The sequence below is a fragment of the Staphylococcus auricularis genome (assembly GCF_001500315.1).
Taxonomy (GTDB): domain Bacteria; phylum Bacillota; class Bacilli; order Staphylococcales; family Staphylococcaceae; genus Staphylococcus; species Staphylococcus auricularis.
In genome coordinates this window covers 115,343-173,013 of sequence record NZ_LLER01000020.1, presented here as the reverse complement: position 1 = coordinate 173,013, position 57,671 = coordinate 115,343, and the positions used below count along the sequence as shown (strand labels likewise).

Below are 57,671 nucleotides of genomic sequence, written 5' to 3'. Positions count from 1 at the left end.
ATTTAGAATTCCAGAACCGCCCCTTTTTTGTGTAATGATCTTTTCATGGCCCTCGTTCATTTCACGTCTAACTCATTGGTCACGCGTCATATTTCTAACTCAAAGTTCCTATATTTTAACATATTTTCAATTAAAGCACCGTGTGGTTTGATTAAAAATGATGACGATATACGCATATTTCTCTAGTTGAACAAGGTCTTATCCCTTCTAAAACTTTAGTCTTATTTATTCTATATATGTAGTCACGATTCATTTTAATGTGCTATTATATAAACTTGATGAAAGATGTACTCGAAAATTTAAGATGAAGAAAGTAGGTTCTGTATGATTATCATTGAATTGTTTAAAGCTATCATTCTTGGTATCGTCGAAGGTTTAACAGAATTCGCGCCCGTCTCATCTACAGGACACATGATTCTCGTGGATGATATGTGGCTTAAATCTAAAGAATTCTTAGGCTCTGAAGCTGCATTTACATTTAAAGTCGTCATACAGCTAGGATCTTGTTTTGCTGCAGCATGGGTCTTTCGTGAACGCTATTACGAAATGTTACATATCGGTAAATATAAACAAGAGGAAGCAACTACCCCTGATGGTAAGCCTCCAAAACGTTTAAATTTACTTCACATCATCGTCGGGATGATTCCAGCTGGTATTCTCGGTTTATTATTTGATGATTTAATTGAAGAATACTTATTCAGTGTTCCAACTGTAATGATTGGTTTATTCATCGGCGCTGTTTACATGATAGTTGCTGATCTCTTTAGTAGAAAAGTGAAAAATCCGCAACATGTCGACCAAATTAATTTCTTCCAAGCTTTTGTCATCGGTTTATCACAAGCCATTGCAATGTGGCCTGGATTCAGTCGTTCCGGCTCTACTATTTCAACCGGTGTCTTCATGAAATTAACACATAAATCTGCGTCTGACTTCACATTCATCATGTCTGTACCGATTATGGTCGCAGCAAGTGGTTTGTCATTAGTGAAAAACTTTGAGTACATACACCTCAGTGACATTGGCTTCTATATTGTCGGATTTATCGTCGCATTTATTGTCGGTTTAATTGCGATTAAAACTTTCTTACACCTAATCAACAAAGTTAAATTGATACCATTTGCGATTTATCGTATCGTACTTGTTATCTTTATCGCGATCTTATATTTCGGTTTTGGTATCGGTAAAAATATCACAGGTTAATCCTATTTTAACCTCTAAAGCATGTAGTGTTATACAATCGCTTTGGAGGTTTTTTTAGTATATGATAGGGTAATAATAACAATAGTAAATGGATATGGAGGCAGCGCTATATGGATAAAAAACAAGTTATTAAAACGATCATTACCGTTGCGCCAGTATTTTTAGTGCCACTCATTACTGGACGTAAACGTTTTAAAAATCATCCTGATGTACAAAAGGTGACACGTGCGACAACGCAAACGTCTAAAACAGTCGCGCATAAAACAGTAGATGCTAAAAACTATGTCGTTGATAAAAAACATCAACACGATCAAAAACGTGAACTTAAACGTATCGCTAAAGAACATGATCCAGCATACATTAAGAAAAAAGGAAAAAAACTCGCTAAACAAAACCTTAAAGAAGCGAATAAACTCGATAAAAGATTACAAAAAACAATCGATCAACGACATAAAGCAGAAGAAAAAGCACAACAGAAAAATAAAAAACATCGCCTCTCAGAACTCAAAAAATATGAGAAACATCATGCGAAAAGCGAAAAAGAACAACCAGAAGATTAACTAACTCATGACACGTGTAATTATTGACGGAGATGCTTGTCCGGTAACTCAATTCGTGATTGAATTAACCGAAGGGACAGGCATTTTTACTGTGATAGTTCGGAGTTATAGTCATTATTCTTCTGCTGAGCAACCTGAACATGTAACTACAATCTATGTCGATCAAGGACCCGATGCTGTGGACTATAAAATTGTTCAACTATGCGAGTCATCTGATATCGTAATCACTCAAGATTATGGTCTCGCTAGTCTATTAATTAATCGAGCGGCAGCCGTGTTACACCATTCAGGTAAAATATATAACGCGTCAAATATCGATCAACTGTTAAATCAACGTTATCTGAGGGCTAAGCATCGACGTAGTGGAGGTCTCACGAAAGGACCACGCCCCTTTACAGAACAAGATCGAAAGCTTTTTGAACAGAGATTTTCCGAAATCATTAAACCATATCGCACAGTGTAGGAGGAAATAAAGAGATGAAACGAATTGCAGTATATTGCGGTGCAAGTAAAGGTAAAGATCCAGTTTATATGGAAACCGCTTATCAATTAGGCAAATATATGGCTGAACACGGTTATGAACTCGTCTTTGGTGCAGGTTCCGTTGGTATTATGGGATCCATTCAAGATGGCGTTCTAGACGCAGGTGGCCATACGATTGGTGTCATGCCAAAAATGTTAGATGAACGTGAAATTACAAGCGAAAAAGTCAGCGAACTCATTCTCGTCGACTCCATGCATGAACGTAAAAATAAAATGGCAGAACTTGCTGATGCGTTTATTATGGCGCCAGGCGGTGCAGGTTCACTCGAAGAATTTTTCGAAATGTATAGTTGGTCTCAAATTGGTATTCATCAAAAACCAATGGCTGTCTATAACATCAATGGTTTCTACGAACCGATGCAAAAAATGCTCGACTATATGATTGAAGAAGGCTTCATTGATGAAAAATATCAACATCTAGCACCTCTTTGTGATACTAAAGAAGAAATTATTGAAGCGATAGAACATTATAAACCAGCTGGCATCCGTACTTACGACTGATGTCCCTCTTAAAATGATTAAGAATCAAAATAAAGCGAGTTTACTCACCACTGTGAATAAACTCGCATTTTTTATTGCGCCTTCATTTAGACGCCTCATCTCAATTCATATTATATAGCTTTGTAATATCTGACTTGCCGCTTTAATGGATGATACTTACTCAATTCAGGCAGTTCAAATTGCTCATCTAGCGTCATTCCAATATGCGTCATGACCTTTCTAGAAGCTAAGTTTTTCTCTGCTGTCATCGCATAAACTTCCGGAATACCCTGATTCGCTGCGTAATCTAAAACAGCCGTCGCACCTTCTGTAGCAAGACCACGGTTCCATACATGGGGCATGAGACGCCATCCAATTTCATAAAACGGTAAATCATCAAATGGATAACTGCTTTCAACAGGGGTGTAATTTAAACCGATAAACCCTATCCATTCTTCACTATCCTTTAACATGGTCGCAAACAAACCAATGCCTTCACGCTCAATATTTTCCTGCATGCGCTGCATATCTAATTCACTTTTGCGATAACTGAGTAACGAAAGAAAATAACGGCGTACTTCTCGATTCGCATTCATCTGCTGAAATGGCAATAAATCTGTCCCTTGCCAATCTCTCAAGATTAAACGTGACGTTTCAATATAATTTGTCATATATCCTCCATATGTCGCTATCTCACATATTTCTAACCTACTTGATGCGTTATCTACCCACAATGATGGGTGTACATTAAGCTTTAGAAATATAACTCATCAATTCAATATGTACAGGGACTTGTTTCAATTGTTCACGCTCTGTTTTAAGCGCTGTAAAGGTCGCATCAATATAATCTTGTTGATGATCTAAACGATAAGTGACTACAAATGTGTCGGTATCAGATTCAAAATTAGGTAGGTGTGCAATGACACGTTTAATTTCACCTGTTGTATCTGCTACACGTCGACCTGTAATATTTTCAATTTCTTTACCTAACTCGGGTAAAGTCATATCGCGTCCCTCTAATAATCTAAACTCTTGTTCATGCATCTATATCACCTCAGTATAAGTTACTTATTTCATACATTATACATTGTTTTTTAAAATTGGCCATCCAAAAGCCCCTATTAAATCGCGTATGTGGTTCCATACCCATATCTATTTCAGTTAAAACGACTAGGCCTAATCAGAAGATTCAGCTTCTGAGTTTTCATCTTCGCTATTTTCTTCATCTTCCTCTGTTGCACCCGTATCTTTATCTTCATCATCCGCGTCATCTTTCGCAGAACCGTGATTGATGTCTGATTCTAAATCTTCAGCTTCTTTCTTAAGCTTTTCTTCTTTTTTCTCAAGTTCTTTTTTCTCTTCTTTGAGTTGTTTATTTTGTTCTTCGAGTTGTTTAACGTCTTTTTCGAGCGATGCTTTTTTATCACTTTTACCGCAAGCGGTTAATACTAACGTGGAAGCTAGTAAAAGTGTCATCCATTTTTTCATAGTGTGCTCCTTTGTCACTGAATCTTTATAGGCCTTATTTTATCATTCTTTATCGTTCGGTTCACTATCTGTGGTTAAAGATTTCCGCATCACATACTGATCGATATCATAACCTAAATGTTGATTTAACCGAACCATCTCAGTGTTATGCACTTTTACAGTACTCGTAATAGCCGAGGCACCTTGTTCCTTAGCCCATTGTTCTAGGTTTTGTTTTAACTGTGTTCCGATATGTTGATGTCTATACTCAGGTTCGACGTAGAGGAATTCAATGAGCACAGTTTGATTTTGATCATCATAATGTCCCCACACTACTCCCGCTAATTGATCATGATCAAACACCGCTTCAATCAAGTCATCTTCATAATAAAGTCTTCTATATATCATCTCCGCTCGTAGTCCGGTAGAAAATGACGTCACTTCGGAGACGAAGCCTTGTTCATAGAGCTGTGTTTCATGTAACTGTGCAATGGTCATAATCCATTCATTGTCTTCAGCTTTGATACGTCTCATTACGATTCCTCCCTTAACGTTGATTTATCAATCATTCTTAGTCATAATGACAATACACGATATCTTATAAAAGGGCTGAACAAATCAATGAAATCTACGCAAAAACTCACACGTGAAAATAATGTTAAAGCACTGAGGCTAAACAACACAGATAGAGAGATATTTGAAAACTACATGAATTATGTCCGTGCAGATGTACGGGTTAACCCTCATGATTCTGAAAAAATGTTAAACCGAGTACTCAAACAATTATTATCCGCTGAAGATGAAGGTTTAATGGCACTAGATTTCTTTGACCACGATCCTAAAGCCCATGCTATAAAAGAATTAAAGGCGTTACCGAATGAAACGATACGCAACATTTTCAAATATATCATGAATCATATTTTATTAATACTTGGTATCTTTGCCTTTTTAAAAGGATTTATCGGGTTCTTTGTCGGTTTTAACCGTATCTATTTATATACGTTCCCGATCTCCCTCATCCTAGGCATTATACTCATCTTTTTATTTATTTGGCTTATTTTTAAAACGATTCAGCTACAATGCTTTAGTCGACCGAGATGGGTTTGGTTATTCACGTACGCTTCAGTCATCATTTTGCTCATCTTATTTTTCTATACACTATTTATCCCGCAGTCCTTTTTAGCTGTGGGACCAGCCATTTATATAGACAACTGGGTCTTCATCATTCTTTCATTCATACTAATTCCACTTGCATTAATACTTGATCATTACAATAATAATAAAGAAAATTCAACTTCGCTATTATAGATTAAGCATAAAAATAGGTGGAGGTTCTTATTCTAAGGACCTCCACCTTTTTAATTTGGTAAAAATAATTATTGTACGACGTGATCATGTTTTTCGACACGCATCGTAATGAGTAAGAAGATCAATCCGATAAATGTTAACACCGGTGCGACAAGACTAAGTGAGCTAACTGGAAGTAGATCGATGACTACACCACCCACATAAGCACCTAAAGCATTACCTAAGTTAAAGGCAGATTGATTCAAGGTACTCGCTAACGTAGGTGCATCTTGTGAAACCAAGGTACTTTTGAATTGAAGTGATGGGCTCATACTGAAACCGATGAGACCAAATAAGAACACACCTGCGACCATGACTACACTGTTCATTTGGATAAAGTATAGTGCTACGAAGTACAGAATAAATAGTACAAATATAATACGTAAAGCTCGGTTAACGTCCCAGTCTGCAAGTTTACCACCAACAACATTACCTAGAGTCACCCCGATACCAAAGATGATGAGAATATAAGAAATGAGATTTTCTGGTACACCAGAGACATCTGTTAACACTTCAGAAATATAAGAGAAGTAAGCGAACACACTACTAAATCCGAAAAGCGTAATGGCTAATGTGAGCCATAATCGTTTGTCTTTTAATACTTTTAGTTCGTTGATGACAGAACTTTGGATTTGTTCTTTTTGTGAAGGTACCAATACGATAATACCAATCAAAGTTATAGTACCAATCACCGCAATCACTGCGAACGTCATTTTCCAACCTAAACCTTGGCCGATTAATGTACCAAAAGGAACGCCTAAGATATTACTCATGCTTAACCCCATGAACATTAATGCCATCGCACTCGCACGTTTTGATGGACTGACCATGCTCGCGGCTAAGATGGAACCTATGCCGAAGAATGAACCGTGTGCTAATGAAGTGATAATACGACTTGTCATTAAATAACCATAACTTGGACTAAATGTCGCTGCCAAGTTACCTACTATAAATATCGCCATAAGCAGAATTAACAAGTGTTTACGATTCCATTTAATCGTTAACATGACCAAAATAGGTCCACCAATTGCTACACCAAGTGCATAACCGGTAATTAATTGCCCTGCCTGACTAACCGTTACATCTAAATCTCGCGCTACGTTAGGTAATAATCCCATAATTACAAACTCTGTCATACCAATTGCGAATGCACCAATGGCAAGCATCCAAATTGCTACTGGGTATTTCATCTTAAGCCCTCCTTACTTTTTAAAAAATAACACGAGGGAGATTATACAAAAATATTCCCCAGATAAACAACATCTTGCTTATAATTTTTTATATTAAATTTTTGTTTTGTTCAATATTAATTATTGTAAATTTTGTAAAACATCTTTGGGATTGCTCAATATGATGATTTTTTCTGCATAAAAAAAGTGTCTGTATCACGATTGAGCAATACAAACACAAATGGATTTAGTTCACTAATAATGCGTCTACGAAGAACCATACCATCATTACGATGAGAATGCCCGCTTTAGCGATCGAACTCGTTAGAAAAGCAACGACTGAACCAAAACTTGCTTTCAACGCTTTAAGGACATCAGGTTCTTTGATGAGTTCTACGACAAACACCAAGATAAATGGCACGATGATAATACCGAATGGTGGGAAGACAAAGCAACCAATAATGACACCGATGAGTGCCGCATACTCACTTAATTTTGATCCGCCGAATTTACTGACAAAATACTTGTTCGTCACAAAATCTGCAACAAACATGAGCACTGTCAAAATGGCCATTGAAATGTAGAAAACCCATGAAAGATGACCATTATGAAAGCCGAATTGATAGATTAAAAAGCCAATCCAAATCATGAGGACTGACGGAATCACCGGTTTAATCAATCCGACAAAAGCGAGAATAAATGCTGCAATAATGAGTAACCATAAAAGTACTGACATATTTAAAACCTACTCCGTATCTTGTTTCGTGAATTTTTGAGATTTGGTCATGTATATGATACCTATTCCGATAAAGAGTGATAAAGCAGAAATAAAGAATACATTACCTAGCCCAACCATATCACTCATGTAACCGCCAAGTAAATTACCCCCAAGTTGGCCTAACACCATAGCATTCGCAAATAATGTGGAGGCATAACCTGGGAAATCCGGTAAGATATCTTGGAAGTAACTAATACCTAAGCCGAGTAAAATAGCTAAAAAGAATGCGAGAAAGACTTGGCCGACTAACATCATTGCGACACTGTTAAACACACCGATACTAAAATAAAATAATCCGCCTGATATGCCACCTAAGATCAGCAAATAACGGGTACCGATTCTCACTGATAACGCACCAAGGAGAACCATAAAAGGCACTTCTAACCCAGCACATAAACTCGCTAAGTAACCGACATATTTTTCATCTTCTCCTAAATGATTCGTTACAAATAGCGGCATGTTTAACGTATACATCCACTGACCAATATGTAATAAGATAAATGCGATAAAGGGTAAAAGTAATGTTTTATCCTTCAACATATTCGGCGCTTTTGCTTCAACCTGTACTTGATCGGAAGTGACTTCTCCAGAAGATGATTTAGGTTCTTTGAAAAAGAGCACTTGCATGATTAATGTGATTAAAATGATTGTCACCGTACCGCCAAATAGACCAGCATAACCTTGCCACTCTCTCAGTAAATTACCGATTAATGGACCGAATAAAAAACCAAATGAGAACATAGATCGTAGCACTGCATTCGCGAACTGTGCACGATCGCTTGAAGCTGATTGGTTAATCGATTCTCTTGCAGAAGCATACATTTGAGGCATGGCAGGCGCAAACAATCCTTGGAATAGCGCGTACATAATAATAAAGAGCCATACGTTATGCACATAAAAATAAATAGAAAAACTCACTGCTCCCATAAAAAGTGCTGTCACAATGAGTAACTTTCTATTAATCCGCTTCGTATCTGAAAAACGGGCGATAATCGAATTAACCGTAAACTGACTGATCGCAGCTAATGCAAGCAACCATCCAAATTGCGCTGTCGTCATTCCTAGGTCATTCGTCGCAAATAGGACTAAGAACGGGACAGTCGTCGCAATCCCGATTCCCAAGAACATCATGTTGAGGAGGAATAGCTTATAGTTTTTAATCTTGAACAATGAGGTAATCATAACGGTGTTCCCTTCTTCTTTAAAATGTGCGAGAGATTTATTCTACGTCATTTTGGCGCACAAAGTCCATCAATAATTTTATAAATGAGTCGACTTGCGGCAATTGTTGCATACTTGCGTCATAACATAGATACGTTGAACGAATGAGGGGTGTGTCATTGACATTCACCCGTTGGAACGCAAAGCGATCTCGGTCGATATGCTTCATCATAATCTCAGGTAATACGGTCACACCGACCCCATTTAATAACATTTCTTTACATGTTGCTACTTGATCGACAGTAATCATCGCATAGTATTCTTGGTTTAACTGTTGATTGTACCAATTTTTAATTTGATTGATGTATATCGGATCTGCTTGAAACTCGATGAAGGGCTGTTTCGTTATCGCTTCACTGCGATCAGTAGGATAAATAAAATAGTGTTCATCATTAAATAAATGGGTATTCGTTAAATTCATCATTTTGTTGCCTCGAATAATCATCACGTGGTAATCTTGGTGATTCGCTTTGATTTGTTCACTCGAACCCACTTGCACTTGAACTTCTACATTTGGAAATTGTTGTGTATATAAGTGGAGCACTTCAGGCAATAGTGTTTGCCCGATAAGTGACGAACAACCAATTGAGATGGTGCCGTTGACTTCCCCCATATGCGCTTGCATTTTATCTCTAAAAATACGTTCTCGATTCAACATATCTTTCGCATGCTCTATAATCATACTACCTTCAGTTGTCGTGATTAATTGCTTTTTCGTACGAATGAAAATATCGACACCAAATGCACTTTCAATCGCTTTTAGACGTTGGGTCACTGCAGGTTGAGAAATATATAGGATTTCTGCCGCCTTTCTTAATGTCTTTGTTTCATCTAGCGTTGTTAATAAGCGATAATCTTCAATTTTCATAATGTTCCCCCTGTGCATGTTATGAACTGATTCGAAGCCAAACCTAGAACGCCGTATCGCTCCGTAATGACACCCTGCTATATATACCGCTTCGTTAGCGGTGATTCATTTGTTTAAAATCTTTAAATGTTTTATTTTGAGTTACCCGTGTTTTCGTCGTTGTTGTTTGTGCTTTATGATTTTGAGATTTGACCTTTTCAGCAAAAGGCTTATGATTGCCTTTCGTAGGTTTCGTATTTTTTCGATGCTGTTGCATTTTCGTCCGTTTTTGATGTTTCGCTTTGATCTTGTGATAGCAGTACATGATTTTATCTTGCATTTGTTGGAAATCTTCATCGATACGTATCATTAATTGGTGTGCGATGACATATGCCTCGTGATATTGTTTACGTGTAATTTGCCCTTCTTCTAACACGTGTAATAAATCATCTTCATCGACCAATTCATATTCCCCTTTGGGTAAAACTAATACATCTAAGCACAAATCTAAGGTACGCGCGTTCCCTTTTTGCGTGATATTCTTGATATTAATATCAAAATAATATTCCAATGGATTCCCCTGATCATCCAACATCACGGTGATACTGTACCGTTTATTTTCAGGTAAGATTTGTAACCATTGGTAGTGGTCGTCTGCCACGACAATCTTTTGTCCTACGACGGTTACTTCTAAAGGCTCTTTCACTTTGTTCATAGTTACAAGACCTATGATGCCTTTAAATTTATTATTGTTCACTTTCACTTCTGTGTATTCTCTATCATTGATACGACGCCAGTGACGTTTATCAATATATTTTACTTTCACTGCCATCAACTCCTTGTTATTAATTATATAGAACTGCTATCTTAATGTCATCTAATCTTTAATAACTCGTTTTTTATATTTAATCATAACCATATTTTACGATTTAGGTTCAAATATATTTATTTGTGGCATCGCATGTATTTTACAGAAGTTAGAAAATGACTGCGCTCCTTTGACATGGATAATTTAACATCTATATCCCTTTCAACATCATTATTTCCCACAAATGACACCCTAAAAAACAAAAACAGCGATTCTTATTATTTTGTAATAAAAACCGCTGTTTATATAAAGTTAAAGTTCAGCATTATGAACTTTACACCGTGTTAAAATGTTTAGCGACAACCTTCCACATTTTAAGATTGGGATGCCTCTACCTCAGCTTCAGTCAAGGCATATTGAAGCGCTTGATGTGCTAAATCAGGAAAGTCATGCTCCAATGTTTCTCGTGCAATCATTTCAAACGTCTCGAATTGAAATGCTGGCTGACACATACAACCTACGAGCGCATACTGCTCAGGTTGTTCCACGGAGGAAGCGAAAATCGTTCCTTTTCGCACAACATATTGCAAGACATCACCCGCTTCAACATTCGGACCTAACGTCACTGTCTCATAATGGCCTTCTGGATCGATTAAATGTAGTGTCAACGTTTGGCCGGCATGAAAGTACCATATTTCATCCGCATCGATGCGATGATAATGTGAAATATTGTCATGCGTCAGCAAGAAATAAATGCTAGAATAGCTTTCCCGCTTCAACGTTTCATCATAAGCGCCTCGAATCGTCTCTTTAAAATAACCACCTTCAGGATGTGGTGCGAGTTCCAATGTATCGATGAGTTGCTGTATAGAATCTTGTGCCATTATTTCAACTCAACATTATGGAAGACATTTTGCACATCTTCTAAATCTTCAAGTACGTCAACTAATTTTTCAAATGTTTCCTGATCTTCAGGAGAGAGTTCCACTTCCGTTTGTGGTAACATTTCAAATTCTGCTACTTTGAACTCATCTACGCCAGCAGATTTCAACGCATCTTGAACTTGTGCGAATTGATCCGGTTCTGCATAAACCACCACAAGGGCATTTTCTTCAAATACATCGCGAACATCCACTTCTTGTTCCATAAGTGACTCTAAAATGTCATCCACATCATGTCCTTCAAATGCGAAGACACCTGTGTGGTCAAACATATATAATACTGAGCCGGATACACCCATATTGCCGCCATTCTTACCGAATGCCGCTCTCACTTCTGATGCTGTACGATTCACATTATTTGTTAAGGCATCAACGATGATCATAGAACCATTGGGTCCAAAGCCTTCGTAGCGTAATTGGTCATAGTTTTCTTCGTCGCCACCTTTAGCTTTTTCAATGGCACGATCAATAATATGTTTGGGTACTGAATATGTTTTCGCTCTTTCTAATGTTAAGCGTAATGTTTGGTTGGCTTCTGGATCAGGTTCACCTGATTGTGCTGCCACATAGATTTCTTTACCAAAGCGCGCATAAATACGACTCGTATTTTTATCCTTTTGCGCTTTTTTCTCTTTTATATTATTCCATTTACGTCCCATGGTTTCATCTCACTTTCTCAAAATCATGTCATAGATATTATCATTATACAATAAAAGCGTTGATATACCTAGATGTAAGCTAGAGACATTGTCATAATCTCTTCAAAGAGCTAAACAATGTGCACAATATCTCTGTTTCGTTGCATCATAACAAAAGGAGATAGAACAACACAATCCTCGTGTCTATTCTATCTCCTCTATTTTTATGTCTCTATTGAAAACAATAAAAACACTATTTTCATTCTTTATTTTCTAACGCGATCAGCTAATCTAAACACATCTCTTACGATATTGAGTAAGTTGATGAATAGATTGAAACCGAGCTCACGTGCATTAAAGTTACCGCGTTTCATACGATTAAAGTCAAAGATCGTATACATTAAGAATAATAGTAAACCAACGATTGTTGTAATGGTATGATAAACCGGATTGTTAATAAAGATACCAACAATACCAGCGATAATGAGTGATACGAGGATTACAAATAAGTATCTTCCCATACCAGATGCATCGTTGATTAAGAAGTAACCAATTAAGCCGAATACGATAAATGCACTGATTGCGAGAATGACGTTTTTATAGAAAACTTCTGCGCCTAAATTTTGCAAGTAAATAGTAAATGTCGCAAAAGAAAATAGCCCAATCGCAAGTGTATAGATGTGAGACATTACGATACCATATTTACGCCCGTGTTTAATAAATAAGTTAGCTAAGACAAGAACAAGTAACACGAGGGATAATGGTTTTCTCCATTCCATAGGTAAGAATTGTCCGAAATAGCAACCCACACCAAAGATAAGCCAATAATAGATAAAGAATAGCCATACTTTGCCGTATGATTTACTTTCAGATTTCTCTTTTTTCTCTTTCTTTTCCTGTTTCGATGCTGTATCAGCCATGCGATAGGCCCCCTTTTTCTTATTGTAGTACTGTTTACATTTTCACAAAATCTACTACCCTAATCAAGCAATTCAATATGTAACCAATTATTACAGGATTACGTACTTTTTATAAAAGCTATTTTTATGTAATTTTTAATCATTCCCGTCATTGACGTATTTTTAAGACTTTAATTTAAAAAATCAATTATTACTAAATGTTACATCTTCATAACAAACCCCCACAGCTGCTCTAATTTTTGTTACGATATGAATTGTCTTATTATCCGAATAAATTTAAATACAAAAAGAATATAAGTCATTTACAGACTTAGTTGAATTAAAGGAGGAGTATCGTTGAAAAAGTTAGCTTTTACCCTTACTGCAGCATCAGGGGCTGCAGCGTTCTTAGCTAGTCATGACGCTGAAGCTTCGACTCAGCACACAGTTCAATCCGGTGAATCACTTTGGAGTATTGCACAACAACACAATACTTCAGTAGATGCCATCAAAAAGAACAATAATTTAACTGACAACATGGTGTTCCCAGGTCAAGTTCTTACAATCGGTGGTAGCTCAAACAGCTCTAGCTCTAGTTCAAACCAAAGTTCTAAATCTACACAAAGTACAAGCCAATCTTCTGGTAGTACACATACTGTAAAATCAGGAGAATCATTAAACATGATCGCTAACCAATATGGTGTGTCTGTAGATGCGTTAATGCGTGCGAATAATTTAAATGGTTATTTAATTCATCCAGATCAAACATTAACAATTCCTAATGGATCAACATCAACTACATCTGGTGGAGGCAGTGGTAGTAGCGCTACTCAAAATAACTCATCACACTCAACGAACTCTCCAGTGTTCAACCATCAAAACTTATATGACTGGGGTCAATGTACTTGGCACGTATTCAATCGTCGTGCTGAAACTGGTCAAGGTATCAGCACTTACTGGTGGAACGCTGATCACTGGGCAAGCAATGCAGCTGCAGATGGTTATTTAGTAGATAACAGACCTGAAGCTGGTGCAATCTTACAAACATACGCAGGTGCTGTAGGACACGTTGCTTATGTTGAACAAGTCAACCCAGATGGCAGTCTTCTCATTTCTGAAATGAACTACAATACACCACCAGGCGTGGTAGATTACCGTACAATCCCAGCATCAGAAGTATCAAGCTATAATTACATTCATTAATCATTTTTTATTTACCCTTCGAAACTTAGCCATTACGGTTAGACTTCGAAGGGTTTTTTCATGTTAAAAATATTCACTACACAACGAAAAAGGCATGGGTTTAACTGACTTAGTTAAATCCATGCCTTATTTTATATTGTTATGAGAATATGTAGCCACCTACACGTCAAGTGCGATGTAGCAATCATTTTAAAGAAAAATATCAAAGAAGAAAAATACCAAGGCTGCGAGTATAGCAGAGATTGGTAACGTAATCACCCAAGTAATGACCATGCGTTTTGCCGTATTCCATTTCACACCTTTAATACGGTTTGACGCACCTACACCTAAAATAGATGAAGATACGACATGCGTCGTAGATAATGGGAAGTGTAATGACGATGCGACAAAGATAGTTAAGGCAGAAGATAAGTCAGCTGCTGCCCCGTTGGCTGGACGAATCTTCATGATGTTACCGCCAACGGTTTTGATAATCTTCCAGCCCCCTACTGCGGTACCTAGACCCATCGCTGTCGCACAGGCCACTTTAACCCAGAACTGTGGTTCCACGCTACCGCCATTTTGTAATCCAGCGACGATTAACGCTAACGTAATAATCCCCATAGATTTTTGTGCGTCATTCGTTCCGTGAGAAAATGACTGTAGTGACGCAGTAAAGATTTGAAAATATCTAAAGTTGCGGTTGGTTTTTGTTAGATTTGCATTTTTGAATACAATTTTCACAACGCTGTAAATACAAAATCCGACACAGAATGCAATTAAAGGAGACAATAACAGCACGATAATGATTTTTGAAAAACCTTGATAATGTAACACATTAAAGGAATGCTGAGACGCAATCGCTGCTCCTGCTATCGCACCAATTAACGCGTGTGAAGAAGAACTTGGTATCCCGTACACCCACGTGATTAAATTCCATGCAATCGCTGCGATGATGGCCGCAAGCACAACGACTAATCCATTTTGTAGTTTGAATGGATCAACGATATCGCTTGTAATCGTTCCAGCAACCCCTGTGAACGTCAATGCACCGATAAAGTTCATAATTGCAGCTAGGAAAATAGCAACCTTTGGCGTCAATGCTCTCGTCGATACGGCTGTTGCTACCGCATTGGCTGTATCATGGAAGCCATTGATAAAGTCAAAAATCAAACTGAAAATAACAATCGCAATCGTAATGACAAGTATATAATCCATTTTGAAGTCTCCTTAGCTATTTTTCATGATAATAGTTTCAAAATTATTTGCTACAGCTTGACATTTATCGGATATTTCTTCCATACTTTCATAAATTTCTTTAATTTTGATTAATGTAACTGGGTCTGTTTCACTGTTGAAAATATGTTTAATAGACTGTCTTAGAATGCCATCACAGTTTGTTTCGAATTCTTTAATGTTAATAGAATGAATACGCATGTGAGATAATTTTTTCTCAACGAGTAGCCCCACTGCGAGTTTCATTTCAGCAACGGCTTTTTGAATGTTATCTACAAATTCAGCCATGTAATCGTCCGTATATTCGATTGAATACATTTCAAACATTGCTGATGTTTCTTCCATCGCATCTAACACATCATCAATCGCGTTACACAATGATAAGATATCCTCGCGTTCGATTGGTGTAATGAACGTTTGGTTCAGATCAGATATCACCTGATGCATGAGTTCATCACCGTGTGATTCATAAGTTTTAATGTTATCTGAGTAAGCTTTAAGATCTAGGTGAGTATTAAAATCCATTTTGCCAAACTCTATTGCTGCGCGGTCTAGATTATAGACCATCTCTTCTAGTTGAATCATAAACTTATCTTTTTTCTTATTAAACATTTAATAATCCTCCGATTGGGGCCAAAACATAAATACATTTGTACCTCCATTACATTTATGTTTGCTCCGCTTCAATAAATTTATTTAATCCCTTTCGACACAAAGACTGATAAGATACGCGTCCGACACAAAATAGCCCCCATGCTATTTCATCTCGATCGACCATAATGGTGGCATAATCTCATAAATCAAAAATGTCTTAACTTGAAAATAGCACAAAATTTACAATCTCACAATTAAATTTACAAATTCTTAACATTCAAAATGCGGTTCTTCTATTCCACCTCAAAATTTCCACAAAATCCCTTATTGTGTTAATCTATGTAGTGCAACTCAATCGAAAAGATACGCAACGGGCGCCCCACCCATTTAAAAGACATATCAACTTTACGATGAGATACACAAAATGTTTTGTATTTGTTAATATTTTTAAACGTTAAAAAATTTCTTCTAAATTTAAGTCATTGATTTAATTTTATACTATAATAGTATATAGAGATTTACGAATTGAGGTGAAATGATATGTCGCATATGATTCGAGAAATCAGTATTAAAGATGTAGATGAATTTGTCTCTCTAGCAAGTAAAATATATGATGAATCTGATTATTTGGTATACAACCAAGGTGAGTATGCACCCTCTAAAACAGATGCCATCGATCACCTTGAATACTTTATTACCTCACCGGCAAACGCCATCTTCGTAGCAGAACATAATGGAGAACTTGTCGGCTATACGATTGTGACGACTGAAAGTTTAGAACGAACGAAACATGAAGCGAAAGTGACCTTAGGTGTGATACGTCATTATCGTGAGCGTGGATTAGGTCGTGCCCTTATTAACTCTGTCGAAGCCTGGTGTACGAATCATCAAATTCGTCGCATCGAAGTATCGGTCGTCCCTGAAAATACCACAGCCGTTGATATGTTCAAAGATGCCGGTTTTAAAATTGAAGGCGAATTACGTGATAAATTATATATTGATGACCGTTATTATAATAAATACGTCATGGCTAAATTATTAATTTAATACAACCTAACTTCATACAATGAGTCACTTAAAAAACGCCCATCAAAGTGTTACGCGTTAGTGTAAACTTTGACGGACGTATTTTTTTACGCATTTTTAAAATTAATATGGATCTAATGTAACGCCTTCATCAGAGTCTGAAGATTGGTTTAATGTCGATGATGACGTGTTACGACTGAGAAACTTCAATGTTTCTTCAATGTTCCGTTTAGATTCTGGTAATTCTAAATGGAACTGATATTGATGTTTCAAATGGTGTGACCCATCATAAAAGAATGTCGATACTGGGATATTTTTCGCGTTTAACGCTTCATTAAATGACTGATTTTGACTGACGAATGGATCTGCATCTCCGACAGATAGAAACGTCGCTGGATAGTCTTCAGTTATATGGTTAATCGTAGACATTTGAGACAGATTTTTAAATTGTTTATCCCATGCATGCTCTCCGGTATAACTTTCCATAAATAATTGAATCCGTGGGAACTCAGTCGCCTTCACTGTCTTCATGTCATAAAACCCACCATAAAAGATCGCAGCTTTGATTGCATCAGGCTGGAACTGTTGTTCAAAGTGCATATTCTCACGCAATTTTTGATTGGTTTGCATCGCGATATACTGACTCGCCATTTGCGCGCCTGCAGAATCTCCGCCAATGACGACTTGATTAAAGTCAATCGGTAACTTGTGTGTATTCCGCTTCATAAAACGGACAGCCGCATCCATTTGTTGTAATTGAGTTGGATAACGATACTCCGGTGCTAAAGCATAATCTATATTTACGATGATATACCCTTGTTCCGCGATTTCTGCGAGTAAAGGGTTTTTATATTGCTTATCTCCTGCAATATAACCTCCCCCGTGAAGCCAAAAGATGATTGGGAGTTTATTATCTCGATCTAAATTCCGTGGCGTAATAATATCCAGACGACTATTCGGAATGGCTTCACTGTATGTAATGTCGATAAATGAATTCACTTTTTTATTATTGATTTGTACTTTCTGTTTTGTACCTTCATTCTTATGTACTTCATCATAATGATATTTTAAGCGTAACCCTGTCAATAAAGCCACGGCTAAAATGACACATATCGTAATGATCAGCCATTTACGTCTCTGCTGCATAAAAACCTTTCCTTTCGAAAGCATTGTATCACAATTTATTTTACGTTGATATGGTTAACGCAATACATATATCTAGTCTATGTGACTTTAAGCTGACATTCAAAAATTTATATAAGACAATGGTGCCCGCATTACTATCAAACAACAAAAAAGCTCAAAGCGTAATCTCTTACACTTTGAGCTTTCTACTTAAGATACATCTTATCTCAATATTGCTCTAACATTAAGCAATGAAGTTTTTGTTTTTACGTTTACGTAGGTAATATTTGATAAGGACGCCGATAACAACGATTAAGCCTACATAACCCATGATTGGGTATAATTTATCGACAAGTCCATCGAATCCTACGAAGCTTAGAACGTATGCTGCTAATACCATTACGATAATGAAGATATGGTATTTTTTAGAATACGGTTCTGTAAATCTTGAAGCAAATGAGTACATTAGTCCAAGAATTGTATTGTACATCACTGCCAACATGATGACAGATAAGATAATTGCAATCCAAGGATGGATGCTATTCGCTAATGACAATGTAGGAATTGATGCGTCTTTGATTGCTGGATATTCAGATTGTAATGCAAAGTTGATAAGTGCGAGTAATACCATGTATACCACACCACCGAATAATGCACCCGCACCTGAAACAAGTTTACCAGATGCGTCACCGCCGATTGCAACGACAGTACTGAATCCAACTGCGAATGCTAAACCACCATAGTTAATACCATAGAGGATAGCTAACCAAGGACTGTCATTTTCAACTACATCGTTAACTTGGTTTAATCCTATATCGCCGTTGAATAAATAATAAGCTGCGATAATCACAACTAAAATGATTAAGAATGGTGTAACAACACCTAAAGCACGAACGATTTTTTCAAAGTCCATTAATAATGTGATATAAATGATACCTACCATGATTAATGAACCTAACCATGTTGGAATGTTAAAACTTTCTTCAAATGTTGATCCTGCTCCGGCAATCATTGTTACTGAAATACCGAATAGGAAGAAAACTAATAGATAGTCTACAACTTTACCTAAACCATTACCGAATAAATAAGTTAATGTAGACTCATGATTGGTAGCATCGAATGCTGAACCAATTTTAGCAACTTGTCGGCCGATAAATCCGAGAATTAATCCAGATAGGATAACACCGACATATGCCCATAGTCCATATTGTGAGAAGAATTGCATGACTTCTTGTCCGGTAGAGAAACCGGCGCCGACTACAATCCCCACATAAGCAAAACCAATTTTTATTGCTTCTTTATTAAAGCCCATGTATTTTTTTACCTCCTCATAGTCAACACATTAAAATATTATAACGTACTAACAACATAATGCAATGCTAACAAGTGTATTTTTACATAATTGCACTTAGTGAAGTTTACAAAATACATTAAAATTTAATTTTAAATAATCTCTTTCAAGTAATAAAAATAAACTCAAAATATTACGGATTACCTTAATAGAGGTAACGAGGCAATTTACGTTTTTATAACTATACATTATACCGAATATTTACCAGGATGTTTGAGAAAATTCACACATTTATAAAAGTGTAAAATTTCCACCCTAAAAATTTCATTTCCGTCCATCTTTGGACGTATTTGCCTCTCTCTTTTTTTAATTTTGACTGTGATTTTATCTTCAACAATGGTATATTTTAACTCAAAATTTCTTGTGATAGCCATTCACATTAAAATAACGCCCTGATCGTCAACCGATGAGGTTAACGTTGAGGGCGTTCCATCTTCATTCTGATTTAAATCTCTATTCATTTTTCTCATAAGTAGGCGCAACTCATTGTAATTCGCTTTTACAAGAAACAATCAGTCCGTATTTTTGAATTGGGCTAACTCATTAAAGTCAACTACGACTTGATCAAGACGTTTCGCAGTAACTTTCACTACATTACGCGCCACGTTGTTTGATGGGTCTAATTTTAAAATTTGTCGTGCGACTTCTAACGCATGTTTATCAGAAATCACTGGTTCTGGTACTGCGTGAAGTAACAACATTTGAAGTAAACTTTTAACTTCTTTACCGTCAGTTAACTGGATAGAAGACTCTGCATGATAGTAAGCTGAATCTAAAGCACCTTTAAATTCACTCAACGGATACACGAGAAGTAAGAAAGCCAAATCGTGTAATTCAGCAGTTTCTTCTTCTTTCATCATATCTAATACACATGTGTAAAACATTGTACTTTCGACTTCATGCGCACTAGAAATAAATGCTTCTTCAAAATCCATAAAATCTGTTTCGGACATTAAGCGCTTTACAGACTCAAATTCGCCGTTTAAGACATGTTTTTTTATTAAATCTTTCATGGCTCTTTGTCCTCCTACTTTTCATTTCTCTTACAATCAATCTACATTCTATCATATTTTGCTATATTAATCATTTGTTAACTGAATGATTCTTAAATTTTTTGTTTCTAAAATTGTTTTATAACATCATATAACTTATTGACTGCTCTTAGGAAAATTGTTGTCTAATTCATCGAGGACTTCATCAATAGAAGCACCAAGGGAGAGTTTCACTGCAGCTGTAAAACTACCTTCCACAATAGGTGATTCTACTTTTACAATACGTTGCGAACCTTGATAAAGCTCAAGTGACATATCTAAATTCATTCCTGCTGAACCGATGTCGTAAAAGCAAATCGCATCATCATTTAAGCCATCAATCATTTGTTGAATCACTTCATATGAAGTTCCAATCTCTCCTTGATGACCACCTTGACCCACCATTTCTACATTGGAAACCATTTGTTGTAATATTGCTTTCGTACCTTGAGCCACTTGATCACTATGGCTCACCAATACAATACTTGTCATATTACTCATCTCCTATTAATGCGTTTAAAATATAAACACTACTTTGAGCTCCTGGATCGATATGTCCTAAAGATTCCTCTTTAAAATAAGCTGCTCTCCCTTTTGTCGCTTCGATCTCTTTCGTTTCATCAGCGAAGTATTGAAGTTTTTTAAGAGAGACTGTTTGATCTTCTGCGACTGCTTGACGTGCACGTTCAATGACATCAAACATTGTTTTTTCATTTAAAGTTACTTTACCCCGTTGTGCCACAGCGTCAGAAAAAGCTTGTAATAGTTCTTTTAAATTGGCTCTATCGATCTCATCATGGACAACTTGTGCCATTTTCACAAAGCTAAAGCCATATAAAGGTCCAGACGCTCCACCTACTTGTGACATGAGCGTCATACCTACCGATTTAAATAACTCAGCCATTGAACTATCGTTGAGCTTCGAAGGGAGGGCTTGAAATCCTCTCAACATATTCACACCATGATCCCCGTCACCGATTGCTCGATCAAGCTCAGTTAAGAGAGAAGCTTGGTCTTCAAATACGTCTCCTAATTGAATAAAGCGTTCTTTCATTTCATGTACATCCATGCATGACACTCCTTATTTAAAATATTGGCTCTCTGAGCGTGCAGTTAATGCGGTTAATTGATCATCCGTCACAGGTGCAAGTGTAAGTGACACACCTTGCATATCGAGTGACGTCATATAATCTCCGACAAACCAATGTTGCACCTTGATTTCATGTTGGTCTAATAATTCGGCAGTATACTTCGTTACAATGTTGAGTTCAGATAGTGGCGTACCACCCATGCCGTTTACCATTACTACAACCTGCTTCGTGTCCACTTCTTTTAATAATGTATCAAGGAGACGTTGAACAACCTCATCGACAGATTGCATCGGTTCTTTAGAGATTCCTCTTTCACCATGAATGCCGATACCTAATTCCATTTCATCTTCAGCTATATCAAAGCCATATTGTTCTGTTGTCGGTACGTAAGGCGCAGTGAGGGCCATACCAATCGATTTGATGCCTTCATTAAACGCAGTAACTTTGTCTTTAATATATGATAAGCTTTGACCTTGTTCAGCTAAATACCCTGCATATTTGTGCACGAGTACGGTACCAGCGACACCTCTTCGTTGTTCCACATTGCTCACAGCGACATCATCTCGAACCACTACCATTTCAACAGGGATGTCTTCCATTTCTGCCATTTCTTGAGCCATTTCAAAGTTCATGACGTCACCGGCGTAGTTTTTTACAATCAGTAACACCCCGTCGCCAGTATTTACAGATTTGATCGCGCTTAATATTTTATCTGGAGTCGGCGAAGTAAAAATCTCACCACATACAGCCGCGTCTAACATGCCCTCAGCCACATAGCCAGCATGCGCGGGTTCATGACCGCTTCCTCCTCCTGAAATGATAGCGACACCTGTTTGTTTTTGTTGTGCCCTTACAACGACTGTATCTTCAATCACTGTTACCGTATCATCTTGTATATCTAAACCTGCTAACATATCTTTAATCATTTGTTCACGTGCTTTGATTAATTTTTTCATACTCCTAACCTCCTCCAATCTAAGTTGTTTATAGTATACCTCAATTACAGTCCATCATACGAATTTCACTGTGAACGCTTTCTTAAAAACTAAATCCATTTAAGTCAATTCATTTTCCAATTCAACGCAAAAATACAAAAAAGCGATTGAGACACTTTAAAGTAAGGTCTCAACCGCTGAATAGCACTAAACTGATCTTGTTTTATACATTAAATATAAGAAGTAAGGGGCACCAATCACGGCAACCACAATACCCGCGGGCACGCCTGAAGGTTGTAAAATCACTTTACCTACTGTATCGGCAAAGACTAACAGACAGGCACCCACTAAAATACAAATCGGTAGGAATAATTGGTGGCGTGGTCCAACAATTGACTTCGCAATGTGAGGTCCCATTAAACCGATAAAGCCGATTGAACCTGCTACTGAAACAGCAGCTGATGATAAGACTACGGCTGTAATTAACAACACAAAGCGTTCAATACTCACGCGAACACCAACACCTTGCGCAACAAATTCATGCGTGTTTAATAAGTTTAAGACATTGGATTTCGCAAATAAAAATGGAACGATAATCAATACCCATGGTAAAAATGCGAGGACAAAGGCCCACTCATCTCCCCAAATATTACCTGCGAACCAAGTCGCAATAAATTCAGCTTGGTCTTCATCAAACTTAGCCATTAGTGTCAATGAAGCACCGGTTAACCCTGTCGCTAAACCGACACCGATTAACACCATGCTGGAAGGGGTAATCCCTTTACCTTTGTTATAACTCAAGCCAAATATAATGAGAGAGGTGATGATACCACCGATTAAGCTCACTAAAGGTAAGACGTAAACAAAAGTGCTTGGATCGATATGACCAATCGTGATAAATAATGCAATCGCAAAGCCACTACCCGCGTTGATACCGAGTATGCCTGGTTCAGCTAACGGATTACGCGTGATACTTTGAATAATTGCACCACTCATCGCGAGGGCAGCACCTACGAGTAATGTGATGAGCATTCTCGGCATTCTGAAATCAAGTAATATTAAATTTTCAGTATACTCCCCTTGTCCGAGGATCGTATGTAAAATCTGTTGAAACGTTAATTTGTATTCCCCAGAGGTCATACTCCAGATAACTGCGGCAATCAAGAGCACAATTAGGATCAAAATCGCCATGCGTTGTTTGGCTTTAATCTTAGGATCAATCATGCTGCGCGACCTCCTTTCTTAACAAGATATAAGAAGTAAGGTACGCCGATAAATGAGATGATTGCGCCCATAGGTGCTTCACCTAACATACGCGCAAGGGTATCTGTGACTAGGACGAGTAACGCACCTAATAACGCAGTCATAGGTATAACACGACTATAATCCGTGCCTACTAAGTAACGTACAATGTGTGGCACGATCAATCCTACGAATGCGACCTGACCGACCATCGCTACAGCAATCCCTGCTAAGATCATAGATAATACGAGGGATACGCCACGTATGAGTGATACATTTTGTCCTAACCCTTTCGCAAGCGACTCACCTAAGTTTAAAATCGTTAATTGTTTACTCATTACGAGAATACAAATGAGGGCAATCAAAATAAACGGTGTCGACCAAAAGAGTTGATTCCAATTTGTACCGGAAACACCACCTGCTGTCCAGAAGGTAAGGTCTTGGTTAATTCTAAAGGCTAATGCGATCCCTTGACTCAGTGCTGTTAACATCGCACTGACAGCCGCACCAGCTAAAATAATACGCATCGGGTTAAAACCGTCACTTCGGGCGCGACCCATCATGAGTACAATCGTACCCCCAAGCATTGCGCCTAAAAATCCTGCAAACATGAGCACAAGAAATGGCGCTGCGGGGAAAAATCCGAGCGTCAGCGCCAACATGAAAAGCGCACCTGAGTTTAGTCCAATCAATCCTGGGTCTGCTAAGCTATTCTTCGTTACGCCTTGAATGACAGCCCCAGCTGTGGCGAGTGATACGCCAACTAAGAGTGCGCCTATATCTCGAGGGATACGAATTTCACTAATAATATTATGCTGTTGATTTGTCACATCATAGTGGAATATTGCATCCATAATCGTTGAAATATGGATATCTGCTGCGCCATAAGTAATAGAAAAAATTAATGCCACAACCAACAGTATCGCTGTTACAATCAATGTTGTTATAAAATGAAAATTCCCTTTATTGTTCGTCTGCATTTCATCGTGTCCTTATACTTTGGAATATCTCTTGCGGCATAAATCATACGTCATTAACATCGGTTTACTATTACGTGGATCAATGCTAATCTCAACATCTATATCAAAAACTTGTTCTAAGATTTCTTTCGTCAACACTTGTTCAGTGCTGCCTTCTGCCACAATGCTACCGTCTTTCATCGTGATTAAATGATCTGAAAAACGAATGGCTTGATTAATATCATGTAAGACCATCACGATGGTACAGCCTTGTTCTTGATTAAGTTGAGTCACCAGTTCTAATATTTCCAATTGGTGCGCAATATCTAGATATGTGGTTGGTTCGTCTAAGAAGATAATATCCGTACCTTGAGCAATAGCCATTGCAATCCAAACACGTTGGCGTTGACCACCACTCAAATCATTGATGGAACGATAACGGAATTGATCTGTTCCAGTGACAGACATCGCCCAATCTATTTGTTGTTTATCTTCTGCGGTTAAACGACCAAATCCTTTTTGATGTGGAAAACGACCATAAGAGACTAACTCTCCTACTGTTAACCCATCAGCAACTTCTGGTGATTGTGGTAAAATCGCAATTTTTTTCGCCACTTCTTTTGTAGATTGACGATTGATATCTTCACCATCTAAGTACACTTCACCTTTTTTAGGTGCAAGCAAACGAGAAAGTGCTTTTAATAATGTAGATTTCCCACAACCATTTGGCCCAATGATAGAAGTAATTTTACCATCAGGGATTTGTACATCTAAATTATCGACTATGATGTTATCGCCATAACCTATTGTAACCTCTCTACCATTTAAACGAGTCATACTCATCTTTCCTCCCAAAGCAATTGAATTCTAAGCTGTGATAAAGGTAACATTCCTATTCTTCTATACCTTCTTAAGGTTATAGGTTGATCTTTGCTTATATATAAAATTTGAACTGTGTGCCAAATACAATATTTATCTCAATCATCGTTATGCTATTCATAATTTCTAACAGCAACTGATAATCATTATCATAGGGTGTATTATAGCATCTTTTAATCCTATTGGCTAATCTAAAATTCAATTTTTATGGGTCTTACATGGTATAAAGTTTGAAACAATGTTTGCGCTTACATATCGATTGTGGTCTGCTTTTAAAATATTTGATTATGACGGATCGCTTGTCGTATAAGGCGTAAGCCTGGATCAATTTGATCTTCTGCAATACGTGTCGTATTAAGTTTTAAAAATTTATCCCTATCAGGAAATCCCGGCATATAATTTTTTCGATAATCATCTACCCCGATGCCTAACTTTTCAAAGTCTCGATACAATCCAGTCATATTGATACGTTTGGGTAATTTAATCACCGTGTGTAATTTATTGTTATCGTTATACTGATAATGATGAAAATAACGCTTTAAAGCTTGCTGTAATATTTTCACTTTTTGGCGGTGTTTCGAGATGACGTTATTTTTATGCGTATCATAAAGGCCGCTTTGTATAAATGTCTGCATCATCAATTGACTTAACGTATTCGTTTGAATGTCTGCAATTTCTTTCATCTTGATAAATGGTTCGCTTAATTTCTCAGGTAGTACAGCGAATCCTAATCTTTGCCCAGGGAACATGATTTTCGAAAAGCTTTTTAAATAAATGACGCATTGTTGATCATCTAATTCGTAGAGAGATTTGTATGCATTATGATGTTCAAAATCACCGAGATAATCATCTTCTATCATATAAAAATGATATTGATGGGCAAGTCGGATGAGTTTAATCTTGTCCGCCTCAGAAATCGTCGTGCCGAGCGGATTGTGTAGGCGTGGCATTAAATAAACATAATCAAGTTGTGTACGCTGGACCACCTTTTCAAAAGCGTCCATATCAAATGCTTCTAAATGTCTTCCGTATGTCGCATAATTCAAATCCAACCTTTCGATGAGGTTCACCATCTGATGATACGTGGGTTGCTCGATTAATATTTTGTCATGGTTGGTCTTCATCATGAGTGCTAAGAGATGTAGTGCTTGTTGGGTACCACTCGTAATCACAATTTGATCCGTTTTCGCAAAGATATGTTGATCGGCTAATAATGATTGAAACGACTGTTTCAACGACGTCTGTCCCGTCACATCACCATACGTAAATAAATCTTCTTTTTCATTCTTAAATGCGATCTCTAAACAGTGAACATAATGCGCCATAGGAAAATCAGTCCACGACGTCGATGCTGTTGAAAAATCATAAACCGAATGGGATTCCATTTTTTCAACGTGATTGGGTATAATAAAGTAACCTGAATGGGGTTTGTTATAAATCTTATTCGCTTGAATCAATAATTGTAACGCTTGATTAATTGTAGACTGGCTCGCACGAAACATCGTCATTAGTGATCTGATCGTTGGTAGACGATCTCGATAACGCCCTTCATCTATCAATTGAGACAATGTACTCGCAATCGTTTGATATTTATTCATCACAGACCTCCTTTTTCTAACCTATCCGTTTGTAGAGAAATCCATACGACTCAATAGTAATTTGTATCGATACATTTGATTCATTTCATCTCCTAAATAGCGTCTCATTCCATTATGTTATATCTAAAGGAGGTTCCGCATGAAAGATCATAAAGCACTCATTGCTGCATTTGTATTTTCTGTTATTATCGGTTTATCCTTTATGTTTGTGAAAATATCGATCGAGTTCGAAAGCCAAATCTTAATTTTGGCGCAACGTTTTACCTTTGCCTTTATTGGTGTGCTCGTATTCTTTATATTTAAACCATTATCTTTAAAATTAAATATTAAAGAACTCATGCTTGTCATTGTTATTTCTATTTTTTATCCAGTTATTTTCTTTAGTAGCCAAATCTATGGGCTCAGTCAGTCTACAGTGACTGAAGCTGGTATTATCCAAGCTGTGGCTCCCGCAATCACGGTATTGTTAGGCATTTTATTTTTAAAGGAAGCTGTAAGCAAGGCACAGTTGATTGGTATTCTTCTAAGCATTGCTGGTGTCATCTTTCTCCAACTGATGAATGTCCAAGATGTCAACGAACTGCATTTCGTGGGTAACTTGTTCATTTTACTTTCAGTCTTTGCTACAGCGATTTGGCAAGTGTTATCCCGGCATGTTTCACAACAGATCGCCCCTATTAAAATAACGATTTATATCATGTTGATTGGTTTCATATTTTTTAATGTAGTGTATTTCTTCAGTGGCGGCACATTCTCAAATTACGGACAGTCATTGACTCAGATCCCTTATCTTGCTTCATTAATTTTCCTTGGCGTACTCTCAACATTTGGTACATCATTACTCTCTATCTACGCCGTCTCTCAATTGCCAGTGATACAAGTGACAGTATTTAATAATTTAGCTACACTCATCACAATCCTATCTGGCATATTATTATTGAATGAACCGTTCCATGTTTATCATATCGTAGGCGCAGCAATCATAATAATAGGAGTGGTATTTGTTAATATGCCAAAACAACACCACTCCTAAACTGTTCGTATTTCGTTTTAAAATAAACTAATGTTCCTCGACTAAGAAACCATTACCATAGACATCACGTACATCGTGAATCACGATAAACGCATTGTTATCGATTTTCTTAATAATGCGTTTCGCTTTTGTGATTTGCGTTTTCGTAATAACCACATAGAGGACATCTTTTTCTTCTTTTGTATAATAACCACGGCCATTTAATAAAGTAAGTCCACGACCGACTTGTTCATCAATCGCTTTGGCTACTGCATCAGGCCGACTAGATATAATCGTAAGCGCCTTTTTCGTATTTAAACCTTCGATCACGTACTCCATGACTTTCGTACCGATATATAATGAAATAACTGTCACGAGCGCACTTGAAATCGGAATGACTGTCGTAGAAATTAACACGACAATTAAGTCAAAGAATAGCAACGCATACGGTGTACTAATATCTAAATATTTTGTCGCTATACGTGCTAAAATCGTTGTACCTGCTGTGGTGCCCCCTGCAAGTACAATGATTCCAATCCCAAGACCGACACAACTTCCGCCGAACACTGCATTCACGATGACATTACCTGTTTCGATATGCCATCCTTCTGTTAAACTCAAAAAGACTGATATTAATACCGTGGCGACAATCGTCAAATACATACTGCGTTTACTTATAAATTTATAGCCTACCACAATTAATATCGCATTTAACACAAAGTTGGTAATCCCTGTTGAAAGTCCAAAAGCATAATAAAGTACGATGGCTAAACCTGTGACCCCGCCTTCACCGAGGTTACCAGAAATGATAAACAAATTGACCCCCGCTGAAAAGACAAACGAGCCAAGTACGACGAGGATAATATCGCGTACTAATTTTTTCATGTTCGACGTCCCCTTTTAAATTATATTAATCAATTGAATATTAGCAAAAATTAGTAAAAACCACAATAGCGCCCATTTAACGCTGCTCTATGATAAAGACGAACATTAGAATTTATTTTGCTAAATTTCTGAATTTTCCGTTTACGTATTGTGAGAGATTTGCTATAATAAATTTTAACTTCTTGCTGAGCATGTTCAGCAAGGAGCCATCTCCTTTGTGTTGTTTATAGTAACAAACAAATTTTTGCTCAACGTATGTAAATGTGACTTAGTCCTTCGCGTTTACATACCATTAATTCATTTCCCGTAAAGCCAAGTAATGATGAACGTGTCTCCTCACTTCATTGTCTTGGCTTTAATTTTTTAACATAATAAATGACATATTAAAAGACCATTAAGGTGTTAATGAACGTCCTTAATGGCCTTTTTTATTTTATGTCTATTCAGTTCTTACCAAGCAAACAATCCTACAAAGCCAGCAGTCATGAGTGATACGAGGATACCTGATAACAATAGCATTGGAACGTATTTCGCAATGAAATCGGATGCTTTCTTATCAACAATACCTTTTAACGTACCTACAATCATACCGATGGTTGAGAAGTTCGCAAATGAAATTAAGAATGTGGTTAAGACAGCTTTTCTATGTGGTGAATAACTATCGATAACATCTTTAATTTCTTGCATAACCACAAATTCGTTGGTTACGATTTTTTTCGCCATTTGTTGAGCGACCATCCATGCTTCGTCCCAAGGTAAACCTAGGAGTAACGCAAATGGATACATGAATACACCAAGAATTTGGTCTAAACCAAAGCCTTTTTCGAAACCTAAACCATTAGCTACAAGACCTGTAAGTAGTTGAATCACACGGTCTAGTAAATCTGATAAGGCTACGAAACTGATAAGGAATGCGATGATAATTAAGATCAATTTACCAGCACCAAGTACTGAATCTCCTAAGAATGAGAAGAACGGTTGACGCTCTACTTCTTCGTTTTCAATACTATAGATGACATCTTCTTTTTCTTCTAAAGTAACTGGGTTTAAAATCGCAGTCACAATCAGCGCATTGATGATGTTAAGCGGAATCGCCGTTAATACGAGATCCCCTGGCACCATCGTTACATAAGCGCCGACAATCGCCCCTGATACAGAACTCATTGCCATCATCGCAACGGTAAGTACTCGTGTTTCTTTCATACGTTTTAATTGTTCGTTAGAAACAGCTAATGCTTCAGTATTACCTAAGAACATCATTTCAACGCCGAAGAAAGATTCGAATTTAGGTTGGCGTGTAATTTTTGCGAGTAACCAACCAATACCACCCATTAATTTAGGGAGGATATTAAAGTACATCAAGATATCGAATAACGGTACTACGAGTAAGATTGGGAATAGCGCGCTGATCGCCATATCCATATCTTCCCTATTTACGAAACTTGGGAATGCTGAACCTGTCCCAGCATGTGCAGAATCAATCACCCAAGAAATCCCATTTGCTAATCCTTCAACTGCATTTTTACCATAAGGGAAGTAGATGAAGAACCAAGCAAGAATCAAGTTAAGTACGACTAAAATCCCAACTGAGCTCCAATGGATGTCTTTTCTACTTCTAGAAAATATGTAAGCAATACCTAGAAATACCAACAACCCAATGATATTAATAACTAAAAACATGTGTTTTTTCCCACCATTCTTTTTTCAAAAAATTGAAGTTAATCAATAAAACAAGTAACAACGATATGTATTGCATTATGAGTTAAAGAAGTACTTAGACTATCTCTAATGATGAAAGTTGATATAAATGTGAATGACAACGATGATTTTTTCTCTCTCAAACTCACTCAACTATTATAACACGACGGACATTCAAACAAAATAACAATTTTATGTTCGTATTTATGACAATTTAATTACGTTCTCATCAATAATGAACGGTTATTATGTTATGTTAATGAAGCATACAACAATAATATAGATTAACTTTTATAACTCAAAGGAGCTCCAATATGAAAAAGTTTCTATTGATTTTCGGGGATACCTTTGTTAATCCTCACTCTTCTGTTAAATTCTGTGTTTCGACAAATTGTTGATATTTTTCGTGTGAGGCCATCAAGCCTTGGTGTGTACCTACACCCGTCACTTCACCTTGATCGATAAATATGATTTGTTCAGCCTTTTTAATAGTAGAAAGTCGGTGCGCAATGACGACTGTGGTACGTCCTTTCATTAATGTTTCAAGTGCATCTTGAATTTTACGTTCGCTTTCACTATCTAAATTGGCCGTTGCTTCATCCAATAACAAGATATTAGGATTTTTAATGAAACTACGCGCAATATCTATACGTTGACGTTGCCCGCCAGATAGTTTCAATCCACGTTCTCCGACGACTGTGTCATACCCCTCATCAAACTGTTCGATAAAGTCATGACAGTTGGCGAGTTTGGTATACTCGATGAGTTCGTCATCAGAAACTTCGCGATTGATTCCGTATAAAATGTTATCTCTTATTGTACCATTCATCATGGCATTAGATTGCATGACATAACCGATTTTATGACGCCAAGCAGCTAGCGGAATGTCATAAATCGAACGATCCGCATATGTAATCGATCCTGACTCAATCTCATACATTCGTTCAATCACATTGAAGATCGTACTCTTACCTGACCCTGAAGGACCGACGAATGCTGTCACTTTGTTCGGCAAGATTTCAAACGACACATTTTTTAAAATAGGTGTGACATCATACTTGAAGTTCACATCATCAAAACGAAGGCTACCATCTTTGACGTCACTTGATGGTGTCGGATTTTTAAGTTCAATTGTTTCTTTGGGTTCATTCATAATTTCATAAATACGACTACTTGCCCCTACTGCACGTTTATAATCTGTGATTAACGTCGATAATTCCACGAGAGGCACTGACAATTGAAGTACATAGAAAATCATAGCGATTAATGTCCCTGCTGTAATCGCGCCTGAAGCAATGCGAATCGCACCAAATCCAAGGATGATCGCTATCGTAAATAGCATAATGAGTCCTGATATAGGCTGAATGACTGCCGCAATTTTCGCTTGTTTTAATCCAAGTTTATAAATTTCATCTAAATTATCGTGCGCTTTTTTTAGTTCTAAGCCTTCCGTATTCGATACTTTGACTAAACGCATTTCAGTCAATACACGACCGAGCAGCCCACTAAAATTAGCTGTTTCACTTTGTGTTTGAGTAGAAATCTTCTGCATGACTTTACCAAGCGGAATCATGATCAACACGAAAACCGGGATCGTGATGAATGTGAGTAAAGTCATTTTCCAATCCATGACAAATAACATGATTAAAGAACCAATCAATGTAATCACGGACGGGAATAATGTCGGTAACTTTTGCGAAATGAAATTATTAATTTCTTTCGTATCATCCGTTAAACGACTCATCAGTTGACCACTTTCATTTTGGTCGAAGAATGGCATACGAAGATGAATAATATGTTGCCATAATACTGAACGAATCGCGTATATAATTTTTTCACCTATTTTACTTAATAGATAAATACCTAGCCCACTTAAAATGGTATTCAGAATAAATACAACGGCAAAACCAACGATAAACGTGCCATTGATATCGGAAAAAGAAAAATTATCAACTAATTTCCCGGTAAATAATGGTACGAGTAGCCCAGAGAAGCTTCCTAATGAAGAAATAATAACAGCCGTTATAATTAACCCTTTAGGCCACTTAAATTTCTTAAATAAAAAGAACAAAGGATTCTGTTGTTTCATTGTGTAACCTCTCTTATTTATTTTTCTTTCCTCATTTCCTTATATTAAAGATCAGATATGTATTCAAAAATATACGTTCATTCTTGCTCTCTCAATTATCTTTCATTGATCTTTTCAACATCATAAAGAATTAGAGGTATGGGATAACGAGATGTTCCTATGTAGACACATCCTTTTTTGTCATTTTGATTATAACACCTTTTATTGAAACAAAACTAACGTTATCTAAAAGCAGATGAAGATAGAAATCATTTATTCATCTAATTGCGTTCATCATATACAACATCTTTCTAAAACAAAACACCCCACAATATAGGTTTAAGTTTCACCCTATATCGTGGGGATATTCGTCGATTTGATACTAAACTATCTCGCATTTTCTCCGTATAATTCGCGTTTGATTTGTGTTGTTGAAATACCTTCTGTACGGTTTAAATAAATCACTTCACACTGATCTTTGAGAAAATCAAATTCGCCTTCCCAATCGTGACCCATAACGAAGATATCAATATCATACGTCTCGACATCTTGGGGCTTTTGGTCCCAGTTCGATTCGGGTATGACTAAATCAACATAGCGAATGGATTCGAGCATCATTTTGCGTTGTTCATAGTTATAATAAGATTTTTTGTTTTTAATTCGATTAAATTCATCTGTAGATAATGCGACAACGAGGTAATCGCCCATTTCTCTTGCTCTTCGTAATAATTCGATATGTCCATAATGTAAAAGGTCATACGTTCCATATGTTATGACACGTTTCATCGTTCTGTTTTATCTCCTTTATCTGCGGATGTTTACAATTTCTTAACATCTTAGCACAGAACCTTCATGCCGTCTAGCAAATATACAGAGACTCATTTCTACTTTTTAAAGCGCCGCTTCAATTGTGTTTTTCCTTTATAATTTAACCGTTTTGGTAATACTTTCGCTTTAAAGATATAATATTGAGGGCGTTTAATGCCTACACCGATTAACGTTTGTTGCCACTCTTCATAAATTGACTTTGTCCATCCGGTGCCGGCTTGTTCGACTGCTTTTACAATGCGAAATAAGGCACCCCCATCATAATCGGTATGTTGCATCGCTTCGATATATTCCGTCACGTCATCGATAATCTCTTGTGACAGAGTTGAATGGGCGGTTAAGTAGCCTTGAATTAAGTAACTCACGATCAGTTCATCCATGCGATAACTATAATATAAGCGTAAGTCTAATAACATCAGCGCATCCATCACACGTTTTCTTACTTTTAACGCATCTTTCATATAATCATGGAAACGGTCGACACGCTGCTCCGTCACAGAACCTGATTGTTGATTATAGCCGTAAACGACTTGTGGTAACAGTTGTATATCACTCGCGCGTTTATAGGCTTGGGTCATAAATGTATGTTCTTCACAAAACACGACATCTGTATCGAAACGTAAATCATTCAATTTTGCATCAAACAATTTAGCCCCTGGGCCAATAGATTGGAGTAATTCAGGACACTGAGCGAATGTCACTTTTTCATGTTTTTGAATAGGTTGATGCGTCGGTATGGCTTTCCATTCTCCGTGATAATCTCGTCCGAGCTGACCCACCACAATGTCTATATTGGAATCTTCTTCAAATGCATCAGCCATTAAATCAATACGACTCGTTAAAAATTCATCATCTGCATCGATAAACATGAACGCATCTCCGGTCATGTGACTCAAGCCTTTATTTCGACTCGCTGCTGCACCTTGATTTTCTTGATGAATCACTTTCATAGTTGGAAATTGTTGCTTCAATGTCTCTAATCGGTCAGCCGTTTCATCTGTTGAACCGTCGTTTATACATATAATCTCCGTATCTCGTTTCGTATCGATTGAGTGCACCGTTCTATATATGGTATCGGCTGCATTGTATACAGGAATGATTATTGAAATTTTCATTATTACACCGTAATCCTTTCTATAAACGCAATTAACTGCGCTAGACTGTGTCTACTATTATACGTATGCCAATCTTTAAATAATGGCTTCCATTGATTCCCATGATGAGTAAAATGCGTCAATTTCTCAAACAATTGCACAGTATCATAAGCTTTATATTGTTCAGGAATAGCTTGATAATAGTGATTCAATCCACGTTCTCTATCGTAATCTGCTTCATCATATACATAAAATAATACCGGTTTATTTAATAAACTCGCTTCAATCGCTAATGAACTGTAATCTGTGATAATCAAATCTGCCATCGTCATGAGTTCTTGTAAAGAAATAGTTGTTTGCGCTTGATCTGCAACAGCAGGATGACGTTTATTGATGATTGTAAATTCTGGTAAGGTAGCGTGCAACTGTTCAGGATCAATGGATCGATTGGCTTGTTGGTGTTCCCTATATGTCGGTACGTATATAGCTAACGGACCTGCTATACCATGCGTGGCTTTCAATCGTTGTTGTTCAGCCATAACATCCATTTTACAGTAAGGAACCAACCGCGGTAATCCTATGCGTAAAATGTGGTCATCATTGACTTCGAACGCTTCTCTGAAACACGTTGCCATAGGTTCTCCGCCTACGAGATAATAATCTGTCGTATCATACACGCTGCGGTATTGTTTCACCATACGTGGGTTATTTAAATCTACTTGATGATCCTTTAGACCAAAGTATTTCAACGCGCCAGCTGCATGCCAGGTTTGGATCACAGTTTGTCCTTTTTTCTTATGAAAACCACCGAGGAGTAAATAATACGTATCGATAATGATCACACTTGATGAACTCAATACTTTCACCTGTTTAAAAACCTGTTTGTTACCCGCTGGAACATAAGTCACTTGCTTAAAAGGAGTTAACAATGCACGATCTTTGCTCTTTGCGATGACCGAAAGTCGATATCCACGTTGATCGAGTTCACGAATGATCGGTAATACATCTTCTGGAAAGGTCATCATAACCACAATGTGTTGCGGTTTAATACGATTCATATAGAAAATCACATTTAATATACGAATAATCGTTAAATACGTTTGTTTAATCAGTTGTCTCATTGTTTTCACCACTCATCTACAAAAGTTCACGCCGTTTCATTCATCATATGATGTAGGCCCCTACTTTTGCATGAAATCACTATACATTATAGCTTGTTCACACGCTGAATTATAGAAAAACGAAGTCTTTTGCGACTATTATTTTACAAAAGAAAATGACACACAGTACGCAACCATACAAAAAGACATACCCTCACCACAAAGCGACGGTATGTCTGTCTCCGATTGATTGAATTTTGTTTGTTACATAAAGTCTGCAAAATGATCACGATAGCGCATGTGAAGGATTGAACCGAGTACAAATAACACGACAACAATACAGATATTGTATACAAATAGTTCCCAATGTTCGATAAAGCACCACTCGTGATAAAGTATCGCAGAACGATAAGACTCTGCTAAGAAGTAGACTGGGTTCAATTGAACGATATCTTTCACAATCCCTTCTGGAGGTAAGAATAATATAGAAGAAACGTAAAAGACGATACGCATAAATGCTTGTAACGCCATTTGGGTATCGCGAATGATAACCCCTAATGTCGATGTGACGAGGGCAATGGATGCCGTTAACAAGAATGCGAATGGGACATAAATAAGTAACTGTACCGCATAGATTGTCGGCGGATAACCTGCGAACGCACAGATAATCATGATGACGATTAACAATGCGATATGGCCGTAGAATCGACTTGTAACGATATACGTTGGAATGATCGATAACGGGAAGTTCATCTTAGCAACTTGGTTGTATTTCATCGTAATCGCTTTAGCCCCTTCGAGTACACCTTGGTTCACAAAGAACCACATGCTGATACCGACTAACAGCCAATAGATAAAATCAATGCCATGGATGGGCTGATTTTGACGGAACCCCAAACCGAATACAAACCAATAAACGAGGATTTGCATTGCTGGGTTGATGACTTCCCATGCTGAGCCCAGATAGTTATTCGTGTTTTCAATTTTGATTTGGAACTGGGCTAATCTTTGAATAAGATAAAAGTTCTTTACATGTTCCTTTAGAACAGTCCAAACTGCTTTCATTTAATAAACCACACTTTCGACTGAAATATGCGCTGCTTTGTTTTTTTCTATTATACCTGATTCTTCTTTGTTTCAGCATAATCAGTCTTATATTTTTCATTTAGTTCAATGCTATTTATCAATAAAACGTCCTATTTTTTAGTTTTCGTATATTTAACCGTTGTGTTCGCGTCATTTCATGGTACTATGCCTATGATTATGAAGCTGCGAGAACCTATTGGTAAATCATACCCATTTACTTTACAATAGGTTAATAAATTTCACAATAGTTTTAAGGTATAATATAATAAGCTCAATTGTAAATAAGGAAGGTATCATGATGAACGTATCGGTAAACATTGAACATATAACGAAAGAATACCGTATCTATCGCAATAATAAAGAGCGACTGAAGGATGCATTCATTCCATTTCATAAAAACAAAACATTTTACGCGATGAAAGATTTTTCACTCACCGCATATGAAGGTGACGTCATTGGCCTTGTCGGTATTAATGGTTCCGGTAAATCCACACTTAGTAATATGATTGGCGGTTCTCTTACGCCTACTGAGGGTAGCATCAAACGGAATGGTATCGTAAGTGTCATCGCTATCAACGCAGGCTTAAATGCGCAACTCTCTGGTATTGATAATATTGAATTTAAGATGTTGTGCATGGGCTTTAAGCGTAAACAAATTAAAGCACTGACACCAGAAATCGTTGAATTCAGCGAACTCGGTGAATTTATTTATCAACCGGTGAAGAAATATTCAAGTGGAATGCGTGCAAAACTCGGCTTTGCGATTAATATCACAGTGGATCCTGACATTTTAGTCATCGATGAAGCCCTTTCTGTCGGGGACCAAACGTTTACACAAAAATGTTTAGATAAAATTTATCAATATAAGCAACAAGGTAAGACGATTTTCTTCGTCAGCCATAACATGAAACAAGTCCGTGATTTCTGTACGAAAATTGCATGGATTGAAGGTGGAAAGTTAAAACAATACGGTGAGCTTAATGAAGTGTTACCCGAATATGAAGCTTTCCTTAAAGATTTCAAACAAAAATCTAAAGCAGAGCAAAAACAATTTAGATCGAACCTTGATCAGTCACGTTTTACTGTAAAATAAAAATTAGATAACGTGTTTATTTTCAATTTATAATTTTGAAAATGAATGAGTCACTTAAGCAAAACGCTTTTCATATCATTAAAAACGGATTATGATGAAATAGAATTCTTAGTGAAACCAAAATCAGTAAGAATTAAATGGGGTGAGCACATCGCAAACTCAGACAAAGTTCAAACCTTTGCCAACCTCGTGCGCAAATACCGTAAAGCTTATATCGGTAAAGGCCCAGACACGATAAAGGTGTTCTTCAAAGATAATTGGGCTATCGCTCACATGACTGGCAGTTTGAGTAAAGTAGAAAACTTTTACTTACAAAATAAAGATTTCGAAAGTATGCTGAAATACGGTAGAACAGAAGAAATCAAAGCATTGTATCAAAAAGAGCCTCCCACAGAGATGGAAGAACTCGTTGGTGCAAAATTCGTGAAATTATTTACAGATATCTCACTTGAAGACGATGAAGTCGTTTCAATCTTCGTCTTCGATCAAAATATAGAAGAATAACACATAGCTATATTGAAATGAACATTTTCAATATAGGGATTGGTATAGAGTACCCGGTGCTTGTATGCTACTCCCTTCTGCTAAATGCTTAATCAACAGACGCTTGATTCATGCCATTTAAAGGAGGTGGTACGTACAAAACGCATCGGGTATTTTTGTATTTTCTAATCATGTCACAGCGTCCATTACGTCCTAACTAAACAATAAATCTTTATATGAAGGAGTGTTTTATGTATGAAAATTGTAGCATTATTCCCAGAGGCTGAAGCAGGCCAAGACAATCAACTATTGAATAGCGATAAAGCGATTGGCCTCAAACCATTTTTTCAAGACAAAGGTCATGAACTCGTTATTTTAAACGATGGAGAAGCAGACTTAGATAAACATTTGGCAGATATGGATGTCGTGATCAGTGCGCCATTCTATCCAGCATACATGACGAAAGAACGTCTTGAACAAGCACCTAACCTTAAACTCGCAATCACTGCAGGGGTTGGTTCAGACCATGTAGATTTACAAGCGGCAAGCGAAAACAATGTCGGTGTCGTTGAAGTCACAGGTAGTAATACCGTCAGTGTCGCTGAACATGCAGTGATGGACTTATTAATCTTACTACGCAACTATGAAGAAGGTCACCGCCAAGCTAAAGAAGGTGAATGGAAACTATCACAAGTAGGTAATCATGCACATGAACTACAAAATAAAACCATCGGCATCTTTGGTTTCGGACGTATTGGCCAACTAGTAGCTGATCGTCTCGTCCCATTTAACGTTAAATTACAACACTACGATCCGATCAATCAACAAGACACTGAGCACTCTCAATTCGTAGATTTCGACACCCTTGTACAAACGAGTGATGCCATTACGATTCATTCACCACTTACACCAGAAACTGAAGATTTATTCAACGATGATGTATTAAGTAAAATGAAAGAAGGCAGCTACTTAGTCAATACTGCCAGAGGTAAAATCGTAAATAAAGATGATTTAGTCAAAAACTTAGAAAGTGAACACATTCAAGGTTATGCCGGTGATGTTTGGTACCCTCAACCTGCTCCAGCAGATCATCCATGGCGTTCAATGCCACGAAATGGTATGACCGTTCACTATTCAGGTATGACATTAGAAGCCCAAGAACGTATTGAAGCAGGTGTCAAAGATATCTTGACCCGCTTCTTTAACAATGAACCTTTCCAAGACAAAGACGTGATTGTTTCAGGCGGTCAGATCTCTAGCGCAAGTTATAACGCGAAATAAAACCCTTAACCAGTAAAACCGTCTATGCATGAATATATACGCATGATACCAATATCACATTAACCGCTGAGCAACAGAGGTTAATCATAAATCATAACGAGACTCAAAAAACTAAACCCTTTTACCCTTATATCCCCTTAACAGTTCAAACAGAGTCATGCGTTTAAGTAATAATGATCAGCCCTTTAATGTATCTGTGAAACTATAATGATACATTAAAGGGCATTTTATATTGTTTGTTAAATCTATTATATAAAATAAATCATTGTTTTAGGCGTCAAAAAATGATATATTTATTTTGATTAAGTAAGCGTTTCCATAAATTATGCAAATTTCTACTTTTTATAGGAGGTTATTTAGATGAATTTGGCTATCTTTTTTCTATTATTACTTCCAATATTTATCAAGCTAAAAAATAAAGATAAGCAAAATAAACTATGATATTTAAATATCAAACACGAATAAAAGCGACGATATCTTAATACAATAGGAGACCGTCGCTTTCATTATATTAAGGGAAACCATAAATAAATTGTAGAAAATCTAGCTTATTACATAAAAAACCCCTACATGAGCCATCAATCTCATGTAGGGGCTTTGTCGCGTTAAACGGGGGAGGATTAACAACCGTCTATACGCTTGCTGATTATTTAAGCTTGAATACCACCATATCGTACGTATTATAAATGCCATCATAAGTGACTCATATGGTTTTCACTCTAACTATACGAACAATTGTAGTCATACGAGGTCAGCTTATGTAGACGTGGTACGCCTATCAATTGAAAGCTTCTATGGTTATTTTGGAGGTGTACGTACGATATGGGACTACTCAAGACAATATCTGTTTAAATATTCTCTTGATTCATCCACCTTGGTTTTGCGTAATGCTTATATTGGTTTGATGCGAGGTATGTATGCATCAAATTATCTCTCATTTTTAGCGATGTTATGGAAGGCACCTCTACGTACCGATGATTAAGACATAGAGGGCCCCGCTCACATCGTTGTTTAACATGTTCTCATTGAACTAAGATTATTTTTCCATGCTTTTATGCACGATATCGATGTTGTGTTTCATCATGTCGTAGTATGAATCACCATCGCTACCTTCTTTACCGATAGAGTCTGTGTAGACTTTACCGATGATATCTCTGTCTGTTTCTTCACTTAAACTTTCCATACTTCTTGAATCAACACTTGTTTCAACTAATAAGTGTTTTACATCGTTGTCTTCCACGAATTTAGTTGCTTGTTTCATTTGTTCTGGTGTACCTTCTTTTTCAGTGTTGATTTCCCAAATGTAACCTGCGTTGATATCAAAGTTTTGTGCGAAGTATTTGAATGCACCTTCACTTGTGATCATGTTACGGTCATCTTCGTCAATATCATCGAATTTATCTTTACTGTCTTTATCTAATTGTTTCAATTTATCGATGTATTTGTCACCGTCTTTTTTATAATCATCTTTGTTGTTTTTATCTTGTTTTTCTAATGTATCTTGAATGGCTTCAACATATTTCACACCGTTACTTAAACTCAACCATGCGTGAGGGTCACGATTAGAATCTTTTTTCTCTTCACCATTTAAATAAATAGGATCTACTTTATCAGAAACAGCGACGACTTCATCATCGTCTAATGATTTATCTGCTTGTTCTAACGCTTTGTTGAACCAACCGTTACCTGTTTCAAGGTTAAAACCATTATAGAAAACGACATCTGCATCAGTGATTTGTTGAATATCTTTCGGTTTCACTTCGTATTCGTGTGGATCTTGTCCAATCGGTACGATACTGTGTACTTCAACTTTATCTCCAGCTACGTTTTTCACCATATCATAAAGAATTGAGTTCGTTGTTACGACGTTAAGCTTTTCACCTTTGTTACCTTCATCGTTGCCTTCACTGCTTCCGCCACCTTGACCACAAGCTGCTAGGAAAACGAGTAAAGCCATCAATAAGACTGCAATTTTTTTCATATTATCTATCCCTTCTGAACTTTAAATTTTAATTTTTGAGCTGCAAACACAATGACATAAATGAGGAATGCACAGAGTACAATTGTCGCACCACTTGGTATGTTATAGATGTAACTAAAGAAGAGTCCGACAATCGAACTTACGACACCGATTAGGCTGGCAACAATCATCATCGTATGTAATTTTTTACAGATTAAGAATGCAGTTGAAGCTGGTGTTACAAGTAAAGCAACAACTAAGATAATACCTACTGTTTGAATACTTGCGACTGTAACAAGTGATAAGAGTAACATAATAAAGTAATGGATTAAGCCTGTATTCAAGCCACTCATTCTACTAAATGTTGGATCAAAGGTAGATATTTTCAATGGTCTGTAAAAAATAATGATAAGCGCAATTACAATCGCGCTGACAATGACTGTCGACATCAATGTGCTGTTCGTTACAGCGAGTAAGTTACCAAATAGAATGTGCTGTAAATCTGTCGCACTGTTCACTAAGCTGATGATGATAACCCCAGCTGCTAAGAATGCGGTAAAGCTAATCCCTATCGCTGCGTCTGATTTCGTCTTACTGTTATTGGAGATAAAACCGATAAACAGACTCGCTAGCATACCGGAGATAAGTGCACCGATAAACATAGGAATACCAAATACAAAGGAGAGTGCTACCCCGGGTAACACAGCGTGACTCATCGCGTCTCCCATCAGTGACAAGCCACGTAAAATGATCAAGCTCCCAACTGTTCCACAAGCAATACCTACAACAATAGAGGTAATTAAAGCACGGTTTAAGAATTGATAGTCAAATAAATGTTGCAAAAAATCCATGTTATTCACACACTTTCTATATTACTTTCTGAGTCATTCGGATTCGTTAAAAACGTTTTATTCAATTTATCTGATTCCACCGCTTCTTGACTATCACCGAAATAACGGACTGTTTTATTGAGTAAAATAATTCTGTCAAAGTACTCTGATGCTTTAGATAAATCGTGATGCACGATCAACATTAATTTATTTTGTGCTTTAAGTGCTTGTAATTGCTGGATGATGAGTTGTTCACTTTGGAAGTCGATGCCGACAAAAGGTTCATCTAAGAAGTAAACGTCACTTTCGGACATTAACGCTCTCGCTATTAAGACACGTTGTAATTGCCCCCCACTCAACTCAGAAATCTGGTTGTGGCGTAATGACGTGAGTTTCAATGTGTCGAGTAGTTCTGTTAACTTCTGTTTTGTATTTGATTTTACAAACTTGAACCAACCTATATCTTTGTAAGCGCCTGAGATAATGACATCTTCCACACTAATCGGAAAATCTAAGTCGATTTGTGCCTTTTGTGGTATGTAAGTAATCGATTTAAGTTGGCTCGTTGTATCTTTACCGTTTAATTTCACTTCACCAGTTGCATGAAACTCCCCAATAATTGATTTCAGCAATGATGATTTCCCAGCACCGTTTGGCCCCATAATACCGATGATTTCTCCCTCAACGGGTATTTCTAAATTAATATCTGATAGTACCTGTTTGTGACCTAATGTTAAATTTAGGTCCTTAACTGTTAACATTTGTTCATTCTCCTTAATATATTTTTAGGTAAACCTAACAATAATTATAGTATACCTCTAACTTTTAGCTTGTCAAGTTATTTCGTGATACAATAAGGTGAATGTTAAGTGAGGTGATTCAATGTTAAACGAAGAAAAAGAAGACTATCTTAAAGCTATCCTTAAACATGATGGGGATAGTCGGTTTGTAACCAACAAAACATTATCCAATTACTTAAATATTAGACCGCCTTCTGTCAGTGAAATGGTGAACCGCCTTGAACAAACCGGTTACGTCAAAACGAAACCATATAAAGGGGTCAAACTAACAGAACAAGGTTTATCTTATACACTAGATATCATCAAACGTCACCGTTTAATCGAATTATTCTTGATTAGAGTTTTAGAATATAGTTGGGAAGAAGTGCATCAAGAGGCTGAAATCTTAGAACACCGTGTCTCTCAATTATTTGCTGATCGTTTGGATAAATTTTTAGATTATCCTGAAACGTGCCCGCACGGTGGTATCATTCCTCGTAACAATGAATATAAAGAGATTTATACGACGAATTTACTTGCGTATGAGGAAGGAGACCATGTCACAATCAAACGTGTGAGTGATCGTACAGAATTGTTAATCTATTTATCAAGTAAACATATCTCTATTGGGGATACAGTTGAAATCGTAAATAAAGATGATACGAACAAAGTGATCATGGTTAAAAAAGAAGAACATTTAATTATTTTGAGCTATGATAATGCAACGCATATCTTCGCTGAAAATAATGAAGCACAATAAAACAGGCTACGATAAGGAAACCGATGTATGCTGTAGTGAGCTCTAACCTCATTGGCTCATTCACAACATTTTTCCGTTATCGTAACCTGTTTTTTTATCATAAATAATGCGTAGTAATATAATATAGTGAAAAAAGATTCACGACGATCCAAAAGAATGTAAACACAAATGTTGGGATACGTGTGAGTTCATTTAACGTCGTGCCATCCCAACTGACTTGTCCACGTGCTAATGTTAGCTTAACGATCGTCCACGTAGACTGGAGGACTTCACCGAGTAGCGTTCCTAAGAAAAAGTGATAGACGATTGCAATCACCACAATCAGAGAAATATTTTGTGGTTGTTGTAACAATAGATATAAACTGCCTATCAATCCGAGTACGACAAGAATCGGCACTGCTTTACGTGACGTAAGAAAAAGAAAATAACTAAAGATGATGAGATAACACACGATAAATATACTCGGATATTGACTGTTTATTAATAGAAAACCGAGTCCTAACATAATCGGTGGCATCACGTAACCACCTAACGTGGTGATGACATGACCCAATGTGCCACTAGACTGAGTGACGGCATAGCCTTGCTGAGACGTCGCAATACGCTCAGAAGGTCTGACAACAATGACCAGGTCTCTTGCTTTTCCACCACCTATTTTATTAAACAGGATGTGCCCCATCTCATGGGTTAAGACCGGGATGTAATTTAAAATAATATCGAAATATCGCACGAAGGATTTGTTTCGATAATAATGAATTAAAATGTAAGCAAGCGCAATCAAGATGACATATTCAATATGTAGCTCAAATGTTGCGCCTAACCATGTATGTAACGTTTGCATAACCATACCTCAATTGTGTTATATTTTCGCAATCGTCTCTTCAGTCGCCATGCAAGAGAACGAAATACCTGACTGTAAGTTTCATCGGCCTTTTCTTTTATTATAAATGAATCATTTCTGTTAAACATTTAGACTTTAGACGTATTTAAATCTGACTCCACATGTGGCATGATAGAGTGAAATAAAAAACACGATGTAGAATCATCGTACACGACATCTGTCAACAAGGAGAAAGAACATGACTGAAACTGAACGCACACACCACAACAAAGTGAATGTCCTATCTGTCTATTTCGATAATGTTTCTATGACGGATATGACGCATGACATCAATCAATTTTTTAACCAACCCCATGATGAGAATCTCTTTATCGTCACTGCAAATCCTGAAATCATTGATTATGCGACGATGCATCCGGACTACTTGAGATTAATCAATCGTGCAAATTATGTCGTACCGGACGGCACAGGGATTGTACTCGCCAGCAAAATATTACGCACACCGCTTCAAACCCGCGTTCCTGGCATTGAGTTGATGGAAGCGTGCCTCTCGCTTGCTAATGAACGCCATCAACGCGTCTATTTGTTAGGTGCCAAACAAGAGATCGTTAGAGAGGCGCAAAACCGCTTGTCACAACGCTTCCCAAATGTCACGTTTGCCTCACACCATGGTTATATTGACGTTGAAGATGACCAGATTGCAGAAGATATTCAACAATTCAATCCAGACTATCTCTTTGTCGGTATGGGCTATCCCAAACAAGAACAGTGGATCGAACGTTTTCAATCTCACTTTTCCCAAACGGTGTGCATCGGTATTGGTGGCGCAATTGAAGTCTTTAGTGGCGCTAAAAAGCGTGCACCTAAACTCTTTCAACGTTTAAATATCGAATGGATCTACCGCGTACTTATTGATTGGAAACGTCTGAATCGACTCCAAAGTATTCCAAGATTTCTAGTTAAAGTGATGAAACAAAAGCTCCGTCGGTCATAACAACGACGCAATTAGAGCATGACCTCACTCAAAAATGAACATCATACCACTTTATAAAAATGACTGCACTCGTATGTCTGATGACACGAATAAGTGCAGTCATTTGTTGTTCTAGCTGATGATTATACTGTGCTGGTTGCCTCTTCAACGGCATGCCATGTTGTTCTTATACCTTTGATGAGATTAAGTTACCCGATCGACGACAACCATTTCATCATAGTTGATGGCTTCTCTGATTTTCAATGCTGTCGTTTCAGTAATCTCGCCTTCTTCAAGCAACTCAGCAAGAATTCGACGCTGTTCTTTTAACGCATTTAACTTAATCTTCGTTAAGTGATCTTGATACGCTTGGTTTAAAAAGTTAGCGGGCGTCAGATTATCGATACGCATTAAGTAACTATCACAAATCATACCCACCTCTAGCTTGTTATCTTCTGTGGTCTCCTCACTCAGTCTACGCACGACGTGATAATGCACGATACGCATCATCTTAGCGATTTCGTTTAAGTTATCGACTATCGCGAGCGGAGATGCAGCATTGGTTTTAATTCTCCGGCGCAAACGAAGTTTCAACACGAATGTGCTTAACTCTACTTTCACCCTTTGAATGAGTGATGCTTGTTTAAATACTTGTGTGCGCTCTGCATATCTCATGTAGTTATCCAACATATTGCTCGTAATGTCGCCTTCTTTGACAAGCATATTGAGCGTCTTACTTTCTTCATCGAATGCGATTTTTTGTAATCGTTCGAGTTCGGTTGAATTTTCATCCTCATTTTCCACTGATTTTAAAAATGCAAGCTTATCTAGATATTCTTTAATCACATTGCCATAGCGATAGCTTGAATGCTCAGTCGCTTTCTTATGTAACATTTCGATGACTTGTTCTAAAATATAAATTCTTGCTTCTTTAAAATTAAGTCCTTTTACTTTCGGTTCTGTCATCGCCGGTGTTACGAGCGGTAACACGACTTGAGCGACTACTAAGCTAATGATGACGATACATGACGCGATGAAGAGTAAATCATCACGATAGATAAACTCTTGCTGATTCCCTAAAATGTAAGGCAACGTCAACGCAATCGCGAGTGAAATCGTACCGTGCACCCCGCACAACGACATGATTAACGCATACATGCTTCGTTTTGGTGGTTGTTCGGTCGATGCTTCGGATTCGTCTTTAAACATCATTAACTTTTGGAAGGGACTAATCGGTAAGTAGAAATACGGATAGAGCACATAAACCCATAAAAAGCGAAAGAGATAAAGTGCGATTGCTACTAATACCGTTACAATGATGAGAAAGAGTAGATTGTGAGGTTCATTCGTAATAATACGACCCACAACTTCTGGTACTAAAAATCCTAATATTGAAAAGACAAAACCATTTAACGCATAGCTTAAAATATTCCACGTATGGTTGTAGCTCATCTGTAACCGTGTCCGAGCCTGTGCAATACGATCTCGTTCGAAACCGTGGACCAGACCAGCCACTACTGCAGCGATAATACCTGAGGCATGAAACATTTCAGCGACGAGATATGTGACAAACGGTGTGAGTAACTGAATAAAGGTAAACATATTAATGTTTTCAATACCTCGACGTGTTAATGTCACTCTAAATCTAACGAGGAGTACACCAATCGCTAAACCGACGAGGAATCCACCAATAGATGAAATGAGGAATTGACCAATCGCATCCCATAGTGAAAATGCGCCAGTTATTAACGTCGCTACCGCAATCTTGAATGAAATGATACCTGCAGCATCGTTGAGTAGTGACTCTCCTTCTAAAATGGTCATTGCACCTTTAGGTAACACTTTACCTTTCGTAATCGCTTGAACGGCCACTGCATCAGTCGGACAGAGAATCGCCGCTAACGCAAAGGCCGCTGCGAGTGGTAATTCAGGCCAAATCCAATGAACGAAAAGGCCGACGACAATCACGGTCGTCACGACGAGTCCCATCGCCATCATGAGGACAGGTCGTATGTATCGTCCCAGGTGAACACGCGAGACGTGCACCCCTTCAACGAATAGGAGTGGCGCGATGAGGACCATGAAGAGTTCACTATCGAAGTGGAATTCTACTGGGATTGGTGTCACGTACAACAATCCACCTAGAATAATTTGTATGAATGCTAGGGGTACTTTAGGTAAGAATACATGGATCAACGAACTGATAATCACCAGAATAAGAAATATAAGTAATGTTTCAAAAACGTGCATGCTTCCACCTGCTTCTTCCCTCTCTAATTAACACCGCATCACTTGATATAAAACGATACAAACCACTGTCATAACAAGCAAAATTGCACTAATTGCGACACGCTCGTTACAAAAATGATTTAATCATTTTAAAATTGATGTTTTATTAATTTTACCTTATTTTACACAATATTAACAACTTACGTGACTGACATCATGCAAGTTCACTCTCATATAAATACGTATGGTTATAGCATTTTTCTAATCTTGATTGAACGCTCATTTTCAAACAAAAAAGAAAGCATTGCGACGTCTTCACGCTTTAAACTGCGTAAATGACATCCCAATGCTTTCTATAAATCTTTTATTCATTTATCATTCTAGTCTTGATTACTTTGATTTGTACTCTTACTGTATTGTTGACGTAGTGATTCTCTTTCTAGTGCACGTCGTTTCAGTTGTTCGAAAGAATTCGTATCGGAATTACTTCTCAAGGTATTCACTTGTTGGGTTGTATCTGATTTACGATACATGTAAGCCCCTGTGCGATAAGCTGCACGTGAAATCAAGTGTCCACCGACTGGAGAAGTTAAGTTGATGAATACCAATGCTAAAATCATACGTACACTAAAGTAACCTTGGTATGAAATGAAGAACACGATAACACCTACTAATGTAAGTAGTAAGGATAACGTCGAACTTTTCGTTGCGGCGTGACTTCGTAAAAAGACGTCATGGAATTTCACGAGTCCGATTGAACTAATCAATGCGATAATACTTCCGAGGAAGATCATAAAGGACGCAATCAAATTAACGATTTCGTTTACTGTTCCCATTAAAGACGTGCCCCCCTTCTATGAATCGCGAAATAGACACCGTACTTACGAACGAAATAATCGCGATTAACAGGATGGAATCCAAGAAAGAGACGGTTTTAAAGATAATACTTAACGTTCCTACCAGTGACATCAAGATAGCACTTGTCGCATCGAAAGTTACGACACGGTCTGCAGTGGTAGGTCCTTTGATCAACCGATATAACGTGATGAACAAAGCAATACCAAAGATAATCGCTGCTGCAGTGATAAAGAAATTCGTGAGTGCTTCCATTAATGTGTCACCTCCAGAATGAGATTTTCGTATTGCTTAATACTACTCAACAATTTTTCTTTCTCCTGGTCAGAAATATCGATCGCATGGAGGAAGAATTTTTTATTTTCTTTAGAAATACGAATCACCGTTGACCCTGGTGTGATAATGATTAAGATTGTGAGGAACGCGATTTCCCAATCACTTTCTAAATCTGTTTCATAAGTCACTAATCCTGGGTTCATATCATTCGTTTTAAATAAAATATAAGTAATGATCGAAATACTAGATGTAGCGAGCTGATACAAATAAACAGCTAAGAACTTAATCGCAACCCATATTTTTTTTATGTAGAATTCTTGTCCGAAGAAGCGATGTAGAATATAGATTACGAGTAAACCGATGAGATAACCCGCACAGAATGTCGTCAATTTGAACGAATCTTCATCTTGAAAGAGGACCCATAAGAAAGCAATAACAATATTTAATACGACTTGTCTCACTGTCTATCATCCTCCTTAACTAAGTGCGGGTTGACGGTTTGTTCATAAACACCATCATCCAAGTTTAAGTGTGTCGCTTCAGAAGTCACTTTGAATACTGCAGGTGCGAAAATACCGAGTAATACGACAGCGCCTGCAATGACACCAATGACACCTTTACGACATCTTGGGATGCGATTGTATTGGATTTCTTTACCATTTTCTTCATCACCAGAGTACATGACGAAGAAGATTCTAAAGAGGGAATACATCGCAATTAAGCTTGTAATGATGAGTAACGCTAAACCGATGTAGTTGCCATTTTCGATCGCACCGTTGAAAATATAAAGTTTTCCTGGGAAACCACTAAATGGCGGCACACCACCGATTGCGAGAATCATGATAAAGAAACAAACACCGAAGAACGGTTCCTTTCTCGCTAAACCGTAGAGCGAGCGGTATTGTCGATAACCTGTCATGTACACCAATGCACCAATGATAAAGAACAACAGTGTCTTGACGATGATATCGTTGACAAGGTAGAAGATCGCACCGTTAACTCCTTCAAATGTATGGGAACCGAGTCCGAGAATAATATATCCGATGGATAACACAACTTGGTAAGCTGCGATTTTCTTAATGTCTCTATAGGCAAGGACACCAAAGGCACCAATAATCATTGTTAAGCAAGCTAAGAACACGAGTAATGGATGTGTAATTTCTGCATAGCTATCAAAGATTAAAGTAAAGAATCGGATAAGGGCATATGCCCCAACTTTTGTCATCAATGCTGCGAAGAGTGCAGCAAGTTCTGTGTTTAATACCGCATATGCTTTCGGTAACCACATGAACACAACCAATGCTGCTTTAGAAGCGAATGCAACTAAGAAGACCATTGAAATGATGAGTACAGTACGATTATCGTTTAACTCACTGATACGTTGTGCTACATGTGAGAAGTTTAATGTACCAGTTAATTTATAAAGTAAACCGATACCGAGTAGTAGCAACCAAGAACCGAGTATGTTTAATACGACGTAAATGATGGCTGCTCTCAATTGTTCAACTGATTGTCCTAACGTAACCAATACGAATGATGCGAGGAGCATAACCTCGAACATAACATAAAGGTTAAATAAGTCTGCAGTTAAGAATGAACCAATCACTCCGACGGTTAGGAATAAGATAAAGCTTGGTAAGTAGTAACGAATGGCACGTTTTTCAGCACGGCCAAACCCATAAGCGATAATCATTGTGACCACAAAGCTTGATGTTGTAACAAGTAAGAGACTTAATGGGTCACCAACGAATTGAATCCCAAACGGTGCGCGCCATCCCGCAAAGTCTAACACGAGCGGTTTATGATTCATGACGTAAATCAATAAACACAACGCGAGTATTGTTGTAACAGCCATGACCCCGCCAGATAAAATACGTGATAAGAGATTACGTTTACGAATAAATACAAGTAATAGTGCACCGAGCATCGGGAGCAACATGAGTAAGATTAATAGATTATTCATCGTTGTCATCCGCTCCTCTCAGTACATCGATTTCATCCTCTTTCGTTACACGGTAAGTTCTATAAACTAACACGAGTAGAAAGGCTGTCATCGCAAATCCGATAACGATCGCTGTTAACACTAAAGCTTGGAGTAACGGGTCCACAAAGTATTGTTTCCCCGAAGCGATCAACGGCTCCGACATATGTTGACCATAATGACCCATGCTCATAATGATGAGGTTCCCTGCATGAGTGTAAATGGAAATCCCGATGACAATTCTGATGAGATTGATTGATAGTATCATGTACGTTCCGATAAATACTAAGAAACCAATCACCAATAACAAGATCATATTCATGAGCGACCACCACTGATCGACAACATGACGGTTACAACGACGCCGACGACTGTGAGTAAGACACCTGATTCAAAGAGCGTCACGGTTGTCACGTGTAAATCGCCTAATAACGGCAAATCAATGTGTGCGTCTGTTTGGTAAAGGAACGGTTTACCGAAGAACATCGGAACGACAGCCGTTGCGACAGTAATCAATGAGCCGATGATCATTAAAATTCTAAAATCAACAGGTAATGAAAGGAGAACCTGTTTCACATCGAAGGCCAAGAACATGAGTAGGAATGCCGAACTGAAGATGAGTCCTCCAATAAAGCCACCACCTGGATTGTTATGTCCTGCAAAGAACACGTAGAAACCAAATGTTAATAAGATAAAGACGACAATTTTCGTTACCGTTTTTAAGACAACATCATTCTCTTTCATCTTGACCCCTCCGATCTTTAAAGTTAAGTAACGTATAAATACCTAATCCTGCAATAATCAATACTAAGGTTTCAAACATTGTATCGAATCCGCGGAAGTCACCTAAGATGGCGTTGACGATATTTTTACCGCCTGCAAGTTCATCCGCTTTGTGATAGAACGTTGAAATAGTACCGATTGAATCACTTTGTTGTGTGACAAAGATAAGGAAGACGACGGTTAATGCCATGATGAGTGATACGATAATCTTGATTGTTTCACGTCGTTTATTCACATTACTACGCGGTACGTTTGGTAAGCGTGAGAAGCTGACGATAAATAACATTGTCGTAATCGTTTCAACCACGAGTTGCGTAAGCACTAAGTCTGGTGCTTTCATCACGATGAAGAAGATGATAACCGCATAACCAATAATACCGTTCAAGATAACCATTGTGAGACGTTGACGGATAAAGATCAGTGCGATACCTAGAATGAATACGACAATCGTAATGATTACTTCTAGTGGACCAAACTCACCGATGTGAATTTGATGTAAGTGAGGCATGCCTGTTCGAATAACACCGTATACGACGAGTGCCATGAAAATTAATAGCGTCACGATAATGTAATGGTTTAAGCGGTTGTTCATTAAAACACGAACGGCATAACCAGAATTATGTTCAAACAAACGATAAATGCTAGCATAACCGGATGTAAGAGAACCGCGTTGGAATTTGTCTGCGATGCGTTTCCAATCGATAGAAAGTACAGCGATGAAACCAACAACGATGACAATGACACTTAAGATTAATGGTAAGTTGACGCCGTGCCATTGTGAAATGTGTGGCGCATACTGATCGACGGCTGAACCGATTGTCATACCACGTAACGCTGGCAGAATCACTGCATCTCCAAATACATTTGGTATGAAGAAGATGACCGGAATGAGCACTGCTAAAATGGCTGAAGGTAAGACGAATAATTTCGGTTCATGTACATGATCGTTCGGGATATCAGCTTTGTCATAGTCACCCCAGAACGTTTCTTTCACTAAATGTACACCGTAAATCAATGTAAAGATACTTGCGATGACACCAATAGCAGCAATGATTACAGTTAAGATTGTGCCAAACTGTGGTAACTCAGTCGCATTGACTAAGCCATCAAAGAACATTTCTTTACTTAAGAAACCATTCAAGAATGGAATACCTGCCATTGAGAGTGCACCGAGTAACATCACGATATGTGTGATAGGTAATACTTTTCTTAAACCTGATAAGTTACGAATATCACGTGTACCTGTTTCATGGTCCACGATACCGGCACCCATGAAGAGTGCACATTTATAAATCGCATGGTTGAAGAGATGGAATAATGCTGTGAATAAGATGAATGCATAAGCACTTGCGAGTCCATCTGATGTGTGTTGTGCAAATCCACCGCCGAGTCCAACCATAGACATGATCATACCGAGCTGACTGATTGTAGAGTATGCAAGAATACCTTTTAAGTCATATTGACGGATGGCATTCACGGCACCGAACATCATTGTGATGAGACCTGCGAAAGTCACAACATATATGTAGAAATCACTGAGACCTAATACCGGTGTGAATCTGAGTAGTAAGTATATCCCTGCTTTAACCATGGTTGCAGAGTGTAGATAAGCACTGACCGGAGTTGGTGCAGCCATCGCTTTAGGTAACCATACATGGAATGGAAATTGTGGTGATTTAGTAAATGCACCAAGTAATAACATAATAATGATTGGTATGAATAATGGATCATGTGCGAGCTCAGATTTTTGAGCTAAAATTTCAGTAATCGTATTTGTTCCTGTCACACTGTAGATCATCATGAAGCCGGCTAACATAGCCAAACCACCTAATACAGTAATGACGAACGATAACATGGCACCATATTGACTATCATTTTTACTATACCAATAAGAAATAAGTAAGAAGGAAGAAACACTTGTTAATTCCCAAAAGACGTACATTAAAATCGTATTGTTTGAGGTTACAACCCCTAGCATACTTAACATGAAGAGCAATAGATAAGCGTAGAAACGAGGCAAATTATCTTCATCTGCTGAAAGATACTGTGTTGCATAGAAAAATACAGCAACCCCAATAACTGAAATGAGTAAGCCGAATAATAAACTCAACCCGTCTAGCCTGAAGTCGATATTGACATCTAGTGCTGCGACCCAAGGAATTTTAATCGTAGTGAAATGACCCTGGAGTACTTTTGGAATTTGCACTAAGAAGTATACAGAAGCAATGACTGGAGCAATTAATGCAAGCCAACCAGCGTAACGTGCTAACTTAGTATGACTCAGTGTGAGTAACACGAGACATATGATAGCGATAATCGCTATAAATAGGTAAATCAAGCTCATTCACGCCTCCTTTGTTATAGGTTTAAAGCAATCGTCGTGAGACTTGCTTTTTTCGATATACCAATAAATTTCATTGTTTCTATTGTAGTTTGATGGCCCAAATATTTTTGGATAATAGATATTGATATACCCGATTGATATGCGTGATAAGCAAACGTTTTACGTAAGGTCGTTAAACCGATATGTAACATGCCAATATCAGCAGCGGCAGCACGTATAATACGATATGCTTGTTGTCTAGATAGACAGTGATGTGTCCGATTGGATTGGAACAACAAATCGCAATCATTTAACTGTTCATGTGAGATGTATTGCGAAAGTTCTTCACGTAAATCTTCCGGAAACATAATGTGGATGTTAGCCGCATGGGGCTCTACCCAATACAATTTGATCTCTCCGGAATCATTTTTTAAATCTTTGACCGTTAAATGTAATAATTCAGACAACTTTACACCTGTATGTATGGCGAATTTAAAAAATAAATAATCACGTTGGGATCTCGCACGTAACACCTCATACATCGCCTTAATTTCATTCATGTCTCGAATGGGATTGACTTGATTCATATAATCACCCCTATCATATACGTTCCATAAACAATAATAAACTACATTTAAGTAACATGAAAGTGTTACATATTATCTCATTTATATTTAACCCCTTTCATCATCACTTTCGATATATAAAGTGAAAGGAGGTCATTACAATGAACCAAGCAGAACAACTCGCATTGACTTTAATTCAGACCAAAGTGAACGAGGAGGGTAAAGCCGTAACGTCTCGTAGACGTTTTACCCAACTCAACCCCAATGTAAGCCAAAATTCAATGAAAGCTTTCAAACAAATCATTGAACTTTTAGTCGACGAAAAATTTGAGTCGATTCAAGTCACACGTACAACTGAACTTAACTAAGGAGGGATTTAGCATGAACCAAACATTGGAATTAATTTTCACTGATCACACCAATAAACAGATCAAATTGAGTTTGCCAAACATTATCACTGTACCTAGCGAAACCGTCGTTCGAGACAATATGAAAGCACTGTTAGATTTAGATATCTTACGTCCGACAAGCGGCATACCAAGCCGTATTCATAGTGCACAGCTCATCAGTAAGACGACACAAACGATATTCACATACCAACCTGCCCATGCGTAATGCATGAGCTTTAAATCAAAATAAAAGGTAGCATGTCCAAGCATTGTGAGGGAGTCCATTTTCCCTTACAGTGTTTGACACGCTACCTTTTTTATATGCTTGTGTTGATGTGACTAGAATAAAGCTAGTTGTTTTAAATAACGATCACTGAGTTAGTTTTGCTTCATCTGTGTCGCTTTAGGTATTAACAGTTGAAGTAAGATGAATGTGAGTAACGCAATGCCTACATTCAGATAAAATCCAAATGTCGCACCTAAATAAGCATCAGAAATGGATTTCCCGATTGCATACAGACTACCTGAGAGAGCGACACCAAATGCATTACCGAGTGAAGAAGACATTTTATAAATACCTGATGCCATGCCGACTTCTTCATCTGGTGCATTTTCAAGCGCAGTATCCATTGATGGTGTTGCGTAAAATCCTAGACCTAAACCGTATAAGAAATAACCAATCACACAACTGACGACATAAGCGACAGGTGGTAAAAAGACGAAAGAAATACATAAGATCCCGCACATATTCAAGATACTGCCAATGACCATTGGTTTTTTCGCACCTAAATGTTGGAGAATCTTCTCACCGATACGAATAGTGACAATGACCGTGATTAAATATGTAATTGTTAAAGCACCCGACTGAAATTCATTGAAGCCTAGCGCTTCTTCAGCGAATGAATTACCGACAATGAGTGTCCCTGCGACCGCATTCATTAAGAAATTGGATACCGTTGCACCGGTATAACCTTTATTAGCCAGTAATTTAAAATCAATCAGCGGATGTTGTTTTTTCACTTCTACTAATATAAAGAGAAGACCTGCAATGACAAATGTGCCAAATGCGCCGAGAATGGTGAAGGATAACAGACCATACTGAGATGATTGCGTAATGACGAAATTCAAGCTAAAGATCATGACGATGAAAATCACAGTACCGACAAAATCAATTTTTTGATGCTGATATTGCGAAGCTTTCGCTTCAGGTGTCCCTTTAATTAGCAACATAGAAAGAATAGATAGCACGATAGAGATGACGAAGATCCATTTCCACCCTACTGTTGATGAAACGAGTCCTCCTAAAAATGATGCGACGCCAGCACCACCCCATGAGCCGATAGACCAATAACTGAGTGCCATCTGCCGCTTCTCTTCATCAAAAAAGGCTTTGATTAATGAAAGTGTAGACGGCATGATGACCGCTGCAGAAAGCCCTTGGATTACACGTCCAATAATTAATATGAAGACGCCAGGGGCAATGACCACGAATAATGAACCGATAATGTTGAGTGCGAGACCGATATAAACCATTTTGACATAGCCATACTTATCGGAAAAATTACCAGCTACAACGACAAACATACCTGCAAAGAGTGCCGTTATACTGATTGCAATGTTAATCGTACTGCCACTACTATCGAAATCTTGTTGAATCTTTGGTGCTGCATTTAATAATGAATTACTAAACAACCAAAACGTTAAAACACTGAGCACAATTCCTATCAGCAATGTGCTCCCATTTTTGACATTTCTTTTGTTTCTCATTACATTTCACTCCGAATTTTAAATGTTATATAATATCACACTTCCATATGCTATTCCTTTTATAAATATTATTTCAAGGTAAAAGATATAAAAATTATTTATTGTTTAAAATAGTTTGCTTTAGCAACTTTAAGTGATAAAATATATCAGTATTATTTTTAAAAAAGGAGCATCTGATATGTCGGAAAACACTATGACAAAATCGAAAAGAAATATAATTGTCACTGTCATGCTTGTCAGTGCCTTTGTCGCAATGTTAAACCAGACAATATTGAACACTGCTCTGCCCGTCATCACTGAAGAAATGAACATCACTGAAACTACGGCTCAGTGGTTGATCACAGGCTTTATGCTCGTTAACGGAATCATGATTCCACTCACAGCATTCTTCATGGAAAGATATACAACCCGTGCGTTATACATCTTCTCTATGGCTACGTTTGTGCTCGGTTCAATTGTCTCTGCATTCGCACCTAACTTCGCCATCCTAATGACTGCGCGTGTCATTCAAGCGGTCGGCGCTGGTGTGTTATTACCTTTAATGCAATTTACTGTATTCACCCTCTTCGCCGTTGAAAAACGTG

General features: G+C 37.6%; 61 protein-coding genes (1 of these 61 cut by a window edge). 16 read left to right on the top strand and 45 right to left on the bottom strand.

Annotated features, from left to right (window positions below; all coding sequences use genetic code 11):
* Window positions 1–324 precede the first annotated feature (324 nt).
* The 4 genes from APS80_RS09905 (at window position 325) to APS80_RS09890 (ending at window position 2,804) form a co-directional block, all read left to right on the top strand.
* Window positions 325–1,200 (top strand): undecaprenyl-diphosphate phosphatase, encoded by an 876-nt coding sequence (locus APS80_RS09905; RefSeq protein WP_059108097.1) that lies wholly within the window; start codon window positions 325–327, stop codon window positions 1,198–1,200.
* 110 nt (window positions 1,201–1,310) lie between these two features.
* Window positions 1,311–1,760, top strand: coding sequence for a hypothetical protein (locus APS80_RS09900; protein WP_059108096.1), 450 nt, complete (start codon window positions 1,311–1,313; stop codon window positions 1,758–1,760).
* Window positions 1,761–1,767: 7 nt separating this feature from the next.
* Entirely contained in the window at window positions 1,768–2,223 is a 456-nt protein-coding gene (locus APS80_RS09895) for a YaiI/YqxD family protein (RefSeq protein WP_059108095.1), read from the top strand.
* 14 nt (window positions 2,224–2,237) lie between these two features.
* A complete protein-coding gene (locus APS80_RS09890; RefSeq protein ID WP_059108094.1) occupies window positions 2,238–2,804 on the top strand; it encodes an LOG family protein in 567 nt (188 codons plus the stop codon).
* Between the two features lie 110 nt (window positions 2,805–2,914).
* Here the strand turns inward: APS80_RS09890 and APS80_RS09885 are convergent, their stop codons facing one another.
* The 4 genes from APS80_RS09885 to APS80_RS09870 all read right to left on the bottom strand — a co-directional run bounded on the left by APS80_RS09885 (window position 2,915) and on the right by APS80_RS09870 (window position 4,784).
* Window positions 2,915–3,454 (bottom strand): GNAT family N-acetyltransferase, encoded by a 540-nt coding sequence (locus APS80_RS09885; protein WP_059108093.1) that lies wholly within the window; start codon window positions 3,452–3,454, stop codon window positions 2,915–2,917.
* Between the two features lie 76 nt (window positions 3,455–3,530).
* Complete coding sequence (locus APS80_RS09880; protein ID WP_059108092.1) at window positions 3,531–3,827, bottom strand: hypothetical protein; 297 nt, start codon at window positions 3,825–3,827, stop codon at window positions 3,531–3,533.
* 132 nt (window positions 3,828–3,959) lie between these two features.
* Entirely contained in the window at window positions 3,960–4,271 is a 312-nt protein-coding gene (locus APS80_RS09875) for an SA0632 family lipoprotein (RefSeq protein WP_059108091.1), read from the bottom strand.
* 42 nt (window positions 4,272–4,313) lie between these two features.
* Window positions 4,314–4,784: a GNAT family N-acetyltransferase gene (locus APS80_RS09870; protein WP_059108090.1), complete on the bottom strand. Its 471-nt coding sequence runs from the start codon at window positions 4,782–4,784 to the stop codon at window positions 4,314–4,316.
* An 87-nt stretch (window positions 4,785–4,871) separates the two neighbouring features.
* Between APS80_RS09870 and APS80_RS09865 the strand changes: the two genes are divergently transcribed.
* Window positions 4,872–5,558 (top strand): DUF1129 family protein, encoded by a 687-nt coding sequence (locus tag APS80_RS09865; RefSeq protein WP_059108089.1) that lies wholly within the window; start codon window positions 4,872–4,874, stop codon window positions 5,556–5,558.
* 68 nt (window positions 5,559–5,626) lie between these two features.
* On the opposite strand, the gene APS80_RS09860 is transcribed toward APS80_RS09865, so the two are convergent.
* From APS80_RS09860 to APS80_RS09825, 8 genes are all read right to left on the bottom strand, one after another.
* The gene (locus APS80_RS09860) at window positions 5,627–6,787 is read right to left on the bottom strand and encodes an MFS transporter (protein WP_059108088.1); all 1,161 of its coding nucleotides are present in this window, start codon (window positions 6,785–6,787) and stop codon (window positions 5,627–5,629) included.
* 226 nt (window positions 6,788–7,013) lie between these two features.
* The gene (locus APS80_RS09855) at window positions 7,014–7,502 is read right to left on the bottom strand and encodes a DUF456 domain-containing protein (RefSeq protein ID WP_059108087.1); all 489 of its coding nucleotides are present in this window, start codon (window positions 7,500–7,502) and stop codon (window positions 7,014–7,016) included.
* 9 nt (window positions 7,503–7,511) lie between these two features.
* Window positions 7,512–8,726, bottom strand: coding sequence for a sugar efflux transporter (locus tag APS80_RS09850; protein ID WP_059108086.1), 1,215 nt, complete (start codon window positions 8,724–8,726; stop codon window positions 7,512–7,514).
* Between the two features lie 37 nt (window positions 8,727–8,763).
* Window positions 8,764–9,633 (bottom strand): LysR family transcriptional regulator, encoded by an 870-nt coding sequence (locus APS80_RS09845; protein ID WP_059108085.1) that lies wholly within the window; start codon window positions 9,631–9,633, stop codon window positions 8,764–8,766.
* Window positions 9,634–9,727: 94 nt separating this feature from the next.
* Window positions 9,728–10,438 carry a ribonuclease FAU-1 family protein gene (locus APS80_RS09840; protein WP_059108133.1) on the bottom strand — a complete coding sequence of 237 codons (711 nt, stop codon included), beginning with the start codon at window positions 10,436–10,438 and terminating at the stop codon, window positions 9,728–9,730.
* A 356-nt stretch (window positions 10,439–10,794) separates the two neighbouring features.
* A complete protein-coding gene (locus APS80_RS09835) occupies window positions 10,795–11,304 on the bottom strand; it encodes a cupin domain-containing protein (protein ID WP_059108084.1) in 510 nt (169 codons plus the stop codon).
* On the bottom strand, window positions 11,304–12,020 hold the full coding sequence (locus APS80_RS09830; RefSeq protein ID WP_059108083.1) for a YebC/PmpR family DNA-binding transcriptional regulator: 717 nt from the start codon (window positions 12,018–12,020) through the stop codon (window positions 11,304–11,306). The genes APS80_RS09835 and APS80_RS09830 overlap by 1 nt, the downstream gene beginning before the upstream one ends.
* A 245-nt stretch (window positions 12,021–12,265) precedes the next feature.
* Window positions 12,266–12,919 carry a Bax inhibitor-1/YccA family protein gene (locus APS80_RS09825; RefSeq protein WP_059108082.1) on the bottom strand — a complete coding sequence of 218 codons (654 nt, stop codon included), beginning with the start codon at window positions 12,917–12,919 and terminating at the stop codon, window positions 12,266–12,268.
* A 336-nt stretch (window positions 12,920–13,255) separates the two neighbouring features.
* Here APS80_RS09825 and APS80_RS09820 point away from each other — a divergent pair, with 336 nt between their 5' ends.
* Window positions 13,256–14,101: a LysM peptidoglycan-binding domain-containing protein gene (locus tag APS80_RS09820; RefSeq protein ID WP_059108081.1), complete on the top strand. Its 846-nt coding sequence runs from the start codon at window positions 13,256–13,258 to the stop codon at window positions 14,099–14,101.
* Window positions 14,102–14,290: 189 nt separating this feature from the next.
* On the opposite strand, the gene APS80_RS09815 is transcribed toward APS80_RS09820, so the two are convergent.
* Together APS80_RS09815 and APS80_RS09810 are read right to left on the bottom strand one after the other, a co-directional pair.
* Window positions 14,291–15,298 carry an inorganic phosphate transporter gene (locus tag APS80_RS09815; protein ID WP_059108080.1) on the bottom strand — a complete coding sequence of 336 codons (1,008 nt, stop codon included), beginning with the start codon at window positions 15,296–15,298 and terminating at the stop codon, window positions 14,291–14,293.
* A gap of 12 nt (window positions 15,299–15,310) precedes the next feature.
* Window positions 15,311–15,928, bottom strand: a complete 618-nt coding sequence (locus APS80_RS09810) for a DUF47 domain-containing protein (RefSeq protein WP_059108079.1) — start codon at window positions 15,926–15,928, stop codon at window positions 15,311–15,313.
* Window positions 15,929–16,450: 522 nt separating this feature from the next.
* Here APS80_RS09810 and APS80_RS09805 point away from each other — a divergent pair.
* Window positions 16,451–16,957, top strand: coding sequence for a GNAT family N-acetyltransferase (locus APS80_RS09805; RefSeq protein ID WP_059108078.1), 507 nt, complete (start codon window positions 16,451–16,453; stop codon window positions 16,955–16,957).
* A gap of 102 nt (window positions 16,958–17,059) precedes the next feature.
* Here the strand turns inward: APS80_RS09805 and APS80_RS09800 are convergent, their stop codons facing one another.
* The 10 genes from APS80_RS09800 to APS80_RS09755 form a co-directional block, all read right to left on the bottom strand.
* Entirely contained in the window at window positions 17,060–18,082 is a 1,023-nt protein-coding gene (locus tag APS80_RS09800) for an alpha/beta hydrolase (RefSeq protein ID WP_059108077.1), read from the bottom strand.
* Between the two features lie 223 nt (window positions 18,083–18,305).
* Window positions 18,306–19,373, bottom strand: a complete 1,068-nt coding sequence (locus APS80_RS09795) for a YkvI family membrane protein (protein ID WP_059108076.1) — start codon at window positions 19,371–19,373, stop codon at window positions 18,306–18,308.
* Between the two features lie 551 nt (window positions 19,374–19,924).
* Window positions 19,925–20,425: a hypothetical protein gene (locus APS80_RS09790; protein WP_059108075.1), complete on the bottom strand. Its 501-nt coding sequence runs from the start codon at window positions 20,423–20,425 to the stop codon at window positions 19,925–19,927.
* A 135-nt stretch (window positions 20,426–20,560) separates the two neighbouring features.
* The gene (gene dhaM / locus APS80_RS09785; protein ID WP_059108074.1) at window positions 20,561–20,935 is read right to left on the bottom strand and encodes a dihydroxyacetone kinase phosphoryl donor subunit DhaM; all 375 of its coding nucleotides are present in this window, start codon (window positions 20,933–20,935) and stop codon (window positions 20,561–20,563) included.
* 1 nt (window position 20,936) lies between these two features.
* Window positions 20,937–21,512: a dihydroxyacetone kinase subunit DhaL gene (gene dhaL / locus APS80_RS09780; RefSeq protein WP_059108073.1), complete on the bottom strand. Its 576-nt coding sequence runs from the start codon at window positions 21,510–21,512 to the stop codon at window positions 20,937–20,939.
* A gap of 12 nt (window positions 21,513–21,524) precedes the next feature.
* Window positions 21,525–22,490: a dihydroxyacetone kinase subunit DhaK gene (dhaK, locus tag APS80_RS09775; protein ID WP_059108072.1), complete on the bottom strand. Its 966-nt coding sequence runs from the start codon at window positions 22,488–22,490 to the stop codon at window positions 21,525–21,527.
* A 186-nt stretch (window positions 22,491–22,676) separates the two neighbouring features.
* The gene (locus tag APS80_RS09770; RefSeq protein WP_059108071.1) at window positions 22,677–23,693 is read right to left on the bottom strand and encodes a FecCD family ABC transporter permease; all 1,017 of its coding nucleotides are present in this window, start codon (window positions 23,691–23,693) and stop codon (window positions 22,677–22,679) included.
* A complete protein-coding gene (locus APS80_RS09765; protein WP_059108070.1) occupies window positions 23,690–24,691 on the bottom strand; it encodes a FecCD family ABC transporter permease in 1,002 nt (333 codons plus the stop codon). The genes APS80_RS09770 and APS80_RS09765 overlap by 4 nt, the downstream gene beginning before the upstream one ends.
* 12 nt (window positions 24,692–24,703) lie before the next feature.
* A complete protein-coding gene (locus APS80_RS09760) occupies window positions 24,704–25,507 on the bottom strand; it encodes an ABC transporter ATP-binding protein (RefSeq protein WP_059108069.1) in 804 nt (267 codons plus the stop codon).
* A gap of 314 nt (window positions 25,508–25,821) precedes the next feature.
* Window positions 25,822–27,147 (bottom strand): aminotransferase-like domain-containing protein, encoded by a 1,326-nt coding sequence (locus APS80_RS09755; RefSeq protein ID WP_059108068.1) that lies wholly within the window; start codon window positions 27,145–27,147, stop codon window positions 25,822–25,824.
* 139 nt (window positions 27,148–27,286) lie between these two features.
* Here APS80_RS09755 and APS80_RS09750 point away from each other — a divergent pair, with 139 nt between their 5' ends.
* Window positions 27,287–28,180, top strand: coding sequence for a DMT family transporter (locus APS80_RS09750; RefSeq protein WP_059108067.1), 894 nt, complete (start codon window positions 27,287–27,289; stop codon window positions 28,178–28,180).
* Window positions 28,181–28,207: 27 nt separating this feature from the next.
* On the opposite strand, the gene APS80_RS09745 is transcribed toward APS80_RS09750, so the two are convergent.
* From APS80_RS09745 to APS80_RS09715, 7 genes are all read right to left on the bottom strand, one after another.
* The gene (locus APS80_RS09745) at window positions 28,208–29,044 is read right to left on the bottom strand and encodes a YitT family protein (RefSeq protein WP_059108066.1); all 837 of its coding nucleotides are present in this window, start codon (window positions 29,042–29,044) and stop codon (window positions 28,208–28,210) included.
* Window positions 29,045–29,494: 450 nt separating this feature from the next.
* A complete protein-coding gene (locus APS80_RS09740; RefSeq protein ID WP_059108065.1) occupies window positions 29,495–30,724 on the bottom strand; it encodes a NupC/NupG family nucleoside CNT transporter in 1,230 nt (409 codons plus the stop codon).
* 376 nt (window positions 30,725–31,100) lie between these two features.
* The gene (locus tag APS80_RS09735; RefSeq protein ID WP_059108064.1) at window positions 31,101–32,831 is read right to left on the bottom strand and encodes an ABC transporter ATP-binding protein; all 1,731 of its coding nucleotides are present in this window, start codon (window positions 32,829–32,831) and stop codon (window positions 31,101–31,103) included.
* Window positions 32,832–33,197: 366 nt separating this feature from the next.
* Complete coding sequence (gene tagD, locus APS80_RS09730; RefSeq protein WP_059108063.1) at window positions 33,198–33,596, bottom strand: glycerol-3-phosphate cytidylyltransferase; 399 nt, start codon at window positions 33,594–33,596, stop codon at window positions 33,198–33,200.
* A gap of 98 nt (window positions 33,597–33,694) precedes the next feature.
* Complete coding sequence (locus APS80_RS09725; protein WP_059108062.1) at window positions 33,695–34,753, bottom strand: glycosyltransferase family 2 protein; 1,059 nt, start codon at window positions 34,751–34,753, stop codon at window positions 33,695–33,697.
* Window positions 34,754–34,755: 2 nt separating this feature from the next.
* Entirely contained in the window at window positions 34,756–35,853 is a 1,098-nt protein-coding gene (tarB, locus tag APS80_RS09720; RefSeq protein ID WP_059108061.1) for a teichoic acid glycerol-phosphate primase TarB, read from the bottom strand.
* A 243-nt stretch (window positions 35,854–36,096) separates the two neighbouring features.
* Window positions 36,097–36,897: an ABC transporter permease gene (locus APS80_RS09715; protein WP_059108060.1), complete on the bottom strand. Its 801-nt coding sequence runs from the start codon at window positions 36,895–36,897 to the stop codon at window positions 36,097–36,099.
* Window positions 36,898–37,216: 319 nt separating this feature from the next.
* Here APS80_RS09715 and tagH point away from each other — a divergent pair, with 319 nt between their 5' ends.
* The 3 genes from tagH to APS80_RS09700 all read left to right on the top strand — a co-directional run bounded on the left by tagH (window position 37,217) and on the right by APS80_RS09700 (window position 39,775).
* Complete coding sequence (gene tagH, locus APS80_RS09710) at window positions 37,217–38,011, top strand: teichoic acids export ABC transporter ATP-binding subunit TagH (protein WP_059108059.1); 795 nt, start codon at window positions 37,217–37,219, stop codon at window positions 38,009–38,011.
* Window positions 38,012–38,161: 150 nt separating this feature from the next.
* On the top strand, window positions 38,162–38,515 hold the full coding sequence (locus APS80_RS09705) for a Na-translocating system protein MpsC family protein (protein ID WP_059108132.1): 354 nt from the start codon (window positions 38,162–38,164) through the stop codon (window positions 38,513–38,515).
* Window positions 38,516–38,749: 234 nt separating this feature from the next.
* A complete protein-coding gene (locus APS80_RS09700) occupies window positions 38,750–39,775 on the top strand; it encodes an NAD-dependent formate dehydrogenase (RefSeq protein ID WP_059108058.1) in 1,026 nt (341 codons plus the stop codon).
* Between the two features lie 1,036 nt (window positions 39,776–40,811).
* On the opposite strand, the gene mntC is transcribed toward APS80_RS09700, so the two are convergent.
* Genes mntC through APS80_RS09685 form a run of 3 tightly spaced genes read right to left on the bottom strand, consistent with a single transcriptional unit; the run spans window position 40,812 to window position 43,326 of the window.
* Window positions 40,812–41,756: a manganese ABC transporter substrate-binding lipoprotein MntC gene (gene mntC / locus APS80_RS09695; RefSeq protein ID WP_059108057.1), complete on the bottom strand. Its 945-nt coding sequence runs from the start codon at window positions 41,754–41,756 to the stop codon at window positions 40,812–40,814.
* A 5-nt stretch (window positions 41,757–41,761) separates the two neighbouring features.
* Window positions 41,762–42,586: a metal ABC transporter permease gene (locus tag APS80_RS09690; RefSeq protein ID WP_059108056.1), complete on the bottom strand. Its 825-nt coding sequence runs from the start codon at window positions 42,584–42,586 to the stop codon at window positions 41,762–41,764.
* A 5-nt stretch (window positions 42,587–42,591) separates the two neighbouring features.
* Window positions 42,592–43,326, bottom strand: coding sequence for a metal ABC transporter ATP-binding protein (locus APS80_RS09685; RefSeq protein ID WP_059108055.1), 735 nt, complete (start codon window positions 43,324–43,326; stop codon window positions 42,592–42,594).
* A 121-nt stretch (window positions 43,327–43,447) separates the two neighbouring features.
* Between APS80_RS09685 and APS80_RS09680 the strand changes: the two genes are divergently transcribed.
* Window positions 43,448–44,104, top strand: coding sequence for a metal-dependent transcriptional regulator (locus tag APS80_RS09680; protein WP_059108054.1), 657 nt, complete (start codon window positions 43,448–43,450; stop codon window positions 44,102–44,104).
* A 97-nt stretch (window positions 44,105–44,201) separates the two neighbouring features.
* Here the strand turns inward: APS80_RS09680 and APS80_RS09675 are convergent, their stop codons facing one another.
* Window positions 44,202–44,945, bottom strand: coding sequence for a M50 family metallopeptidase (locus APS80_RS09675; protein WP_059108053.1), 744 nt, complete (start codon window positions 44,943–44,945; stop codon window positions 44,202–44,204).
* Between the two features lie 238 nt (window positions 44,946–45,183).
* On the opposite strand from APS80_RS09675, the gene tarA reads away from it, so the two are divergent.
* Window positions 45,184–45,939: an N-acetylglucosaminyldiphosphoundecaprenol N-acetyl-beta-D-mannosaminyltransferase TarA gene (tarA, locus tag APS80_RS09670; protein WP_059108052.1), complete on the top strand. Its 756-nt coding sequence runs from the start codon at window positions 45,184–45,186 to the stop codon at window positions 45,937–45,939.
* Window positions 45,940–46,122: 183 nt separating this feature from the next.
* Here tarA and APS80_RS09665 read toward each other — a convergent pair whose 3' ends face one another.
* The 9 genes from APS80_RS09665 to APS80_RS09625 all read right to left on the bottom strand — a co-directional run bounded on the left by APS80_RS09665 (window position 46,123) and on the right by APS80_RS09625 (window position 54,952).
* Window positions 46,123–48,168 (bottom strand): cation:proton antiporter, encoded by a 2,046-nt coding sequence (locus APS80_RS09665; protein ID WP_059108051.1) that lies wholly within the window; start codon window positions 48,166–48,168, stop codon window positions 46,123–46,125.
* Window positions 48,169–48,527: 359 nt separating this feature from the next.
* Window positions 48,528–48,983: a Na+/H+ antiporter subunit G gene (locus APS80_RS09660; RefSeq protein ID WP_059108050.1), complete on the bottom strand. Its 456-nt coding sequence runs from the start codon at window positions 48,981–48,983 to the stop codon at window positions 48,528–48,530.
* Window positions 48,958–49,257, bottom strand: coding sequence for a Na+/H+ antiporter Mnh2 subunit F (gene mnhF2 / locus APS80_RS09655; protein ID WP_059108049.1), 300 nt, complete (start codon window positions 49,255–49,257; stop codon window positions 48,958–48,960). Before mnhF2 ends, APS80_RS09660 begins: the two co-directional genes overlap by 26 nt.
* On the bottom strand, window positions 49,257–49,739 hold the full coding sequence (gene mnhE2, locus APS80_RS09650; protein ID WP_059108048.1) for a Na+/H+ antiporter Mnh2 subunit E: 483 nt from the start codon (window positions 49,737–49,739) through the stop codon (window positions 49,257–49,259). The genes mnhF2 and mnhE2 overlap by 1 nt, the downstream gene beginning before the upstream one ends.
* Window positions 49,736–51,241: a Na+/H+ antiporter Mnh2 subunit D gene (gene mnhD2 / locus APS80_RS09645; protein ID WP_059108047.1), complete on the bottom strand. Its 1,506-nt coding sequence runs from the start codon at window positions 51,239–51,241 to the stop codon at window positions 49,736–49,738. Before mnhD2 ends, mnhE2 begins: the two co-directional genes overlap by 4 nt.
* Window positions 51,234–51,581 carry a Na+/H+ antiporter Mnh2 subunit C gene (mnhC2, locus tag APS80_RS09640; RefSeq protein WP_059108046.1) on the bottom strand — a complete coding sequence of 116 codons (348 nt, stop codon included), beginning with the start codon at window positions 51,579–51,581 and terminating at the stop codon, window positions 51,234–51,236. The genes mnhD2 and mnhC2 overlap by 8 nt, the downstream gene beginning before the upstream one ends.
* Window positions 51,578–52,003, bottom strand: a complete 426-nt coding sequence (gene mnhB2, locus APS80_RS09635) for a Na+/H+ antiporter Mnh2 subunit B (protein WP_059108045.1) — start codon at window positions 52,001–52,003, stop codon at window positions 51,578–51,580. The genes mnhC2 and mnhB2 overlap by 4 nt, the downstream gene beginning before the upstream one ends.
* Entirely contained in the window at window positions 51,990–54,386 is a 2,397-nt protein-coding gene (locus tag APS80_RS09630) for a DUF4040 family protein (RefSeq protein WP_059108044.1), read from the bottom strand. Before APS80_RS09630 ends, mnhB2 begins: the two co-directional genes overlap by 14 nt.
* Window positions 54,387–54,400: 14 nt before the next feature.
* The gene (locus APS80_RS09625) at window positions 54,401–54,952 is read right to left on the bottom strand and encodes a tyrosine-type recombinase/integrase (protein WP_059108043.1); all 552 of its coding nucleotides are present in this window, start codon (window positions 54,950–54,952) and stop codon (window positions 54,401–54,403) included.
* Window positions 54,953–55,092: 140 nt separating this feature from the next.
* On the opposite strand from APS80_RS09625, the gene APS80_RS09620 reads away from it, so the two are divergent.
* Complete coding sequence (locus tag APS80_RS09620; RefSeq protein ID WP_059108042.1) at window positions 55,093–55,299, top strand: DUF1659 domain-containing protein; 207 nt, start codon at window positions 55,093–55,095, stop codon at window positions 55,297–55,299.
* Window positions 55,300–55,312: 13 nt separating this feature from the next.
* Window positions 55,313–55,546, top strand: a complete 234-nt coding sequence (locus tag APS80_RS09615; protein WP_059108041.1) for a DUF2922 domain-containing protein — start codon at window positions 55,313–55,315, stop codon at window positions 55,544–55,546.
* Between the two features lie 152 nt (window positions 55,547–55,698).
* Here the strand turns inward: APS80_RS09615 and APS80_RS09610 are convergent, their stop codons facing one another.
* A complete protein-coding gene (locus APS80_RS09610) occupies window positions 55,699–57,087 on the bottom strand; it encodes an MFS transporter (protein ID WP_059108040.1) in 1,389 nt (462 codons plus the stop codon).
* Window positions 57,088–57,265: 178 nt separating this feature from the next.
* Here APS80_RS09610 and APS80_RS09605 point away from each other — a divergent pair, with 178 nt between their 5' ends.
* Window positions 57,266–57,671, top strand: the 5' end (the start) of a protein-coding gene (locus APS80_RS09605; protein ID WP_059108039.1) for an MDR family MFS transporter. Its footprint extends 1,031 nt past the window's final position; 406 of the gene's 1,437 nt are visible here — the first part of the coding sequence; the start codon lies at window positions 57,266–57,268; its stop codon lies off the right edge, out of view.

Coding starts and splice junctions, on each gene's coding strand:
- APS80_RS09905 (WP_059108097.1), top strand. CDS start 325: ATGATTATCATTGAATTGTTTAAAGCTATCATTCTTGGTATCGTCGAA.
- APS80_RS09870 (WP_059108090.1), bottom strand. CDS start 4,784: ATGAGACGTATCAAAGCTGAAGACAATGAATGGATTATGACCATTGCA.
- APS80_RS09860 (WP_059108088.1), bottom strand. CDS start 6,787: ATGAAATACCCAGTAGCAATTTGGATGCTTGCCATTGGTGCATTCGCA.
- APS80_RS09855 (WP_059108087.1), bottom strand. CDS start 7,502: ATGTCAGTACTTTTATGGTTACTCATTATTGCAGCATTTATTCTCGCT.
- mnhB2 (WP_059108045.1), bottom strand. CDS start 52,003: ATGAAAGAGAATGATGTTGTCTTAAAAACGGTAACGAAAATTGTCGTC.
- APS80_RS09615 (WP_059108041.1), top strand. CDS start 55,313: ATGAACCAAACATTGGAATTAATTTTCACTGATCACACCAATAAACAG.
- dhaK (WP_059108072.1), bottom strand. CDS start 22,490: ATGAAAAAATTAATCAAAGCACGTGAACAAATGATTAAAGATATGTTA.
- APS80_RS09880 (WP_059108092.1), bottom strand. CDS start 3,827: ATGCATGAACAAGAGTTTAGATTATTAGAGGGACGCGATATGACTTTA.
- APS80_RS09620 (WP_059108042.1), top strand. CDS start 55,093: ATGAACCAAGCAGAACAACTCGCATTGACTTTAATTCAGACCAAAGTG.
- APS80_RS09630 (WP_059108044.1), bottom strand. CDS start 54,386: ATGAGCTTGATTTACCTATTTATAGCGATTATCGCTATCATATGTCTC.
- APS80_RS09845 (WP_059108085.1), bottom strand. CDS start 9,633: ATGAAAATTGAAGATTATCGCTTATTAACAACGCTAGATGAAACAAAG.
- APS80_RS09675 (WP_059108053.1), bottom strand. CDS start 44,945: ATGCAAACGTTACATACATGGTTAGGCGCAACATTTGAGCTACATATT.
- tarB (WP_059108061.1), bottom strand. CDS start 35,853: ATGAGACAACTGATTAAACAAACGTATTTAACGATTATTCGTATATTA.
- tarA (WP_059108052.1), top strand. CDS start 45,184: ATGACTGAAACTGAACGCACACACCACAACAAAGTGAATGTCCTATCT.
- APS80_RS09865 (WP_059108089.1), top strand. CDS start 4,872: ATGAAATCTACGCAAAAACTCACACGTGAAAATAATGTTAAAGCACTG.
- APS80_RS09810 (WP_059108079.1), bottom strand. CDS start 15,928: ATGTTTAATAAGAAAAAAGATAAGTTTATGATTCAACTAGAAGAGATG.
- APS80_RS09825 (WP_059108082.1), bottom strand. CDS start 12,919: ATGGCTGATACAGCATCGAAACAGGAAAAGAAAGAGAAAAAAGAGAAA.
- APS80_RS09625 (WP_059108043.1), bottom strand. CDS start 54,952: ATGAATCAAGTCAATCCCATTCGAGACATGAATGAAATTAAGGCGATG.
- tagD (WP_059108063.1), bottom strand. CDS start 33,596: ATGAAACGTGTCATAACATATGGAACGTATGACCTTTTACATTATGGA.
- APS80_RS09815 (WP_059108080.1), bottom strand. CDS start 15,298: ATGGATTATATACTTGTCATTACGATTGCGATTGTTATTTTCAGTTTG.
- APS80_RS09690 (WP_059108056.1), bottom strand. CDS start 42,586: ATGGATTTTTTGCAACATTTATTTGACTATCAATTCTTAAACCGTGCT.
- APS80_RS09850 (WP_059108086.1), bottom strand. CDS start 8,726: ATGATTACCTCATTGTTCAAGATTAAAAACTATAAGCTATTCCTCCTC.
- APS80_RS09680 (WP_059108054.1), top strand. CDS start 43,448: ATGTTAAACGAAGAAAAAGAAGACTATCTTAAAGCTATCCTTAAACAT.
- mnhC2 (WP_059108046.1), bottom strand. CDS start 51,581: ATGAATATGATCTTGTTATTGGTGATTGGTTTCTTAGTATTTATCGGA.
- APS80_RS09770 (WP_059108071.1), bottom strand. CDS start 23,693: ATGATTGATCCTAAGATTAAAGCCAAACAACGCATGGCGATTTTGATC.
- mnhD2 (WP_059108047.1), bottom strand. CDS start 51,241: ATGAATAATCTATTAATCTTACTCATGTTGCTCCCGATGCTCGGTGCA.
- APS80_RS09665 (WP_059108051.1), bottom strand. CDS start 48,168: ATGCACGTTTTTGAAACATTACTTATATTTCTTATTCTGGTGATTATC.
- APS80_RS09610 (WP_059108040.1), bottom strand. CDS start 57,087: ATGAGAAACAAAAGAAATGTCAAAAATGGGAGCACATTGCTGATAGGA.
- APS80_RS09735 (WP_059108064.1), bottom strand. CDS start 32,831: ATGAAACAACAGAATCCTTTGTTCTTTTTATTTAAGAAATTTAAGTGG.
- APS80_RS09750 (WP_059108067.1), top strand. CDS start 27,287: ATGAAAGATCATAAAGCACTCATTGCTGCATTTGTATTTTCTGTTATT.
- APS80_RS09745 (WP_059108066.1), bottom strand. CDS start 29,044: ATGAAAAAATTAGTACGCGATATTATCCTCGTCGTACTTGGCTCGTTT.
- mntC (WP_059108057.1), bottom strand. CDS start 41,756: ATGAAAAAAATTGCAGTCTTATTGATGGCTTTACTCGTTTTCCTAGCA.
- APS80_RS09740 (WP_059108065.1), bottom strand. CDS start 30,724: ATGTTTTTAGTTATTAATATCATTGGGTTGTTGGTATTTCTAGGTATT.
- APS80_RS09805 (WP_059108078.1), top strand. CDS start 16,451: ATGTCGCATATGATTCGAGAAATCAGTATTAAAGATGTAGATGAATTT.
- APS80_RS09875 (WP_059108091.1), bottom strand. CDS start 4,271: ATGAAAAAATGGATGACACTTTTACTAGCTTCCACGTTAGTATTAACC.
- APS80_RS09685 (WP_059108055.1), bottom strand. CDS start 43,326: ATGTTAACAGTTAAGGACCTAAATTTAACATTAGGTCACAAACAGGTA.
- mnhF2 (WP_059108049.1), bottom strand. CDS start 49,257: ATGGAAGCACTCACGAATTTCTTTATCACTGCAGCAGCGATTATCTTT.
- APS80_RS09760 (WP_059108069.1), bottom strand. CDS start 25,507: ATGACTCGTTTAAATGGTAGAGAGGTTACAATAGGTTATGGCGATAAC.
- dhaM (WP_059108074.1), bottom strand. CDS start 20,935: ATGACAAGTATTGTATTGGTGAGCCATAGTGATCAAGTGGCTCAAGGT.
- APS80_RS09830 (WP_059108083.1), bottom strand. CDS start 12,020: ATGGGACGTAAATGGAATAATATAAAAGAGAAAAAAGCGCAAAAGGAT.
- APS80_RS09800 (WP_059108077.1), bottom strand. CDS start 18,082: ATGCAGCAGAGACGTAAATGGCTGATCATTACGATATGTGTCATTTTA.
- APS80_RS09755 (WP_059108068.1), bottom strand. CDS start 27,147: ATGAATAAATATCAAACGATTGCGAGTACATTGTCTCAATTGATAGAT.
- APS80_RS09890 (WP_059108094.1), top strand. CDS start 2,238: ATGAAACGAATTGCAGTATATTGCGGTGCAAGTAAAGGTAAAGATCCA.
- APS80_RS09715 (WP_059108060.1), bottom strand. CDS start 36,897: ATGAAAGCAGTTTGGACTGTTCTAAAGGAACATGTAAAGAACTTTTAT.
- APS80_RS09700 (WP_059108058.1), top strand. CDS start 38,750: ATGAAAATTGTAGCATTATTCCCAGAGGCTGAAGCAGGCCAAGACAAT.
- APS80_RS09765 (WP_059108070.1), bottom strand. CDS start 24,691: ATGCAGACGAACAATAAAGGGAATTTTCATTTTATAACAACATTGATT.
- tagH (WP_059108059.1), top strand. CDS start 37,217: ATGAACGTATCGGTAAACATTGAACATATAACGAAAGAATACCGTATC.
- APS80_RS09790 (WP_059108075.1), bottom strand. CDS start 20,425: ATGAAAGATTTAATAAAAAAACATGTCTTAAACGGCGAATTTGAGTCT.
- APS80_RS09895 (WP_059108095.1), top strand. CDS start 1,768: ATGACACGTGTAATTATTGACGGAGATGCTTGTCCGGTAACTCAATTC.
- APS80_RS09885 (WP_059108093.1), bottom strand. CDS start 3,454: ATGACAAATTATATTGAAACGTCACGTTTAATCTTGAGAGATTGGCAA.
- APS80_RS09725 (WP_059108062.1), bottom strand. CDS start 34,753: ATGAAAATTTCAATAATCATTCCTGTATACAATGCAGCCGATACCATA.
- APS80_RS09795 (WP_059108076.1), bottom strand. CDS start 19,373: ATGGGCTTTAATAAAGAAGCAATAAAAATTGGTTTTGCTTATGTGGGG.
- APS80_RS09900 (WP_059108096.1), top strand. CDS start 1,311: ATGGATAAAAAACAAGTTATTAAAACGATCATTACCGTTGCGCCAGTA.
- APS80_RS09660 (WP_059108050.1), bottom strand. CDS start 48,983: ATGGGAACAGTAAACGAAATCGTTAATTTGATTGCGTCCTTTATGATC.
- APS80_RS09835 (WP_059108084.1), bottom strand. CDS start 11,304: ATGGCACAAGATTCTATACAGCAACTCATCGATACATTGGAACTCGCA.
- dhaL (WP_059108073.1), bottom strand. CDS start 21,512: ATGGATGTACATGAAATGAAAGAACGCTTTATTCAATTAGGAGACGTA.